The 57671-nt window shown below is 36.8% G+C and carries 59 protein-coding genes (1 of these 59 running past the window's edge); 17 read left to right on the plus strand and 42 right to left on the minus strand.

The genetic code is table 11. The annotated features are described in order from the left end of the window. Positions 1 to 29 precede the first annotated feature (29 nt). Both Q0252_RS04410 and Q0252_RS04415 read left to right on the plus strand, forming a co-directional pair. Positions 30 to 1697: an amino acid permease gene (locus tag Q0252_RS04410; protein WP_297984210.1), complete on the plus strand. Its 1668-nt coding sequence runs from the start codon at positions 30 to 32 to the stop codon at positions 1695 to 1697. A gap of 2 nt (positions 1698 to 1699) precedes the next feature. Next, on the plus strand, positions 1700 to 2011 hold the full coding sequence (locus Q0252_RS04415) for a DUF962 domain-containing protein (protein WP_297984212.1): 312 nt from the start codon (positions 1700 to 1702) through the stop codon (positions 2009 to 2011). A gap of 49 nt (positions 2012 to 2060) precedes the next feature. Here Q0252_RS04415 and Q0252_RS04420 read toward each other — a convergent pair whose 3' ends face one another. From Q0252_RS04420 to gcvP, 7 genes are all read right to left on the minus strand, one after another. Further along, positions 2061 to 2993 (minus strand): SPFH domain-containing protein, encoded by a 933-nt coding sequence (locus Q0252_RS04420; protein ID WP_297984213.1) that lies wholly within the window; start codon positions 2991 to 2993, stop codon positions 2061 to 2063. A gap of 117 nt (positions 2994 to 3110) precedes the next feature. After that, positions 3111 to 3416, minus strand: coding sequence for a type II toxin-antitoxin system RelE/ParE family toxin (locus tag Q0252_RS04425; protein WP_297984215.1), 306 nt, complete (start codon positions 3414 to 3416; stop codon positions 3111 to 3113). Beyond that, entirely contained in the window at positions 3388 to 3699 is a 312-nt protein-coding gene (locus tag Q0252_RS04430; RefSeq protein WP_297984217.1) for a hypothetical protein, read from the minus strand. The genes Q0252_RS04425 and Q0252_RS04430 overlap by 29 nt, the downstream gene beginning before the upstream one ends. A gap of 70 nt (positions 3700 to 3769) precedes the next feature. Continuing rightward, positions 3770 to 5125 carry a deoxyguanosinetriphosphate triphosphohydrolase gene (locus Q0252_RS04435; protein WP_297984219.1) on the minus strand — a complete coding sequence of 452 codons (1356 nt, stop codon included), beginning with the start codon at positions 5123 to 5125 and terminating at the stop codon, positions 3770 to 3772. Positions 5126 to 5718: 593 nt separating this feature from the next. After that, a complete protein-coding gene (locus Q0252_RS04440; RefSeq protein WP_297984221.1) occupies positions 5719 to 6039 on the minus strand; it encodes a type II toxin-antitoxin system PemK/MazF family toxin in 321 nt (106 codons plus the stop codon). Beyond that, positions 6033 to 6284, minus strand: coding sequence for an AbrB/MazE/SpoVT family DNA-binding domain-containing protein (locus Q0252_RS04445; RefSeq protein WP_224135573.1), 252 nt, complete (start codon positions 6282 to 6284; stop codon positions 6033 to 6035). Before Q0252_RS04445 ends, Q0252_RS04440 begins: the two co-directional genes overlap by 7 nt. Before the next feature lie 117 nt (positions 6285 to 6401). Continuing rightward, positions 6402 to 9260, minus strand: a complete 2859-nt coding sequence (gcvP, locus tag Q0252_RS04450) for an aminomethyl-transferring glycine dehydrogenase (RefSeq protein WP_297984225.1) — start codon at positions 9258 to 9260, stop codon at positions 6402 to 6404. A gap of 147 nt (positions 9261 to 9407) precedes the next feature. Here gcvP and Q0252_RS04455 point away from each other — a divergent pair, with 147 nt between their 5' ends. Beyond that, positions 9408 to 9560, plus strand: coding sequence for a hypothetical protein (locus Q0252_RS04455; protein WP_297984227.1), 153 nt, complete (start codon positions 9408 to 9410; stop codon positions 9558 to 9560). Between the two features lie 95 nt (positions 9561 to 9655). On the opposite strand, the gene Q0252_RS04460 is transcribed toward Q0252_RS04455, so the two are convergent. Beyond that, the gene (locus tag Q0252_RS04460) at positions 9656 to 10294 is read right to left on the minus strand and encodes a J domain-containing protein (RefSeq protein ID WP_297984228.1); all 639 of its coding nucleotides are present in this window, start codon (positions 10292 to 10294) and stop codon (positions 9656 to 9658) included. A 533-nt stretch (positions 10295 to 10827) separates the two neighbouring features. On the opposite strand from Q0252_RS04460, the gene Q0252_RS04465 reads away from it, so the two are divergent. Further along, positions 10828 to 11847 carry a hypothetical protein gene (locus Q0252_RS04465; RefSeq protein WP_367174819.1) on the plus strand — a complete coding sequence of 340 codons (1020 nt, stop codon included), beginning with the start codon at positions 10828 to 10830 and terminating at the stop codon, positions 11845 to 11847. Positions 11848 to 12178: 331 nt separating this feature from the next. Here Q0252_RS04465 and Q0252_RS04470 read toward each other — a convergent pair whose 3' ends face one another. The 12 genes from Q0252_RS04470 to tpx form a co-directional block, all read right to left on the minus strand. Then, positions 12179 to 12634: a hypothetical protein gene (locus Q0252_RS04470; protein ID WP_297984231.1), complete on the minus strand. Its 456-nt coding sequence runs from the start codon at positions 12632 to 12634 to the stop codon at positions 12179 to 12181. Between the two features lie 52 nt (positions 12635 to 12686). After that, positions 12687 to 13097 (minus strand): SRPBCC domain-containing protein, encoded by a 411-nt coding sequence (locus Q0252_RS04475; RefSeq protein ID WP_297984233.1) that lies wholly within the window; start codon positions 13095 to 13097, stop codon positions 12687 to 12689. Between the two features lie 40 nt (positions 13098 to 13137). Then, positions 13138 to 14004: a VOC family protein gene (locus Q0252_RS04480; protein ID WP_297984234.1), complete on the minus strand. Its 867-nt coding sequence runs from the start codon at positions 14002 to 14004 to the stop codon at positions 13138 to 13140. 8 nt (positions 14005 to 14012) lie between these two features. Further along, positions 14013 to 14357 carry an iron chaperone gene (locus tag Q0252_RS04485; protein ID WP_297984236.1) on the minus strand — a complete coding sequence of 115 codons (345 nt, stop codon included), beginning with the start codon at positions 14355 to 14357 and terminating at the stop codon, positions 14013 to 14015. After that, positions 14357 to 14770 carry an SRPBCC family protein gene (locus Q0252_RS04490; protein WP_297984238.1) on the minus strand — a complete coding sequence of 138 codons (414 nt, stop codon included), beginning with the start codon at positions 14768 to 14770 and terminating at the stop codon, positions 14357 to 14359. Before Q0252_RS04490 ends, Q0252_RS04485 begins: the two co-directional genes overlap by 1 nt. 84 nt (positions 14771 to 14854) lie before the next feature. Beyond that, positions 14855 to 15253, minus strand: a complete 399-nt coding sequence (locus Q0252_RS04495) for a VOC family protein (RefSeq protein WP_297984240.1) — start codon at positions 15251 to 15253, stop codon at positions 14855 to 14857. A gap of 24 nt (positions 15254 to 15277) precedes the next feature. Then, positions 15278 to 15736 carry a VOC family protein gene (locus tag Q0252_RS04500; RefSeq protein WP_297984242.1) on the minus strand — a complete coding sequence of 153 codons (459 nt, stop codon included), beginning with the start codon at positions 15734 to 15736 and terminating at the stop codon, positions 15278 to 15280. A gap of 40 nt (positions 15737 to 15776) precedes the next feature. Then, complete coding sequence (locus Q0252_RS04505; protein ID WP_297984244.1) at positions 15777 to 16013, minus strand: VOC family protein; 237 nt, start codon at positions 16011 to 16013, stop codon at positions 15777 to 15779. Positions 16014 to 16093: 80 nt separating this feature from the next. Beyond that, positions 16094 to 16645: a dihydrofolate reductase family protein gene (locus Q0252_RS04510; protein ID WP_297984246.1), complete on the minus strand. Its 552-nt coding sequence runs from the start codon at positions 16643 to 16645 to the stop codon at positions 16094 to 16096. A 10-nt stretch (positions 16646 to 16655) separates the two neighbouring features. Continuing rightward, on the minus strand, positions 16656 to 17111 hold the full coding sequence (locus Q0252_RS04515) for a hypothetical protein (RefSeq protein WP_297984248.1): 456 nt from the start codon (positions 17109 to 17111) through the stop codon (positions 16656 to 16658). Positions 17112 to 17530: 419 nt separating this feature from the next. Next, positions 17531 to 18097: a Crp/Fnr family transcriptional regulator gene (locus Q0252_RS04520; protein ID WP_297984250.1), complete on the minus strand. Its 567-nt coding sequence runs from the start codon at positions 18095 to 18097 to the stop codon at positions 17531 to 17533. Positions 18098 to 18157: 60 nt separating this feature from the next. After that, positions 18158 to 18655, minus strand: coding sequence for a thiol peroxidase (gene tpx, locus Q0252_RS04525; protein ID WP_297984252.1), 498 nt, complete (start codon positions 18653 to 18655; stop codon positions 18158 to 18160). A 168-nt stretch (positions 18656 to 18823) separates the two neighbouring features. Between tpx and Q0252_RS04530 the strand changes: the two genes are divergently transcribed. Both Q0252_RS04530 and Q0252_RS04535 read left to right on the plus strand, forming a co-directional pair. Continuing rightward, complete coding sequence (locus Q0252_RS04530; RefSeq protein ID WP_297984254.1) at positions 18824 to 21040, plus strand: NADP-dependent isocitrate dehydrogenase; 2217 nt, start codon at positions 18824 to 18826, stop codon at positions 21038 to 21040. Between the two features lie 290 nt (positions 21041 to 21330). Beyond that, entirely contained in the window at positions 21331 to 21564 is a 234-nt protein-coding gene (locus tag Q0252_RS04535) for a hypothetical protein (RefSeq protein WP_297984256.1), read from the plus strand. An 87-nt stretch (positions 21565 to 21651) separates the two neighbouring features. On the opposite strand, the gene Q0252_RS04540 is transcribed toward Q0252_RS04535, so the two are convergent. Both Q0252_RS04540 and Q0252_RS04545 read right to left on the minus strand, forming a co-directional pair. Beyond that, positions 21652 to 22230 carry a hypothetical protein gene (locus tag Q0252_RS04540; protein WP_297984257.1) on the minus strand — a complete coding sequence of 193 codons (579 nt, stop codon included), beginning with the start codon at positions 22228 to 22230 and terminating at the stop codon, positions 21652 to 21654. A 16-nt stretch (positions 22231 to 22246) separates the two neighbouring features. Then, positions 22247 to 22738, minus strand: coding sequence for a sigma-70 family RNA polymerase sigma factor (locus Q0252_RS04545; protein ID WP_297984258.1), 492 nt, complete (start codon positions 22736 to 22738; stop codon positions 22247 to 22249). Positions 22739 to 22824: 86 nt separating this feature from the next. On the opposite strand from Q0252_RS04545, the gene Q0252_RS04550 reads away from it, so the two are divergent. Further along, positions 22825 to 24372: a S41 family peptidase gene (locus Q0252_RS04550; RefSeq protein WP_297984260.1), complete on the plus strand. Its 1548-nt coding sequence runs from the start codon at positions 22825 to 22827 to the stop codon at positions 24370 to 24372. A gap of 34 nt (positions 24373 to 24406) precedes the next feature. On the opposite strand, the gene Q0252_RS04555 is transcribed toward Q0252_RS04550, so the two are convergent. The 4 genes from Q0252_RS04555 to Q0252_RS04570 form a co-directional block, all read right to left on the minus strand. Beyond that, the gene (locus Q0252_RS04555) at positions 24407 to 24985 is read right to left on the minus strand and encodes a hypothetical protein (protein ID WP_297984262.1); all 579 of its coding nucleotides are present in this window, start codon (positions 24983 to 24985) and stop codon (positions 24407 to 24409) included. 254 nt (positions 24986 to 25239) lie between these two features. After that, positions 25240 to 25668, minus strand: coding sequence for an SRPBCC domain-containing protein (locus tag Q0252_RS04560; protein WP_297984264.1), 429 nt, complete (start codon positions 25666 to 25668; stop codon positions 25240 to 25242). Continuing rightward, positions 25665 to 26030, minus strand: a complete 366-nt coding sequence (locus Q0252_RS04565; protein ID WP_297984266.1) for a hypothetical protein — start codon at positions 26028 to 26030, stop codon at positions 25665 to 25667. The genes Q0252_RS04560 and Q0252_RS04565 overlap by 4 nt, the downstream gene beginning before the upstream one ends. A 35-nt stretch (positions 26031 to 26065) precedes the next feature. Further along, a complete protein-coding gene (locus tag Q0252_RS04570) occupies positions 26066 to 28051 on the minus strand; it encodes a urocanate hydratase (protein ID WP_297984268.1) in 1986 nt (661 codons plus the stop codon). A 113-nt stretch (positions 28052 to 28164) separates the two neighbouring features. Between Q0252_RS04570 and Q0252_RS04575 the strand changes: the two genes are divergently transcribed. Beyond that, a complete protein-coding gene (locus Q0252_RS04575; RefSeq protein WP_297984270.1) occupies positions 28165 to 28731 on the plus strand; it encodes a sugar O-acetyltransferase in 567 nt (188 codons plus the stop codon). A 1-nt stretch (position 28732) separates the two neighbouring features. Here Q0252_RS04575 and Q0252_RS04580 read toward each other — a convergent pair whose 3' ends face one another. After that, a complete protein-coding gene (locus tag Q0252_RS04580) occupies positions 28733 to 29038 on the minus strand; it encodes a hypothetical protein (protein WP_297984272.1) in 306 nt (101 codons plus the stop codon). Positions 29039 to 29174: 136 nt separating this feature from the next. Here Q0252_RS04580 and Q0252_RS04585 point away from each other — a divergent pair, with 136 nt between their 5' ends. Beyond that, complete coding sequence (locus Q0252_RS04585; protein WP_297984274.1) at positions 29175 to 30332, plus strand: serine hydrolase; 1158 nt, start codon at positions 29175 to 29177, stop codon at positions 30330 to 30332. A 1-nt stretch (position 30333) separates the two neighbouring features. On the opposite strand, the gene Q0252_RS04590 is transcribed toward Q0252_RS04585, so the two are convergent. Both Q0252_RS04590 and Q0252_RS04595 read right to left on the minus strand, forming a co-directional pair. After that, positions 30334 to 30594 carry a prevent-host-death protein gene (locus Q0252_RS04590; RefSeq protein ID WP_297984276.1) on the minus strand — a complete coding sequence of 87 codons (261 nt, stop codon included), beginning with the start codon at positions 30592 to 30594 and terminating at the stop codon, positions 30334 to 30336. Positions 30595 to 30618: 24 nt separating this feature from the next. Next, positions 30619 to 30900 (minus strand): hypothetical protein, encoded by a 282-nt coding sequence (locus Q0252_RS04595; protein ID WP_297984277.1) that lies wholly within the window; start codon positions 30898 to 30900, stop codon positions 30619 to 30621. A 198-nt stretch (positions 30901 to 31098) separates the two neighbouring features. Here Q0252_RS04595 and Q0252_RS04600 point away from each other — a divergent pair, with 198 nt between their 5' ends. Then, positions 31099 to 32088 carry an SDR family NAD(P)-dependent oxidoreductase gene (locus Q0252_RS04600; protein WP_297984278.1) on the plus strand — a complete coding sequence of 330 codons (990 nt, stop codon included), beginning with the start codon at positions 31099 to 31101 and terminating at the stop codon, positions 32086 to 32088. Positions 32089 to 32143: 55 nt separating this feature from the next. Here Q0252_RS04600 and Q0252_RS04605 read toward each other — a convergent pair whose 3' ends face one another. Continuing rightward, positions 32144 to 32794, minus strand: a complete 651-nt coding sequence (locus Q0252_RS04605; protein WP_297984280.1) for a protein-L-isoaspartate(D-aspartate) O-methyltransferase — start codon at positions 32792 to 32794, stop codon at positions 32144 to 32146. A 124-nt stretch (positions 32795 to 32918) separates the two neighbouring features. Here Q0252_RS04605 and Q0252_RS04610 point away from each other — a divergent pair, with 124 nt between their 5' ends. The 6 genes from Q0252_RS04610 to Q0252_RS04635 all read left to right on the plus strand — a co-directional run bounded on the left by Q0252_RS04610 (position 32919) and on the right by Q0252_RS04635 (position 38405). Then, positions 32919 to 33881: a Gfo/Idh/MocA family oxidoreductase gene (locus tag Q0252_RS04610; protein WP_297984281.1), complete on the plus strand. Its 963-nt coding sequence runs from the start codon at positions 32919 to 32921 to the stop codon at positions 33879 to 33881. 128 nt (positions 33882 to 34009) lie between these two features. Further along, complete coding sequence (gene bla, locus Q0252_RS04615; protein ID WP_297984283.1) at positions 34010 to 34921, plus strand: class A beta-lactamase, subclass A2; 912 nt, start codon at positions 34010 to 34012, stop codon at positions 34919 to 34921. A gap of 29 nt (positions 34922 to 34950) precedes the next feature. Continuing rightward, the gene (locus Q0252_RS04620; RefSeq protein WP_297984285.1) at positions 34951 to 35766 is read left to right on the plus strand and encodes a M23 family metallopeptidase; all 816 of its coding nucleotides are present in this window, start codon (positions 34951 to 34953) and stop codon (positions 35764 to 35766) included. A 62-nt stretch (positions 35767 to 35828) separates the two neighbouring features. Then, positions 35829 to 36719: a 3-hydroxybutyryl-CoA dehydrogenase gene (locus Q0252_RS04625; RefSeq protein ID WP_297984287.1), complete on the plus strand. Its 891-nt coding sequence runs from the start codon at positions 35829 to 35831 to the stop codon at positions 36717 to 36719. A 66-nt stretch (positions 36720 to 36785) separates the two neighbouring features. Then, positions 36786 to 38108, plus strand: a complete 1323-nt coding sequence (locus Q0252_RS04630; protein ID WP_297984289.1) for a hypothetical protein — start codon at positions 36786 to 36788, stop codon at positions 38106 to 38108. Between the two features lie 54 nt (positions 38109 to 38162). Next, a complete protein-coding gene (locus Q0252_RS04635) occupies positions 38163 to 38405 on the plus strand; it encodes a hypothetical protein (protein ID WP_297984291.1) in 243 nt (80 codons plus the stop codon). A gap of 53 nt (positions 38406 to 38458) precedes the next feature. On the opposite strand, the gene Q0252_RS04640 is transcribed toward Q0252_RS04635, so the two are convergent. The 3 genes from Q0252_RS04640 to dnaN all read right to left on the minus strand — a co-directional run bounded on the left by Q0252_RS04640 (position 38459) and on the right by dnaN (position 43035). Next, entirely contained in the window at positions 38459 to 38863 is a 405-nt protein-coding gene (locus tag Q0252_RS04640; RefSeq protein ID WP_297984293.1) for an META domain-containing protein, read from the minus strand. A 132-nt stretch (positions 38864 to 38995) separates the two neighbouring features. Then, the gene (gene pheT / locus Q0252_RS04645) at positions 38996 to 41395 is read right to left on the minus strand and encodes a phenylalanine--tRNA ligase subunit beta (protein ID WP_297984295.1); all 2400 of its coding nucleotides are present in this window, start codon (positions 41393 to 41395) and stop codon (positions 38996 to 38998) included. Positions 41396 to 41904: 509 nt separating this feature from the next. Next, positions 41905 to 43035 (minus strand): DNA polymerase III subunit beta, encoded by a 1131-nt coding sequence (gene dnaN / locus Q0252_RS04650; RefSeq protein WP_297984297.1) that lies wholly within the window; start codon positions 43033 to 43035, stop codon positions 41905 to 41907. Between the two features lie 178 nt (positions 43036 to 43213). On the opposite strand from dnaN, the gene Q0252_RS04655 reads away from it, so the two are divergent. Next, a complete protein-coding gene (locus tag Q0252_RS04655) occupies positions 43214 to 43576 on the plus strand; it encodes a diacylglycerol kinase family protein (protein WP_297984299.1) in 363 nt (120 codons plus the stop codon). 136 nt (positions 43577 to 43712) lie between these two features. Here the strand turns inward: Q0252_RS04655 and Q0252_RS04660 are convergent, their stop codons facing one another. From Q0252_RS04660 to Q0252_RS04700, 9 genes are all read right to left on the minus strand, one after another. After that, positions 43713 to 43958, minus strand: coding sequence for a hypothetical protein (locus Q0252_RS04660; protein ID WP_297984301.1), 246 nt, complete (start codon positions 43956 to 43958; stop codon positions 43713 to 43715). A 91-nt stretch (positions 43959 to 44049) separates the two neighbouring features. Continuing rightward, the gene (locus Q0252_RS04665) at positions 44050 to 47745 is read right to left on the minus strand and encodes a phosphoribosylformylglycinamidine synthase (protein ID WP_297984303.1); all 3696 of its coding nucleotides are present in this window, start codon (positions 47743 to 47745) and stop codon (positions 44050 to 44052) included. Positions 47746 to 47849: 104 nt separating this feature from the next. Continuing rightward, positions 47850 to 49277, minus strand: coding sequence for an adenylosuccinate lyase (purB, locus tag Q0252_RS04670; protein WP_297984305.1), 1428 nt, complete (start codon positions 49275 to 49277; stop codon positions 47850 to 47852). Between the two features lie 246 nt (positions 49278 to 49523). Beyond that, on the minus strand, positions 49524 to 51887 hold the full coding sequence (gene bglX / locus Q0252_RS04675) for a beta-glucosidase BglX (RefSeq protein WP_297984307.1): 2364 nt from the start codon (positions 51885 to 51887) through the stop codon (positions 49524 to 49526). A gap of 4 nt (positions 51888 to 51891) precedes the next feature. Then, on the minus strand, positions 51892 to 52614 hold the full coding sequence (locus Q0252_RS04680) for a prolyl oligopeptidase family serine peptidase (protein WP_297984309.1): 723 nt from the start codon (positions 52612 to 52614) through the stop codon (positions 51892 to 51894). A 169-nt stretch (positions 52615 to 52783) separates the two neighbouring features. Further along, positions 52784 to 54166 (minus strand): glucoamylase family protein, encoded by a 1383-nt coding sequence (locus tag Q0252_RS04685; protein ID WP_297984310.1) that lies wholly within the window; start codon positions 54164 to 54166, stop codon positions 52784 to 52786. Between the two features lie 5 nt (positions 54167 to 54171). Further along, positions 54172 to 55554: a glucoamylase family protein gene (locus Q0252_RS04690; protein ID WP_297984311.1), complete on the minus strand. Its 1383-nt coding sequence runs from the start codon at positions 55552 to 55554 to the stop codon at positions 54172 to 54174. A gap of 77 nt (positions 55555 to 55631) precedes the next feature. Further along, positions 55632 to 57353 (minus strand): LamG domain-containing protein, encoded by a 1722-nt coding sequence (locus Q0252_RS04695; protein WP_297984312.1) that lies wholly within the window; start codon positions 57351 to 57353, stop codon positions 55632 to 55634. 10 nt (positions 57354 to 57363) lie between these two features. Then, a protein-coding gene (locus Q0252_RS04700) for a RagB/SusD family nutrient uptake outer membrane protein (protein ID WP_297984313.1) crosses the window boundary here: on the minus strand, positions 57364 to 57671 show its 3' end. The gene runs 1153 nt beyond the window's last position; 308 of the gene's 1461 nt are visible here — the last part of the coding sequence; its start codon lies beyond the right edge, outside the window; it ends in the stop codon at positions 57364 to 57366.

Genomic DNA, 57671 nt, shown 5'->3' on the forward strand with positions numbered 1-57671 from the left:
TGTTTTCTGTTAACCACGATCAACAATAAATGAGCCAACTTTTCAGAAGAAAACCTCTTACAACTACTATTGCACAAGGCGGAGATGGAGAAGAACACAGTTTACACAAAGTATTGACTGTTAACGATTTAACTTTCTTCGGAATTGCAGCCATCATTGGAGGTGGAATTTTCAGCGCGATTGGTAACGCTTGTTTTACAGGTGGTCCCGGTGTAATTTTTCTGTACGCTATTTGTGCAGTTGCCTGTGGTTTTACAGCAATGTGTTACGCTGAATTTGCGTCCAGAGTTCCTGTTTCGGGAAGTGCTTATACGTATGCTTATGTTTCTTTCGGGGAAATTTTTGCCTGGATTATCGGTTGGGCTTTAATTATGGAATATTCCATTGGGAATATCTATATCGCTTTTTCGTGGAGCGGTTATTTCACTAATCTTTTGGAAACTTTTGGGATACATCTTCCGGAATGGTTAACGATTAATTATAAATCTGCACACGCTGCCTTTCAGGAATCTAAAGCCGGAGAAGGTCTTAACGCCTGGAATTCGGCACCTATGATTGGAGGTTTAAGAATCATTATGGATTTGCCTGCATTTCTCATCAATATTATCATTACTTATTTGGTTTACAGAGGAACGAAAGAGTCCAGAAACGTAAGTAATTTGATGGTTTACATTAAAATGGCCGTTATTTTACTGGTAATTATTGTAGGTGCAATGTATGTTGATATTGACAACTGGACGCCTTTTATGCCAAATGGTTTTGGCGGAGTTATGGCAGGAGTTTCAGCGGTTTTTTATGCTTATATTGGTTTTGATGCCGTTTCAACACTTGCTGAAGAAGCTAAAAATCCGCAGAAGGATTTGCCGAAAGGAATGATTTATTCTTTGGTGATTTGCACCATAGTTTATATCGTATTAGCTTTGGTTTTAACAGGAATGGTTTCTTACACACAATTAGGAGTAACAGACCCACTTGCAGAAATTTTTGCAATTAAAGGGGTAAAATGGATGCTGTTTATTGTTTCTGTTTCCGCTGTTGTAGCGATGACGTCTGTTCTTTTGGTGTTCCAAATGGGACAGCCGAGAATTTGGATGACGATGAGCCGTGATGGTTTGATGCCTAAAAAATTATCCGAAATTCACCCAAAATACAAAACACCAAGTTTTGCGACGATTTTAACCGGTTTGGTGGTTGGTCTTCCCATATTTTTCACGGATGAAAACCTGATTTTGGATTTCACTTCCATTGGAACATTGTTCGCATTCGTATTGGTTTGCGGTGGCGTTTTAATGCTTTCACCACAAAGTGAAGAGGAAATGGCTGAAAGAAAAGGGAAATTCAAAATTCCGTATATCAATTCGAAATTTATTTTCCCGGCGCTTTTCATTGCAGGAGTTGTCTTGGTTCAATATCTTTTCCCAACGTTCTTTTCTGAAATTTTTCGTGATATTGTAACGCATATTCCGATGGTGACTTTCCTTTTGGTTTGCGTAGTGATTTCTGTTTTAGCGTTCATGAAAAATTTATCATTAATTCCGCTTTTAGGATTGGTTTCCTGCTGTTATTTATTAACAGGTATGAGTACAGAAAACTGGGCTTGGTTCGGAATGTGGCTGGTTTTAGGCTTGGTTTTCTATTTCTCTTACGGAAAAAAACACAGCAAACTGAATAAAGAAAAAGCACTACAAGAACAATAAAAATGTCCGAAAGAATTTCCAACTTCAAAGATTTCTATCAGTTTTACCTTAAAGAACATTCAAAACTGATGACGAGAATTTTCCATTTTGTGGGAACTGCGCTGCTTTTTGTAGTGATTGGTTATGTTATTTATTCGGGCAAGGAACGGTTTCTTTGGTATATTCCTATTTTCGGATGGGGTGTTTCTGCTTTAAGCCATTATGTTTTCGAGAAAAATAAACCGGCAACCTTCAAATATCCTTTATGGAGTTTGCTTTCGGATTTTAAATTATTCTTTGAACTTCTCACAGGAAAACAAAAATTTAAAGCATAAAAATAGCCTTTCGTTTTGAAAGGCTTTTAAATTTATGAATCCAATTTTTTTAATGACCATGTTGCGGTGGAGGTGGTGGTAATTTAGCTTTATCCATGTCATCCACTTTCTGTGCAGCGGACATTGCAACTACCAAATCATTTAGCATTGAACTTGCTGCGGTTGGCGAATTTGGAAGAAGAACCAAATTACTTCTGTTATTGGCTCCCACAGAATGTAAAGTATCATAATGCTGCGTAACAACAATTAAAGCGGAAGCTTCCTGAGCATTGATATTGACGTTGTTCAACATTTTTACAGATTCTTCCAAACCTTTCGCGATTTCCCGTCTTTGATCTGCAATACCTTGACCCTGCAATTTTTTGGATTCCGCTTCGGCTTTTGCAACGGCAACAATACGGATTCTTTGAGCTTCAGATTCGTATTCGGCAGCAGTTTTTTCACGTTCTGCGGCGTTAATTCTGTTCATGGCGTGTTTTACCTGTTCATCCGGGTCAATGTCGGTTACCAAAGCTTTCACAATATCGTAACCATAACTTTGCATCGCTTCCTGAAGTTCACCTTTTACTGCCACTGCAATATCATCTTTTCTTACAAAAACATCGTCCAGTTTCAGTTTTGGATCTTCCGCACGTACAACATCGAAAACGTAAGAAGTAATCTGCGCTTCAGGAAATTCTAGCTTATAGAAAGCATCCGCAACCTGTTCTTTAATTACCTGATACTGTACAGAAACTTTCATCTTAATGAAAACATTGTCCAAAGTTTTGGTATCAATCATTACATCCAGCTGCTGAATTCTAAGATTCAGTCTTTTTGAAATTTGATCAATAAAAGGAATTTTCAAATGCAGACCTGCATGACGAACGGAATGAAATTTCCCCAAACGTTCTACAATTGCAGCTGTCGCTTGTTTTACAGTGAAGAAAGAAGAGAACAAAACTACAAGTCCAATAAAGACCACTAATCCTAAATATGTCATCGTTTATTAATTTTTTAAATGTGTGAATAATAAGTATAATAAACCTCTAAAAAGTTACGGAAAACAATCGAATATGCCGTACTAAAATAGATTTTTTTTAAGAGTTTTGAAGTTAATTTACAACTTCTTTTTTTCTTCTGACTGAAAATTATTAATAATCCTTAAAATCGTAATTTTTTCTAAAGATTTATGATATACAAGCGTATTATGTTTACTAATTAAAACTTTAGAATAGTCAGAATTTTCAAAACTTTGGTAAACAATTTTTCCACTCGCAATATTTTCTAAAACAGATTCAAGCTGGTCGTAAAAATTTATCAAAACCTTATTATTCCATCGATTTAAAAGGTATTCGTCAATTTTTTCTAAATCTTGCTCGGCTTTTTCGGTAATTTCAATCAGCATATTTACTGCGCTTTTCATCCATTACCTTCTTGAAATTTTTTACACGTCCTTCTTTCATATCATTTAAACCCTCTTCAATCATTTTAGAGATTTCATACTCGCGATATTCATCAGGTTTAATAATTTCTGCAATTTTTAAAAGTTCTTCAGCCGAAAATCTTCTTTCTTTCATCTTCTTGAAAAAGGTATTTTCCTTATATTCCAGTTTTTCAATAATATAATTGAGTTTGAAAGGTGAATTTTTCAGATAAATATCAATAGAATTTTGAATATCAATATATTTTACAATTTCAGCTACCATATTATTACAGTTTAAACTTTAACAAATGTAAAAAATATTTATTAATTATTCATTCTAATTATTGCCTATTCTACATCGTCATCCCGATATCAATTCCCTTAATCTTTCTGTATAAATCCGTCGCGTAATTATCCGTCATTCCCGAAACGAAATCAATGATGCCCAAAACTTTCTGATAGTCGCTGCCTTCTTCATACTGAAACTGTTTCGGCAATAGTTTCAAAGCCATTTTATCATAAGATTTTCTGCCTTCTTTTGGTGTTAAAATCGATGGAATGAAATGATTCAGCAATTCGTACATAACGTTATAACCGGCATTTTCAATTTCCACAACGGCTTTATGACCATAAATTTTCGCTATTGAAAACCGTTCAATTTCCTGTAAAGCCGGATTTTCAGATTTGTAAATATCAAGCAAAGCTTTATCGAGATTCCCTTCTAAAATTTTGTCAAAATTTTCCTGATAGATTTGAATAGATTTATTGATTAACGCGTTGATTACTTTTGCTCTCAGATAAGAAATTCTTTCGTTTTCGTTAGTTAAGAAAGCCAGTTTTTGCTCTACTCTTTCGATATTTTCGTTTTCAGATTTAATTAAATCCATGAAAAGATTTTCGCAGTCGGAAGTAGAAACAATTCCCAAACGGTGCGCATCTTCCATATCGATAATATTGTAGCAAATATCGTCTGCTGCTTCTACAAGCCAAACAAAAGGATGACGTTTGAAAATCACCGGCTCTTCACTTTCCTGAATCATATTGACCGATTTCGCAATGTCCAGAAACGTCTCCTTTTCATTCTGAAAAAACCCAAATTTCTTGCGGTGAATTATACCTTTTTTCTTTGCTACAGCTTCTCCGGGATATTTTGCGATACTCGCTAAAGTGGTGTAAGTTAACTGTGTTCCACCCAGATCTTTTCCGCTTTGCTGATGGGTAAGAACGCGAATTGCATTGGCATTTCCTTCAAAATTTACCAAATCTGCCCATTCCTTTTCGTTGAATTTCTGCTTTAAATCCTTTTCATTCTTTTCAAAATAACTCGCAATAGCATCTTCGCCTGAATGTCCGAAAGCAGGATTTCCGACATCATGGCAAAGACATGCAGAAGCAATGACGTTCGAAAGATTATGTGCGTAGAAATTTTTTGAGTCTTCATTTAAATCTTTTTCAAAATTTTTAACAATAAAATCACCCACAACACTTCCCAAACTCCTTCCAACAGAGGAAACCTCCAGAGAATGCGTCAAACGGTTGTGCACAAAAACACTTCCCGGAAGCGGAAAAACCTGCGTTTTATTCTGCAATCTTCTGAAAGCCGACGAAAAAATAATCCTGTCAAAATCCCTTTGAAAATCAGTTCTTGAAGCTGAAGTTGCGCCATGGTTTCCGGCGCGTTGATTGGTGAAAATTGTATTAAGATTCATAAACTACAATTTGTCTTAAGATATAAGTTATTTTTATAAAAAATATTTAGATGATAAACTTGAATAACGAACGTTACAAAAGTATAAGTGAGATTTTTTTTGCTCATAAATACATTTTTAACCGGAATTGTTGTATTAGAAATAATTTTTAACAAAGGTCTATTCTCAAATCAACCACAAACAATATTCGAATTTATACTTTTTCTTTTTTGGGCTATATTATTAAGTATACCATTTTATTTCTTAATTGGTTTAAATACAAGAGAATACATTCTTGGAAAGATCAAAGAAAATAATTTGAGCACAAGAAACATTGATAATGAAAAACTTGAAGTTTTAGATTTTACTTTTCAATTTATATACATTTTAAATTCTACTCTCATATTTTACATAATTGACCGGATATTTCATAAATATTTCTACTTTATTGAAATTTTTGGTATTAGTCCTAAATTTATTGAACTGTTTTCCGTTTTCTCTCTTACTGCAATTATCACCATTATTTTATCGATTCCACTAACTATTTTATTTATTAAAATAATTAATAAAAAGTTTCTAAAAATAATCAATCTTATAAAAAAAGACTGAAAATTCTATTTTCTAAACATTTCATTTAAAATTCCGAAAACTTCTTCCTGTTCTTTCTCCTTTAAAACAGATAACTTATTCTTAATTCTGATTTTATCAATCGTCCGAATTTGGTCTAAAGCGATTTGACCTTTTTTACTTTTCACCACACAATTTACTCGAGAAGGATAATTTTTTAAAGTAGAAGTTAATGGCGCAACAATTACCGTGTTCAGTGATTCGTTCATTTCATCAGGAGAAATAACTACTGCAGGACGAGTCTTATTGATTTCGCTTCCTTTGGTTGGGTCGAATTCAATAAAATAAATTTCAAAACGTTTTACCATGTCCATTCTTCGGTATCAAAATCGTTTGGAAACTCCATTAAATCTCCTTTTTCTTGCATAGAACCGGCTTTTAAAAGCTTTTCTTTCCAATCTTTTCTTGGCTCGTCAATTTTTTGAATTAGGATTTTTCCATCTTTCACCGTCAACTCTAACTCATCTTTTGGTTCGATATTTAATTCTTCCAACATTCGTTTGCTAATAATGATTCCTGAAGAATTTCCGATTTTTCTGATTCTTGTTGTCATCTCAAAATTTTTATCAAAGTTATAACAAAATTATAACATTAAAGAGAAAATCCCGAAATATTTTCGGGATTCCTATATATTGACCACGCCTTTTTGGCGTGGTTTTACAGATAATACTTACATATACTCCTCAATCGGTTCGCAGGTACAAACCAAATTTCTGTCGCCATACGCTTCATCCACACGCGAAACGGATGCAAAGAATTTATGTGTACGAACCCAATCCAAAGGATACGCTGCTTTTTCGCGGCTGTAAGGTTTATCCCAAGAATCGGAAATCACTACCTGTTCCGTGTGAGGAGCATTTTTCAAAACGTTGTTTGCAGCATCTGCTTCTCCGTTCGCAATTTCTTCAATTTCTTTTTTGATGTTGATTAACGCTTCAGCAAAACGGTCGATTTCGGCTTTGCTTTCAGATTCTGTAGGCTCAATCATCAAAGTTCCTGCAACCGGGAAAGAAACCGTTGGAGCATGGAAACCATAATCCATCAAACGTTTCGCCACATCTGCAACTTCAATTCCCAAAGATTTGAACTGACGGAAATCTACGATACATTCGTGAGCAACTCTTCCGTTCTCGTTCGCGTACAAAATCGGGAAATGTTCCGACAAAATTTCTTTCAGATAATTAGCGTTCAAAATGGCATGTTCTGTTGATTTTTTCAAACCTTCTGCTCCTAGCATTTTGATGTAAGCGTAAGAAATATTCAATACCAAAGAAGAACCGTAAGGCGCAGCTGAAATGGCATCAATAGACTCTTTTGTACCGATTTTAATGTTCGGATTGGAAGGAAGGAATTTCACCAAATGTTCGGCAACGCAGATTGGTCCAACTCCAGGTCCACCTCCACCGTGAGGAATTGCGAAAGTTTTATGAAGATTGAGGTGACAAACGTCTGCCCCAATATTTCCCGGACTTGTAAATCCAACCTGAGCGTTCATGTTCGCGCCGTCCATATAAATTTGTCCACCGTGCTCGTGAATCAGTTTTGTAATCTCCTTAATATTGGCATCGAAGAAACCGTAAGTTGACGGATATGTAATCATCGCACAAGAAAGATTTTCGCTGTGTTCTTCAGCTTTTGCTTTCAAATCATCGAAATCGATTTCTCCACTCTCCAGATTTTTCACAACCACAACTTTCATTCCCGCCATTACCGCAGAAGCTGGGTTTGTTCCGTGTGCAGATTGTGGAATTAAAGCGATATTTCTATGACCTTCACCACGAGATTTATGATATTCTCTGATGACCATCAAACCTGCATATTCTCCCTGTGCTCCGGAATTTGGTTGAAGAGAAGTGCCGGCAAATCCTGTAATTTCTGCCAAATCTTTTTCCAGCTCTTTGATTAAAGTTTGGTAACCTCCGGCTTGTTCCGTTGGCACAAATGGATGTACACTTCCCCATTCTGCCCAGGATAAAGGTAGCATTTGTGTTGCAGCATTCAGTTTCATGGTACAAGAACCCAAAGAAATCATGGAATGGGTTAATGATAAATCTTTGCGCTCCAAATGTTTGATGTAGCGCATCAATTCGGTTTCTGTGTGGTATTTATTGAAAACTTCTTCCTCCAAAATAGCGTCGGTTCTTAACAATTCATTTGGAATAGTAACTTTTTCTTTAAAATTGAGTTTGAAGCTCTGCTTATCCAAAAACTGAGCGAAAGCATCCAACAAACGCTGAAGTTTTTCTTCAGTTGTTGTTTCGTTCAAAGAAATGCTTACAATGCCTTCTGAGAAATAATTCAGGTTGATTTTATGGTCGCGCATCAATCGCATCAAACCATTTTTATCATTATCGTGAATTCTGATTTTCACTGTATCGAATACCGGTTCTTCCACCAAATCAAACTCTAAAGTTTTTAAAGCCTGATGAAGCGCATTCATTTTGTAATGAATTTGGTCTGCGATAAATTTCAAACCGTTTGGACCGTGATAAACAGCATACATTCCCGCCATTACAGCCAATAAAACCTGCGCTGTACAAATGTTAGAAGTTGCTTTTTCACGTTTGATGTGCTGCTCTCTCGTCTGAAGCGCCATTCTCAACGCACGTTTTCCATACATATCCTGTGAAACCCCGATAATTCTACCCGGAATATCTCTTTTGTATTCTTCTTTACAAGTGAAAAATGCGGCGTGAGGACCACCGTAACCCATTGGAATTCCGAATCTTTGCGTTGTTCCAACAGCACAATCAGCGCCCATTTCTGCAGGAGATTTCAGTTTTACCAAAGCTAAAGGGTCACAAGCAACAGCAACCTGAAGGTTGTGTTCTTTATAATATTTAATATTTTCTGTGTAATCCAAAACGATTCCGTTTTTACCCGGATATTGCAATAAAACTCCGAAATACGTTTGGTTGAACTGATGTGTTTTATGGTTTCCAACAATAATGTCGATTCCTAAACCTTCTGCTTTGGTTTTTAAAACAGCAATTGTTTGAGGCATTACCAAATCGGAGATGAAAAACTTCTGTGCTCCTAATTTTTTCTGGTCTTTCGTTCTGTTGCCGAAGAACATATGCATCGCTTCTGCAGCCGCTGTAGATTCATCCAACAATGAAGCATTTGCTAACGGAAATCCTGTTAAATCTGAAACAACAGTTTGGAAGTTCAACAAAGCTTCCAATCTTCCCTGTGCAATTTCCGCTTGGTAAGGCGTATAAGCAGTGTACCAAGAAGGATTTTCCAAAATATTTCTCTGGATTGCACTTGGCAAAATTGTATTGTTATAACCAAAACCAATATAGTTATCGAACATCAGGTTTTTAGTCGCCAAATCTTTGGAATGCAGCAACATTTCGTACTCAGAAAGTGCCGGAGAAATATTGAGTTCCTTTTCCAAACGGATGGAATCCGGAATGGTTTGAGAAATCAGTTCATCAATGCCCGAAACGCCAACTTTCTGTAACATTGCTTCTTTATCAGCTTCGTTAAGAGAAATGTGGCGGTTAACAAACTTAGTTGTATTCATAAAATTTTTACTGGATTTATTTCATTTTTAAGGTTTGTAAAATTACAATTTTTTGGGCGAAAGCACAAAGGCACATCGCAAACTTAAATCATTGAAAATTTAGTTTTATTATTTTGATTTATTCTAAATTAAATTTATATTTGCAACATGAACCTACAGATTATCCCGTTTAAAATTGCTCCGCTAGCTCCTGCATTTCAGGTTTCTGAAGAAATGTACTGTGACAAGAAAAAATGCTGCAAAAAATTTAAAAAAGGGAAACGCTGCAAAAAATGTCCGGGAAGACTGAAGATGGCGTAATTGTAATGATGAATTGTGAATGATGAATTATGAATGAAAAATAACGATAATTCAAAAAAAATATTGGAACGGAAACTGAAAGGTTTTCGTTTTTTTTATTCTAAGTTGGAAACAAGGAAGATCATCGCGGCGATGATGAAAAGAATGACCAAAATAATTTTTGCGGTTTTGGGAACGGAAGGTTCTTTCTTAAGGTCTTCTGCTTTCGGAACATAAGTACTTTCGAATTTTTCGGCTTCTACTCTTTCAAAAACTTCTGTGATGGTAATTCCTTTTACTACCGTTCTGTTAAGCAGCGTATTTGTAGCCTGAAGAACCACATGAAATTTCCCTTCTTTGAATTCTGTGATTTTGAATGAACGTTCTCCATAGGATTTTTCGAGTCCGAAAGGTAGAATTTTCACCACATCGGCATTGTTGGTTTGCCAGTTCAGAATAATCTCCTCCCCTTTTACCGCACGGATTTTACTTGCATTAAAAGTCTTGATAAACGGTGGAAGATTGGAACGTGTGGAACGCTTTCTTTCTTCAAAGTTTCCATCAAAAATTCTGCGCTTCTCCGGGTCTACTAAATTTTCGTAGGCTTCCTGAACTTCGCGGAAACGTTCTTCGAAAAAATCGTCGTCGATATTTTTATCGGGATGGTATTTCAAAGAAAGTTTACGGTACGCTTTTTTGATGTCTTCTTCTGAAGCATCGGGTTTTACGCCTAAAAAGTAGTAATAATCTTTCAAGTTTTATGAAGTTGGTGCAATTGGTGCAGGTTGCAAACTGTTGTACAAAAATAGTTTTTTTGGATGAATGTTTTTGAAGTTCCCACAGATTACACAGATTTCCACAGATTTTTTGATTTTCTTATTTTATTTTTGATTCTCTGAAAAACTTTGTTTAAGCTTTTTGAAATTTAAGAAAGAATGCTTCCCGCAGATTGCGCGAATTGACGCAGATGGTTTGTTGGAATATTTTTGAGGCAAGATTTTAAAACTTTGTAAAAGATTTTTGAACTTTGACAAAGTGTAAATGATTAGATTTTTTTCGAGTCTTTTGGTGTAAAGAAAAACAGATTGATGTTGTAGCCCGGATTGAAGCGACATCCTTTTTAGGCGCGGCGCTTCGCGCCGCGCCTAAAAAGATACAGCGGAAAGCCGGACCGAAATTTCTGAGAAGTTCTGCTTTTATTGCTCCTAAAAATTGTAATTTTAGTTACTGAAAATATTCGCCGATGCATGTGAGCCATAATGAACACGACAAAATTTCGAAAAAAAAGTTGATTTACCCTATAAATCATGAACTTCGAGAATATCTTGCGGAATACGACCGTACGATTTCCACGCCAATTTCTTACGAAGATTTGCTGCGTTTTACGGATTCTTACCCGATTTTGGATAAGGACGGCAAGGAAACGCTTTGGGACGGTGTGATGTACAGCCATTATGAAATGGACGAAATTCATCAGGGCCTCATTAAGATTTATCAGCGCCTACGTTCCGACGGGAACCGTGAAGCAACGACGCACCTGATTGTGGACAGTATTGATTTCTGCACGTTCGGGAATACGCATCCTTTCCGTATTAAAATCCGAAATCTTCACAATGATATTCACGATTATTTTTATGTGAAAAAAGCCGATGCATCGAGGATTTATGGTTTGGAACTTGAGCATTTGCTTTCTCCCAACCGTATTGATTTTCTGGTTCACAAAAATACTTTGATTGAGGAGCATGTTTCGGGAATTCCGGGCGATATTTTTTTGGAGAAATATTTGGATGAAAACCAAAGCCGAAAGCGTATTGCCAAAGAGTTTGTGAAATTTAATGAGCGCTGTTTCTTGCGACTTTTGGGAGACCAACGCTCCTATAATTTTGTGATGGTTTTAACGCCGGATTTTGATGAAATTAAATACAGAATCCGTTCTATAGATTTCGACCAACAGTCTTACGAAGGCCGAATGAATCTGTACAAACCGCAGTTCTACAAGGAAAATTTGCAGTATGTAAAATTTGTGATGGATTATATTGATGAATCCTCCATCCGACAATACCAACACGAAGAACGTTCTTTAATGGCGAAACGACTTTTGGTAGGCAATATTCGCATTAAAAAACTGATTGAAATAATGAAAAAAGACGAAATCGCACCAAAAGAAAAAGTAGTTCAGCTTCGTGAAGAAATCCATCAGTATCTGAAAGATAACAACTTCAAAAGTTGTGAAACAATGGGAGATATCGTGGAAGCTGTGCTGAATTTTACGTTGAGAAATTATGAATCCTCGGTGACGGGGAAATAGTTTGTTTCCCACAGATTGCAAGATTATTTTTCTGTTGCCACGAAATCGAAGATTAGACTTAGTCAATGCATGAATTTATGTCTTTTTCTCCCGCAGATTACGCAGGTTTACGCAGATTCTTCCTCACTTATAAATTTTTAGTACACAATTCATCCTTGGATGAATTTTTGCGCCCTTAAAAATATTTTCAAATATGTAAACGAAAAACTTCGCGCCTTTGCGTTTAAATTTTCCCGCTTTTTAAAGAGATTTTGAAAAAAAATTGTGCATTTGTGGCAAGAAAACCTCCGCATCCTCCGTGCAAATTTCAGTGTCTCCGTATTTAAAAAAATCAAAGGTAAATTCCGAAGAAAAAAGTCCATGCAATCAAAAAAATCTGCATCGGAAGTCTTTCTTTCCAGAAATAATCCATTCCCGGACCAGTAGAATCGGCTTTGAAAATATTGATGTTTTCTTTGGAAGATTTATAATTGGCAGGAAAAATCACGATGAAGAAAACAATCAGTAAAAAGGCCGTAATTTCCCGAACCGACGGAATCAAAAGTCCAATTCCAGCCGCAATTTCCAAAATTCCTGTAAAGTAAACCATAAACTTTTTAGCGGGAATAATTTCGGGCATCATCATCATCATTCCTTCCACAAATCTAAAATGCGAAACTCCCGTAAATATAATGAATAAGGCCATTGCAATATTCCCTGATAATAAAAAGTTCCAGTTTCCCTGAAAAATTTTGGTTCCGACTAAAGCCAAAACAAAAGCACCGAAAAGTATAAATAATAACTTCATGATTTCTAATTAAAAAGATGCTTCGACAAGCTCAGCATGACATAAAATTTTCTTAATTCTCCGCTAAATCTTTAATTTTTTCAAAAATTTTTGGGACATCACCATTGTAAAAATCCACAAATTCATCCAAGGAATTTACACTTACTTTCAACTCTGTTCCGTTTTCAATTGGGTGCAATAGATAACTGATGTTGGATTCTTCCCAACCTTGCGGAGAAAGTTCGCCGTTCATAATCCAGCCCAAATGTTTCATTTTGAGTTCCTTTTGCAGAACGTTGGTTTCCACCAAATTGAACATTCCGTTGTTTTGGGTATCGAAAAATTTCATTACCGTTCCCTGTTCCCAATTTCCTTCAAAACGGTTTCCGGAAGACCATTTTTCGTAAGTTTCTGCATTCCACAATGTGTTCCAAACTTTTTCCGGTGTTGCGCTGATTTCGGTTTTGTATTCTAGTTTTTTCATAGTTCTTCTTGGCTCGTAGCTTTTCTTTCTTGCTCTTATTCTAAGAATTATAAGCACTTTCCAAATCCGCAATTACGATTTTCTGCATCTGCAGCATAGCCTGAACTACTTTGTGTCCTTTTTCAGGATTTTCAAAATCATTCATGAGTTCCAGCAAACGTTTCGGAACAATCTGCCAACTTACGCCAAACTTATCTTTCAGCCAACCGCATCGGCTTTCTTCGCCACCATCTGCCGTTAAGGAATTCCACAAATAGTCGGTTTCGGTTTGGTTATCGGTCATCACGACGATTGAAATTCCTTCATTGAAATCAAATTTATGGTCGTAGGAATTGTCCATACAGAAAAAAGTGTAACCGTCAAGTTTGAAATCTGCGTGCTGAACATTTTGCGGAACTTCATGCGTTTCGTTTCCGATGCCTTCACCATATTTCAGAACACCGCCGATTTTTGAATCTGGAAAAATTTTGGTGTACAGTTCCATCGCTTCCATTGCTTTCCCATTATTTTCATGAATAAACATCAGCGTTGGAATGATTTTTTGGTCGCCTTGTTTTGATCCCAAATAAACCTGCCACGTCACCCCAAATTTATCGCGAACCCAACCATATTTTTTGCTCCACGGATATTCGCCGAGTTCCATCAGGACAATTCCTCCTTCAGAAAGCGGCTTCCAATATTTTTCTACTTCTTCTTCGGTTTCGCACAATACCATAAAAGAAATGGAAGCGTTTTTTTCAAATTGAGGGCCGCCGTTCAAGAGCATCATTCGCTGTCCGAAAAGTTCAATATTAATCACAACCGGAGAATCGACAGTAATTTTTCCATTGAAAACTTCGCAGTAAAAATCTGCGGACTGTTTGGCGTCGCCGTTGTACCAAAGGCAGGGGAAAATATCGTTGTTCATAGTTTAGTTTAAAGTTCCAAGTTATTTCTTCGGAAAATTACAATTTTTCTAATCAAATCATAAGGAATTTCTTCATTCACGGGAAACTGTACAGAACCTTTTCCTTGTTTGTATTTTGAAAGCTCCTCTTTGAAAGCTTCGTGACCATTTGGAGTAGCGTAAAATCCTATGTGATTTTTGTAACCAGCGAAATAGGGCAATGGTTTTTTGTTCAGATAAAATCCGGGCATTCCGTAACCGATTTTTTCGGTGGCTTCCGGAACTGCTTCAAGAATGATGTCGCGAATTTTATGCATAATTTCCTGAACTTCTTCGGGAAACTGCGAGATGTAATTTTTGATTTCTTTCAACATCAATGATTTTCCACATACTTATGAAAATTATTCAGAATCGCATACCAACCTTCGCGCTGCATTTCGCGTGAATTGGACTTTTCCGGATCGAAAATTTCGGTAACTTTGGTAGTGTTTTCGTCCACTTTTTCAAATAAAACCTCAACATTTCTGCCGTCTTCTAAATGGTATTTTATTTTTTCAAAAGGAATAATTTCATCGTAAACCCCCTCAAAATCGAAACCAAAACTTCCGTCTTTGGCTTCCATTCTTGTTTTCAGTTTTCCGCCGACTTTTAAATCATTTTCCGCTTTTGGGCAATGCCAACTTTCGTGTGCAAAACTCCATTTCGTGATATGTTTAGGTTCATTGAAATAGTCCCAAACTTTTTTTACAGGTTCCAAAATGGTAATGTCAATTTTGATGGGTTCCATAATTTACTTGTTTGATTTCCTAAATTTACAAAGAAAAAGGTGAACTACATTCACACAATTCACCCAATACGTTTTGAATTCTGCTTAATTCATCGAGTGAATTCCGAACATATTTCCGTCCGGATCCCAGCAAAGTGCCATAAAACCATGATCACCAATGGACATTTTCGATTTGTGAATTTTTCCTCCAGCTGCTGTTACACGACTTTCTTCAACAGCACAATCTGCGGATGAGAAATAGACAATTGTTCCGCTTCCACCACTTGGAACGCCTTCCATTTGAATCAACGCTCCACTTGCGCCGGGCAAACTTTCCATTGACATGGGAAATCCGGACATTTTCATGAACCCATTTGCATCAGTTGGATCTTCCATATCCTGGAATTCGACTTGAAAAACTTCGCCGTAAAATCTTTTGGCTTTTTTAATATCCTGCACGTAGATTTCGAACCAACCTACAGGATTAAATTTCTGATTTTCCATAATAAATTATGGTTTTGGTGTTATTTAAAAAGTGGACTGCTCGTTCGGATTGTAATTGATCATCCAAGCCGAACCGAATCTGTCGATGAGACTTCCCCAATAATCTCCCCAAAACTGGTCTGCCATTGGAGATTCTACTTTTCCACCGGCGGAAAGTTCGTTGAAAATTCTGTCCGCTTCTTCGCGCGAATCCGGATGAATGCTGATAATTGAATTATCGCCAATGCGGAAATTTTCGCCGCCTTCGTTGTTTTTCATTCCGGGCATAATGTCGGAGCCCATCAAAACCTGATCGCCGATATTGATTCCAACGTGCATCACACGGTTTTTGATTTCGTCGGGCATTGTCATTCCTTCCTGTGGTGGAATATCGCCGAAACGCATAATTCCATTTCCGGCAAACTCACCACCGAAAACTTTTTTGTACAGTTTAAATGCTTCTTCGCAAGTACCGTCGAAGTTGAGATAAGGATTTAGTTTCATTTTTTATAATTTTTAAAGGTTTAATTAAATGAGGGAAAGATTACATTCCTTTTTCGAAAAGTAGAAAATTCCATTTGTGACCGTCTGGATCGGCGAATGTACTCCCAAAAAAGCCTCCTTCGGATCTTTGTGGCTCCACCAGGATTTTACCACCGGAAGTTCCTGATTTTTCGGTGGTTTCGGTAATTTCTTCCTCGGATCTTGAACCAATTGCAAGCATTACTTCACTCTTTGAGGAAGCATCGCACACTTCGCCCATAGTTGCTTTATTGTCCATAACATTTTGTTTTTAGTGTTGTTTAAATTTAAAGATTTTACGAAGTAAATTCTGTTAAACAAATTTTAATTGGGTATTTTTTAACTGGTTTTTGTATCATAGTAGAGGATTATTACTCCTGAATTAAAGGTATTCGTTCGGTGAAGTTTGAAAGTTTTTTGTTCTTCCCAGTTTTCGAATAATTGCAAACCTTTTTCTGCAATAATGGGATGAATGCACAGTTGAAATTCATCAATCAAATTCAGTTTCAGCGCCTGAATGATGAGACTTCGGCTTCCAATCAGAATATTTTTGCCTGAATTCTTTTTGAGTTCGTTAATTTCTTCTTCCAAAGATAGATTTGACAATCTTGCGGTTTCCCAATCCACAGTTTTCAAGGTATTTGAAAAAACAATTTTGTTGATTTGATCAATGGTTACTGCGAAATTGTCTTCTGATTTGTTTCCGGTTGGATTTTCCAGAATTCCGCGCCAATATTCCATCAGTTGATAAGTAATTCGTCCGTACAAGATATCATCGGCTTCACTCAATAAATTCGTGTAATGACTGTGAAGTTCCCCATCAACAATTCCGATACTGTGATCGCAGTTTCCGTTGATGGTCATATTAATGGCAGCGATTACTTTTCTCATTTTCAGAAAATTATTTTATTTTACCTTCCTTACCCAAAATTCTTCTCATATAACCCAACTGTCCGCTGTGATAGATTTCGTGAAGCATCAATGCGGCTAAATCTTCGATGTTTTCAGGTTTGAAATCATCCATATTTTCTAACAAATTGTTGAGTTCGGTTACAGATTTTTCGAAATAGGTTTTCAGAAATTCTAAATCCTGAAGTTCATCAATATGTTCCAAAGGTTTTGCACCGCGGTCGTAATATTTGAATTCATCTTCATTCCAAACAGGATTTCCGCCAAGTATTTGGATAAAAGCATTTCGGATAAAAATCAAATGACCAAAAATCCAGTTGAAACAGTTGGCTTCACCGTTGGGAAATATCATTGAGTCTTTGTGAGAAATTCCTTCAATATTTTTGGTGATGACACTGTTATTGAATTCTGTTTGGGTTTTGAGGAGTTGTACTGCGCTGGATTTCACTTTCGAATTTGCTAAAAACTTTTATTCAAAGTTAAAATGAAATGCATCCAAAGTCACTTGTCATAGGACAAGAAATTTGGGAAACTTATAAGGTTTAATAGAGTTAGAAATTTCCTGCTGAACCTATAAATTCTAAAACTTCAATTGTTTGCTGAACATTGTCACAACTTTGATCACCCTGTTTTTGAAATTCAATAAAAGACGGAACTGCCAACAGTTACTTTTGAATGGCTTCCATCCTGATATTTTGAAATGTGAATGAAAGTATTTCCGTTTTCTTTCAGAATTCTGTAACTGATTCTTGACTGATCAAGATTTTTGAAATCTTTATAAAGCTACAGAAATATTTTGTTCGTTTTGGGCAACAAATTCTTGCGGAACAGTGTAGGTGACAACTACGTTAATCATAAATTTCAATATTAAATTTCCCTTCTGATGCGGCTTAAAGAAGAATCCGTAATCCCCAAATAAGACGCAATCTGTTTTAAAGGCGCATATTTGATGATATCGGGTTTTTCTTTCATCAGTTTTAGATAGCGATTGGTTGCAGTTTCGGTAATCATTTCCAAAGAACGTTGTTTCATGCTGAAAACCTGAAACGAAAACCAAAATCTTCCCCATTCCCGAAGCGCTTCAATTTTATGGAATAGTTCCTGAAAAACATCGTACTCAATTTTCCAGAGAACGCAGTCGGTAACGGCTTTTAGATATTCTTTGCTCGGAATTTTTTGAAATAAAGAAGATGGAATAATCACAATTTCATTCGACGTAAAAAACTCGGTCGTGATTTCATTATTATCGTAATCGTGAACGAAAGCCCGAACCAAACCTTCTTCCAAAAGATAATATTCATCGGAAGTTTCGCCTTCTTTCAATAGAAAATCTCCTTTTTTAAATTCCACACGAATATGTGATTCTGAAAGCTTTTTCAGATCTTCTTCTGTGAAAAGCGGATGTTGGTAAATGTAAGAGAAAACAGGATTCATTTAATAAAAATAACAAAAAACGGAAGCTTCTGCTCCCGTTTGTGGTAGAAATTCTATCAATTATTTCAAAGCGTTCAACGCTGCTTCGTAATTTGGTTCTGTTGTAATTTCAGGAACCTGTTCTGTGTAAATGACTTGGTTATTTTCGTCCGTTACAATTACCGCTCTGGAAAGCAAACCCTTCATTGGTCCGTCTGTAATCGTTACGCCATAATCGTCACCAAAACTGCTTCTAAAATCGGAAAGTGTTTCCACATGATCTAAACCTTCGGCTGCACAGAATCTTCCTAAAGCAAATGGTAAATCTTTAGAAACGTTAATAACCACAGTATTTTCAAGATTTCCTGCTTCCACATTAAACTTTCTTGCTGAAGCAGCACAAATTCCGGTATCGATGCTTGGAAAAATATTCAGGATTTTCTTTTTACCGTTATAATCTGAAAGTTGTTTTACTTCAAGTTTTTCATTTACCAAAACAAAATCTCTTATTGTTAAACCATTTTCGGGAAGTTTTCCTATAGTGTTGGTTTCATTACCTTTAAGCTTGATTGTTGCCATAATTCTATATTTTAAATGTTTTCTCAAAAATAAGTAATATATGTCGGAAGGCCTTTTAAACAAAGGTTAAAATTGTCTTAAAGTTTAATGCAATCTCTGAAAATATTTGGCTTAAAATCACTAAATTTGTCATCCTTAAGTTTCACAAAAAAAAGATAAACTACAATAATGTCACAAGCAAAAATCTACTACACTTTAACTGATGAAGCGCCAATGTTGGCAACGCATTCGTTTTTGCCGATTGTAAAGGCTTTTACACATTCTGCGAACATCGAAATTCTGGTTCCGGATATTTCTTTGGCAGGAAGAATTTTAGCGAATTTTCCTGATGCTTTAACTGAGGAGCAAAGAATTCCAGATTATTTAGCAGAATTAGGAAAGTTGGCTACAACTCCTGAAGCCAACATCATCAAACTTCCGAATATTTCTGCATCTGTTCCACAGCTGGAAGAAGCGATTGCAGAATTGCAGAAACAAGGTTTCAATCTTCCAAATTATCCGGTTGAACCGAAAAATGATGAAGAAAAAGCCATCAATGCAAAATATGCAAAAGTGTTGGGTTCTGCGGTGAATCCTGTTTTAAGAGAAGGAAATTCAGACCGACGTGCTCCGAAATCAGTAAAAGATTACGCAAAAGCAAATCCTCATAAAATGGGCGTTTGGAGCGCAGACTCTAAAACTTCTGTGGCTCATATGTCTGAGGGTGATTTCTACGGAACTGAAAATTCAACAACCATTGAAAATGAAGGAAAATTCAGAATTGTTTTCTACGGAAACGACGGTTCTGAAAAGGTTCTTAAAGATTTTTCAGGTTTGAAAGCCGGTGAAGTGATCGATTCTTCTGTAATGAATTTAAATGCTTTAAAATCGTTCGTTCAAACCGCAATTGATGAAGCCAAAGAGAAAAATGTGCTTCTTTCTGCACACTTGAAAGCAACGATGATGAAGGTTTCTGATCCTATTATTTTCGGGGCAATTGTGGAAACGTATTTTAAAGATGTTTTTGCAAAATATAAGGAGACTTTTGATGCTTTGGACATCAATCCAAACTTCGGATTGGCAACACTTTACGAAAAAATTGCAGGAAACGAGAAAGAAGCAGAAATCAAGGCAGATATTGATGCTGCAATTGCAAACGGACCAAGAATTGCGATGGTAAATTCTGACCAGGGAATCACCAATTTCCACGTTTCTTCAGATGTTATTGTAGATGCTTCAATGGCAGCGCTTGTTCGTGGTGGCGGAAAAATGTGGAATAAAGACGGCGCTGAAGAAGACACGGTTTGCATCATTCCGGACAGAACTTACGCTGGTTTCTACGAAGCGATTATCGACGATATGAAAGCCAATGGCGCAATTGACCCGAAAACTTTCGGTTCAGTTCCCAATGTTGGTTTGATGGCTCAAAAAGCTGAAGAATATGGTTCTCACGATAAAACGTTCCAAATTTCGGCTGAAGGAACTGTAAAAGTTTTGGACGAAAACGGAAATACTTTATTGGAACAGAAAGTTCAAAACGGTGATATTTTCAGAATGTGTCAAACGAAAGATGCGCCAATTCAGGATTGGGTGAAACTAGCCGTGAACAGAGCAAAACTTTCAAATACGACTGCAATTTTCTGGCTGGATAAATCAAGAGCGCACGACAGAGAAATCATCAAAAAAGTGGATAAATACCTGAAAGATTACGATTTAACGGGTCTTGACATCAGAATTATGGATGTAAAAGACGCGATGTTGGAAACTTTAAAAAGAGGTCGTGAAGGAAAAGACACCATTTCGGTATCAGGAAATGTTTTGAGAGATTACTTAACCGATATGTTTCCTATTTTGGAACTTGGAACTTCTGCAAAAATGCTTTCTATTGTTCCTTTAATGAACGGTGGTGGTTTGTTTGAAACCGGAGCCGGAGGTTCTGCACCGAAACACATCGAGCAGTTTATTCAGGAAGGCTATTTAAGATGGGATTCTCTGGGAGAATTCTTAGCGTTGCAGGCTTCTTTGGAGCATTTGGCTCAAACTCAGGATAACAAAAAAGCACAGGTTTTAGCAGATGCATTAGACTCAGCAAACGCGAAATTCTTGGCAACAGATAAATCTCCAGCAAGAAAAGTAGGCGGAATCGACAACAGAGGCTCACATTTCTATTTGGCAATGTATTGGGCTGAAGCTTTGGCGAACCAAAATGTAGATGCAGAAATGGCTGAAAAATTCAAACCAATTGCCAAAGCAATGCAGGAAAACGAAGCAAAAATTAATGAAGAATTAATCGCTGCGCAAGGAAAACCACAAGATATTGGTGGATACTACCATGTAGATTTCACAAAAACAAATGCAGCAATGCGACCATCATTTACTTTAAATTCAATTATAAACGGAATGTAAAAAGTGAATTGTGAATTTGCTGAGCAGTGAATTCTGAACATAAAAGCACCCTCTCAAATTTGAGGGGGTGTTTTTATTGTTGAAAACTCAGGTAAATAACTGTTTAATATCGCTTTCAATGTTTTTACATTTGATAAATTTTCTTTTCAGCAAACCTGTGTTAGAAAATCTAAAAATTTAAAATTAATTAAAACAAGTATTCTTTTTCTACAGTTAATTTTGAAACACCTATCTATTAAAACACTAAATATGAAAAAACTGCTTCTGCTTTTTGGACTGTTGTTTTTGCAATGTTGGCCGGCATTAATACTGAAAAATCTTCCATATATTACGGAACTTGGGGATTACATCCAAAAGGTTTTTGGATTTCTTACGAACCAAGCGGTTATCAACAGATGAAAGTAAAAATTTATGTTCCTGAAATTTTGCGAACCGTGTTTTACATTCCGAGTGATGATGTTGCTGTTCCTGCAAACACGGGAAGCCAAAGGCTGTTTTTGAGTGATGTGAAGAATTGTAATTAAAATTTTGGCTAAAGCCAAACGTCATTTTACCATTAAAAAGCGGGCTAAAGCCCGCTCCTATTGAATTCCTCTCAAAATTTGTTTTGTCTATTTTAACTCATCAATTATCTTTTGTATTTGCTTAATATGTTTTCCGTAATAATTTTCAAACCACCAAACTCCAAATCCTAAAGTAAACGCAACTATGCAGAAGAAGATTATGTAAGGTGCATAACTCATTATCAAATCAGGATATTTTGAAAAGTCATTCTTTTGAAGAAATAAAAATAAAACACCCATAAAAAATGGTATGTTGGAAACGTAGTATGCTTTGTACAATTCTTTCAGCAAAATCAATTCAAACTTCAATCCCTGCAAGTGATACAAAGTATTGGTTCCTAATAAATTGACTTTTTTATAAAACTTATAAAACTTTAGTGTAAAATATCCAATGATGAAAAAATAAATTATCATGAGTGTCCAACGCAAAAGAGGATTTTCACTAAAAACTTTTGAAAGTGGGATAAGAGTAATTAGTACCACGATATTAAGACATATTTCCATCCACAAATTTTTACGGATTTTTTGCAACGGATTATGAATTTCACTTTGCTGTTCGGTAGAAATTTCGGGTGTTTCCGACACTTCTTCTTTTTTCCAGAGGTCTTTTATATTATCAAGTTCCATTTTCTTGAATTTTGAATTATTTGCTGATGAGTTCTTTTAGTTTTTCTTTTGCTCTGTTGAGCTTTACACGACAATTTACTTCTGTTAAACCCAACTGTTCTGCCATTTGTTTTCCGCTGTAATCTTCGAGGAAATAAAAAATCAAGGCTTTGTCTATGGGATTGAGTTGATGAATCGCGTCATACATTTTCTTCATTTTCTGTTCCTGCTCATCATCGTATTCTTCTACTTTCACTTTTAAATTTTCGAAATCTGAACTGGCAAAAATGCTGCGCTTTTTTTCAGATTTTAAAAAGATAATAGCGGTGTTCAGTGCAATTCGGTAAAGCCAGGTTGAAAATTCGCTGCGCCCTTCGAAACCTGGATATGCTTTCCACGCCTGAAAAGTAATTTCCTGAAACAGATCTTTCTGATCGTCGAAATTATCCATATACATCTTGGAAATTTTGAAAACCACACCTTTGTGCTTTTCCATTTTTTCCAAAAAGTCCTTTTCGGCGTTTTGCATAGTTCCTGTTTCTAAATAGTAAGTAGTAATAAGAAAAATTTGTTACAGAAAAATTAAAATTTTTTATTTTTATCAAAAATTACAGATTGAAAAACTACCTTTTTCTTGTTACTATTTTCCTTTTTACTTCCTGTGTTTCGGTAAAGCAATACAACAAACACCTGGAAACAACGATAGCTCCCGAAAAACTTCGTGCTGATGTAGATTATACTTATAAAAATCTTCAGGAACTGCATCCCAATTTATACTGGTATATCTCCAAAGAAAGTCTTGATAAAAAATTTGATTCTCTGAAAACCACCATCAACAAACCTTTGAATCCATCTGATTTTTTTGAAAAACTGGCGCCCGTAATTTCAGATATTCGGGAAGGTCATTTGGCTCTGAGAGTCCCGTCAAAAAGACTCACCAGAAAAGAAATTAAAAATCTGGAAAACCAAAAAGGTCTTTTCAGCCGGATGAATTACGTTGTTCAAGATAACAGAATTTTCGTGAAAGACAATGCCGAAAAATTTGAAAATATTGCCGTTGGAACTGAAATTTTGCAAATTCAGGATATTCCGGTTTCAGTTTATTTGGAACGTTACGAACCTTATGTTAACAGTGATGGTTTCAATACTACTTTTCAGCCTTATTCAATGGCGAGAAGATGGCCAGGTTATTTTACCGTAGAGAACGGAATTTTGGACAGTGTAAAAATTCAGACCAAATTTAATCATGAAATAAAGAATTTCTATATCCACCGAGAAAAACTCACGAAAGAGGAAAAGAAAAAGGAAGAAACCGCCAATAAAAAAATAACAAAATCCGAAAAAGGCAAGACCAAAGACTACAATATCCTGACGAAATCTTACAACCGGGATTTGCAGTTTCCACTTAAAGACAGTACGGTTGCCTACATGAGAATCAAAACTTTCTCCGGAACGTTTTCAAAAAGATTTTACCGTGAAAGCTTTGCAACCATCAAAAAATCGCCCGCAAAGTACCTTGTTTTGGACATTCGTGATAATTTGGGAGGAAGTTTAGCGGAAATCAACAACCTGTATTCCTATTTGGTGGATGATGATTTTAAATTTATTAATGATATTGAAATCACTTCACCAAAAGCGATGTATGAAGCAGATTACTTCTCGAATTTCCCTTTGATTACGAAACCAATTGGCGTGATTGGTTATCCTTTTTATCTGATTGGGACAGCACTCTCCATCAAGAAAAACAATAGAAAAACGCTTCTTCGCAATAACGGAATATTCGGTCTGAAAAAACCCAAAAAAGATAATTTCAAAGGAAAAATTTATGTTTTGGTTAATGGTTCCAGCTTTTCGGCGGCGGCTATTTTGCCTTCAAAACTAAAAGGAGACCAACGTGCAACAATTGTTGGAGAGGAAACCGGCGGGGCAAACGACGGAACTGTTGCAGGAAGATACTCTACCAAAAAATTGCCAAACAGCAAATTGACATTACCCATCGGTTTAATGCTGATTCAACCCAATATTCAATTCACCAATACAAAAAAAGGCGTTGTTCCAAATGTAGAAATTGTTCCTACTTTGCTGGAAGTTTTACAGAAGAAAGATATTCAGTTGGACTGGGTGATGCAGGATATTAAAAACGACAAATCTTCTCAGTTTTGAAAAAATTTGTTATTAACATATATTTTAAAATAAATTAATCAATTTCAATTGCGCCGTACTTTGCTTTACTGCCATATTTTTTAACAGCTTTTTCGCCTTTCAACACGGTTACTTTTTTTATTTTATTTGAATCAATATTTCTAAATTTTGTTTCAGAAATAATATTGTCTTTGTACACGTAAAGTGGTTTTTGCTGCACGTCGGTTTCGCTTCTTATAGGTGCTCCCAAAACCATTCTTGGCGGTTTTTTCAGTGTATCTACTCTTAAACTAACCTGTTTAACTTTCCCCATTGTTGGCTTAATGTTCTGAAGTTGGTTTTTAGGATTGTTTTTGAGCGTTTGCTGCGCATGTGCACTTGCAACTGCACCTGAAGTCAACATTAATCCTGCCAAAATTTTCGAAATATTTCCATTCAAATTTCTGTTAAGCTGATTTTCATTAAATCTGCCGCAAACATTTTCGGAACGTGAAAAAGCAGCTACAATTTCTTCATCAGAAGAACAAGTAAAATCGTGAACCGATTTTGAACAAACACTGCAGAATTTCCCCTTTTCATCAGGAGGCATTACATCCCAGTTTTCGTGACAGGGTTTTGGAATGGAGAGTTTCATAAAAATTCATTTAATTAAGTTTAGACTCCAATATCAAAGACAAGTTAAATGGATTTGAAAATTTCTTATCTCCAAAAAAAATTGTTACCTGAATTTTTGATTATCTATACTTTTGTAATGTAAAAAATTCACCACTATAATTGATGCTTTTTTGGGATAACGTTTAACAACGATATTACTTTTATCAGTTTTAATCACCACTTTTTGTGAAAATCCAAAACTGAAAATCAGTAAAAATATCAGGACGAAAGTTTTCATAACCTTTCAGCGATATCTTTTACTTTTTCCAAAGCAGTAGGAAATGTAGAGGTAAAATAAGGAATGTAATCTTCCGGCGCGTTCATCGTTACAGAAAGCGTTGTAGTACCGTTCTCTTCGGACAAATCATAATTTTCAATGGCATTTTCTCCATAGTTTTCTGTCTGTTCTACACCATTTTTATAATCACCTTTATGAAGGAAATACATTTTCTCATAAGGAACCATTTTTTCAATCGTGGCAAACATTCCGCTTTTATCGGGACCCAAAAAATAAATTTTGGAACCTTCCTTTAAATCACTTTCATAATGTGAGCCTTCATGAAAAACCGCACACCAATTTCTGTAATTATCGTCTTTCCAAAGGGCTTCCCAAACTTTTTCTTTGGTTGCGTTGATTGGGATGGAGAATTCTAGTTTTTTCATTTTTTGAGAATATTTTTGATGATGTTCAGAAACAGAAAAATAAGTAAAAAATTCTGAAAGAAATAATTCCAGTGCATTTTAGAAACAACGCGAACATCTACCTGATCTTTGCCGATGTAATGGGCCATATCAAAAATTTGTCGCGGTAAACCATAACGCGTTCCACAATACATTCCGCTGCAGAATTTTTCCTGATAAAATGCGGTAAGTATTGTAATGATAACAGCAGGAATGATTATCCACAAATTCAAAATCTCCTTGAATTTTCTTCTTTTAAATATATGCAAAACCACATTCGCAATCAGCAAGATAATACCAATAAGTAAAAAATGCAGAAATGTAAATTGTGAATGAATATTCATAAAATCATTTTGAATTTTAAATTTTCAACTTTTAATTATAGCAGATTTTCATCCACAAAATTCGGCAACGTCACTTTCAAATTCGGTTCCACTTCCATTGCGCGTTTTATCGCGAAAATAGCGCCTTCGTTTCTTGCCCAACTTCTGCGGGAAATTCCGTTGTTGACGTCCCAAAAAAGCATAGATTTTAGTCTTCTGTCGGCATCGTCACTTCCGTCGAGGAGCATTCCGAAACCACCATTGATTACTTCTCCCCAACCGACGCCGCCTCCATTGTGAATGGAAACCCAGGTTGCGCCGCGGAAACTGTCGCCAATCACATTGTGAATTGCCATATCTGCAGTAAATCTGGAACCGTCGTAAATATTAGAAGTTTCGCGGTAAGGAGAATCCGTTCCCGAAACATCGTGATGGTCTCGACCTAAAACAACCGGACCAATTTCGCCGTTTTTGATGGCTTTATTGAAGGTTTCTGCGATTTTCATTCTTCCTTCTGCATCGGCGTAAAGAATTCTTGCCTGAGAACCAACGACAAGTTTATTTTCCTGCGCTCCTTTTATCCACTGAATATTATCCGCCATTTGTTGCTGAATTTCCTGTGACGAATTTTTCATGATTTCTTCTAAAATTTGGGAAGCGATTTCGTCTGTTTTCTGCAAATCTTCCGGTTTTCCGCTCGCACAGACCCAACGGAAAGGCCCGAAACCATAATCGAAACACATCGGTCCCATAATATCCTGAACATAACTCGGATATTTAAATTCTCTACCTAAAGTTGGATTTTCTGCCATGACGTCGGCTCCGGCTCTTGAGGCTTCCAGTAAGAAAGCATTTCCGTAATCGAAGAAATAGGTACCTTTTGCTGTGTGTTTATTGATGGCGGAAGCGTGTCTTCTCAAACTTTTCTGAACTTTTTCTTTGAATAAATCCGGATTTTCTGCCATCATTATATTGGAATCTTCAAAAGATATTCCTACAGGATAATAACCACCTGCCCACGGATTGTGAAGTGAAGTCTGATCCGAACCTATATCGATTTTCAAACCGGTTTCATCAAATTTTTCCCAGACTTCCACCACATTTCCAAGATACGCCAAAGAAACAGTTTCATTATTTTTCTGTGCTATTCTGACTCTTGCAACCAATTCATCCAAGTTTTCATGAATTTCATCAATCCATTTTTGCTCATGACGAATTTTGGTGATTTTCGGATTTACTTCCGCACAAACCGTGATACAACCCGCAATATTTCCTGCTTTTGGCTGCGCTCCGGACATTCCGCCCAAACCTGAAGTCACAAATAATCCGCCTTTTGGTTCTTTATTAATTTTTCTGAAGGCATTCAACACCGTAATCGTCGTTCCGTGAACAATTCCTTGTGGACCGATGTACATGTAACTTCCGGCCGTCATTTGTCCATATTGCGAAACTCCAAGTGCGTTAAATTTTTCCCAATCATCTGGTTTTGAATAATTTGGAATGACCATACCATTGGTTACCACAACTCTTGGTGCATCTTTGTGACTTGGAAAAAGTCCCATTGGATGACCGGAATACATTACCAAAGTCTGTTCGTCATTCATTTCCGACAAATATTTCATCGTCAGAAGATATTGCGCCCAATTTTGAAAAACCGCACCGTTTCCCCCATAAGTTATGAGTTCGTGAGGATGTTGAGCCACCGCATAATCCAAATTGTTCTGAATCATGAGCATAATCGCTTTGGCTTGTTCAGATTTTCCGGGATAATCGGAAATGGAACGCGCTTTCATCTCATAATCCGGACGAAAACGGTACATGTAAATTCTGCCGAAATCTTCGAGTTCCTTTTTAAATTCCGTAATGAGTTCTGCATGAAATTTCGGTTCGAAATAACGTAAAGCGTTTTTCAGAGCGAGTTTTTTCTCTTCTTCGTTGAGGATTTCCTTGCGTTTTGGTGCGTGATTAATTTGCGGCTCAAAAGGTTTAGGTTGCGGTAATTCAGAAGGAATTCCCTGTTGTATTTGGTCTTGGAAAATCATTGTAAATTCAAGGTTCAAAGTTCAATATTAAAGGTTTTAAAGATATTCAAAATTTAGTTGAAAGGAAAATCGAAGATTCAGTTGAAACCTCTACCTTTAAAAAAAAATCGAAAATGACTGAAAAGGAAAAATGTGCACGAGGAATTTTATACAACGCCAACTTTGACGAAGAACTTCTGATAGAGCGTGATGAATGCAAAATTCTTTGCGATGAATTCAACAAAACTGCTTATCAAAATATTGAAAAACGTCGTGAAATTATCCGCGAACTCACCAAAACAAAAACTGAAAATTTTCTTATTGAACCTCCTTTTTGGTGCGATTACGGCTACAACATCGCATTTGGCGAAAATCTTTACGTCAATCATAATTTGTTAATTTTGGACGGTGCAAAAGTTACATTCGGAAACAATGTTTTCATCGGCCCAAACTGTAGTTTTTATACTGCAGGTCATCCTTTAAAGGTGAAAGAGCGCAATGAAGGTTTAGAATTCGCGAAACCGATTTCTGTAGGTAACAACGTTTGGTTTGGTGGAAATGTAGTGGTTTTGCCGGGAGTTACCATTGGAGATAATGCTGTTATTGGCTCCGGAAGCGTTGTAACAAAAGATATTCCAACAAATGTTCTAGCCGTGGGAAATCCGTGTAGAGTGGTGAGAGACATTTCAGAAAATTTGTAAATTAATTCGGGAAAAAAATATGCAGATAATCCATCATTCTCCCCATTTCTCTTTGCAAGGAAAAAACAAGCACGGTTCTTACCGAAGTGAGCAATGGATAAATGCTGTCGTTGAGTTTCAGAAATTCTTTTTCCGGAATTAATCCGTAACTTTTTCCTTTGTACGTGATAGAAACAGCATTGTCGATGAGTGAAACAGTGATATTTTCCATTCTTTTGTAGAAGGAAAATTCGGAAATGCGTTCGAAACCGTCGTCTATCATTTCCTGTACCAGTTTTTCGAAAAGTTTTGCTGCTTCAGGACTCATTTTTCAAAATTACCAAAAAATTAAAAGTTTCCAGTAACTTTAGTGAGAAATAAAATGAAATATGAAAACAGTCTTTTTCACCGTCTCGCTAATACTCGTTTTAATAGGCTGTTCAACACAAAAATCTGTTCAAAAAATGGAAAATTCGCAAGATTTCTACCAATATATTTCACAGGATTCTTTGATTTCCAATATTTTAAATCAGAAAGAAAAATATAAGGCGCAAATTATTTACACCCAAATTAATCGGGATGAAAACAACAAACCGACTTTCAAAAACTTTGAATTGAATGCTCATGAAAACACCTACTTCTACCCGGCTTCAACGGTAAAATTTCCTTTAACGATCCTTGCTTTGCAGCGTCTGAATGAACTTAAAATTGATAAAAAAACGACTATCAATTTCGGAGCAGCTTTTTCTGGACAAACTGAAACAACAAGCGAAAAAAATGCTGAGAATGGACTTCCAACCATCCAAAATTACATCAAACAAATTCTTTTGGTGAGTGATAATGCCTCTTACAACCGACTGTACGAATTTTTAGGTCAAGAATATATCAATGAGGAACTTCGGAAAAAAGGTTATGAAAAAACACAAATTCGTCACCGACTTGAAATTTTTCTAACTCCCGAAGAAAATGCCGCAACAAACCCTATTTCTTTTTTGGATAACAGTGGAAAAATAATTTATTCAGAACCTTTAAAAGTCAGCAAGTTTCAGTTTGAAAAAAGAAATGATTTTATCGGAAAAGCCTATTACAAAGGAGAAAACCTCATCAATGAACCTATGGATTTTTCATTGAAAAACAGATTGCCTTTAAATGACTTGCATTCTATTCTTCAAAATTTAATTTTTCCTTCTGAAAAAAGTTTCCACATTTCCAATGAAGACCGATTGCTTTTGTTGAAATCGATGTCGATGTTTCCACAGGAGAGCAAGTTTCCTGCCTATTCTGAAAATGAATACGATGCTGTTTGTAAATTTCTTTTTTATGGATCTGGAAAAGGCGATAGACCAAAAAACATCCGCATTTTCAACAAAGTGGGTGATGCTTATGGACAATTAACCGACGCAGCTTATATTGTAGATTTTGAAAAGAACATTGAGTTTATGCTTTCCGCAACTATTTATTGCAATGAAGATGAAACTTTGAATGATGACAAATACGATTACGAAACTATCGGTTTCCCATTTATGAAAAAGCTTGGTGAAATGGTTTACAATTTTGAAACTTCAAGAAAAAGAAAAAACTCACCCGATTTGAGTGAGTTTCAGTTTGATTATTCTGAATAAATTATTCTTCAAGATTTGAATTTTTATTGGCTTCCCAAGCATCATTGTAAGCTTTTTCCTGATTTGCCCAAGCTTCCGGCGGACAGTCGTTTTTGGCTTTGTTTATAAAACCTTCGCGGGTTGCTTGCTGCTTCTGAGAGCGCATTTCCGAAATATAATCTTTTGCCATTTGATTGTGATTGGCATCCAGATTAGCATTGTGGGCTTGATTGCTTTCTAAATTGTCGAAATTTTGTGATTTTTTGAAATTATTCGTGTCCATAATTTTACTACTTTGTGATTGGTATTAATTGATATCTTCCGGAGTTTCAAGGTCTTCGTGGTTATCGCCACCTAAACTCCAATAATTGTTTTCTTCATCTTCCGAACCGACAATCTGTTGTGCATCGTCTAGTTCAGCACCCGGAACATCGAGCTCGAGTTCATCTTGCGGCAACTCATCAGTTTCAGGAATGCCGTCTCCGTCTAATGAAACGTGAGGTTCTTTGTTGTAAATATCTTCGCTGGAAGGATAATTCAGTTCTTCTAAATTTTTATCCTGTACTTTTGGATTGCTGTCTGTATTCATTTTATTTTCGATTTGATTTAAAGTAAAATTATGTTAAATCAACACCAAAAATATTACAGCTTCTTTTTAAATTTTTACATCATTTTTTGTCGAATTTTCACCTTTATACAATTCAATTTATTCTTTACAAAATCATATTCAATTGGCTACTAATTGTTTATTAACCGCTAATTTTATGCTTCTAAAAATGTAAAATCAATGGAAAATAATTCAAAAAATAAAAGCATTTCCGGAAAAACGGTTGTAATTACCGGAGCTTCAAGTGGTGTCGGAAGAGCTGTTGCAGAAGCGTTTGCTTTGGAAGGCTGTAATGTTGTTTTGGCTGCGCGAGGAAAAGAAGGGCTTGATGAAGTCGTTCAACTTTGTCATGATTTGGAAGTGAATGCAGTTGCCGTTCCAACCGATGTTTCGAAGGAAGAAGACGTAAAAAATCTTGTTGCAAAAGCGTTGGAATACAACGGAAGAATTGATTATTGGGTAAATAACGCAGGTGTAATGGCGAGTGGAAAATTTGAGGAAATACCGATGGAAACACAGGAACAGGTGATTAAAACCAACCTTTTCGGATATATGTATTCTGCTTATAATGTTTTGCCTGTCTTCAAAAATAAAAAAGAAGGAGTGTTGATTAATAATGTTTCAATTGGAGCATTTATGCCTGCTCCATACAGTGCTGCGTATTCCGCTTCCAAAAAGGGGATTGCAGGATTGATGGAATGCCTTCAAGGGGAAATTTCGGATTTTCCGGATGTGCATATTTCCAATATTTACCCTCAAATTCAGCGTTCTACAGGAAATTCGCACTCTGCAAAATATTCGTGGTTAGATTTTAAAGTTCCTCCTTTTGCAGCGGATCCCAGAGATACTGCAGCAAAAATTGTGGAGTTGGCAAAATTCCCGAGAAAAGGAATGTTTCCTGATGCAGTTTCTTATCTTTTGAAAACTGCACATTCAATAATGCCTTCAGCTTTAATCAACACTGCATCTGCAGGAATGCGAATGATGATGAAAATGAAAAATGCACCGGACAGCCCGGGAAATATTTTAGCTTCTTCCAGCGAACCACATCGAATTTATGGTGAAACGGCAATTCCTATACCTTCAAAAAAGGTAAAAAATGCATTATTAACAGGCATTGGATTAGGTTTGGGTTATATGATCATTAATAAAAGCTTTTCAAAAAAATAATTAAAAAAAGACATTCAATTGAGAATGTCTTTTTTAATCTCTATTTTTTAATTTCTTATTTGCTTGTATTTCCCAACATCGGTACAAATTTATAGGCTCCAAATTCTTCTTTTTCAAATTCTGTCGGAGAAATTTTGGTGAATCTGAAAAGCACCTGTTCATCAGTCTTTCCCAGAGGAATTACCATTTTTCCACCAACATTTAACTGTTTCAATAATTCCGTTGGAAGATTTTCTGCGCCACAAGTCACGATGATTTTGTCAAAAGGAGCAAAAGTCGGCAAACCCGCAAAACCATCACCAAAACTTTGAAATTTTGGTCTTAAATGCATTTCACGAAACTTCTTTTTTGAAAAATCGAACAGGTCTTTTTGTCGCTCAACGGTGTAAACATGAGCATTCATTGCTAAAAGAACCGCAGTTTGATAACCACAACCTGTTCCGATTTCCAATATTTTTTCACCCGATTTTACCTGCAAAAGTTCGCTTTGTTCGGCAACAGTTGAAGGATGCGATATAGTTTGATGAGCCGCAATCGGAAAAGCGCGGTCTTCATAAGCGTAATCTTCAAAAATACTTTCAATAAATAGGTGACGCGGAACTTGAGACATGGCTTTCAGGACATTTTCATCTGAAATCCCAATTTTTTCACGGAGATAATCAACTAAAATTTTACGCTTTCCTTTGTGTACGAACGAATCCTGCATTCAACAAAAATAGGTAATAGACATCAAATTTTGGACATTTGATAACAGATTTTTCCAGCATTGCTTTAAATCTAATATCTGAAATCTGACATCTAATTATTATCTTTGATAAAACATTATTTCTATGCTTAAAGCAGGTTTGGTTGGCGCAGGTCACCTCGGAAAAATACATCTAAAACTGTTGAATCAGTCCGAAAAATACGAACTGGTTGGCTTTTTTGACCCCGATAAAGAAAACGGAAAAAAACTTGAGGCCGAATTTGGATACCAATATTTCGAAAATTTTGACCATTTGCTTTCTCAAGTCGACATGATTGACATCGTAACACCAACGCTGTATCACTACGATTACGCGATGAAAGCCATCGAAAACCGCAAACATTTCTTCATCGAAAAACCGGTAACGCAAACTTTGCAGCAGGCAGAAGAGATTTTGTACAAATGCAGAGAATTCGGCATCAAAGCGCAGGTTGGACACGTTGAAAGATACAATCCCGCTTTTATTGCGACTAAAGATTTCATTAAAAATCCGATGTTTATTGAAATTCACCGTTTAGCGGAATTTAATCCGAGGGGAACGGATGTTTCTGTGGTTTTGGATTTGATGATTCATGACTTGGATATTTTGTTGAGTGTGGTAAATTCAAAAGTGAAGCAAATTCACGCTTCCGGAGTTTGTGTGGTTTCAAAAACACCGGACATCTGCAACGCGAGAATTGAGTTTGAAAACGGCTGTGTGGCAAACTTAACGACTTCCAGAATCTCAATGAAAGCAATGCGAAAATCGAGATTTTTTCAGCAGGACGCTTATATCTCTGTAGATTTCCTTGAAAAGAAAGCTGAAGTGATACGAATGAAAGACGCACCGGAAAATCCGACACCTTTTGATATGATTATTGAAAATGCAGACGGCGAAAAAAACCAGATTTTGTTTGAATACCCTAATATTCAGGCTAATAATGCGATTTTGGATGAGCTTGAAAGTTTTGCAGATGCCATTACAGAAAACAAAAACGTGGAAGTTTCTTTGGAAGACGGAACGGAAGCACTGAAAGTAGCGTTAGAAATTATGAAGCTGATTAGTTAGGTTGAGGTTGAGGCAAATATTGAGTTATAAAATTAACAGCATTTTTGTCATTCCGCAGGAATCTAAACATTTGAAAATTAATTTTGTCGAGATTCCTACGGAATGACAAACTTTATGTAAAAAAGTCTATGAAAAAAATTACAATACTATTCCTTTTTTTTTCAGTTTTAGTTTTTGCACAAAAATCCACACTTAAAAAGCAAATTTCTCAAATTATCAAAGGTAAAAATGCAACTGTTGCCGTTTCAATAAAAGGATTAGATTTTCCATTTAATTACGGTAACGAAAATGCCTCGAAAAAACTTCCGATGCAGAGTGTTTTTAAGTTTCATATTGCTTTGGCGGTTTTGGATTTGGTGGATAAAGGACAACTGAAGCTTGAACAGAAAGTATTTATCAAAAAATCAGAGCTCCTTCCCGATACTTGGAGCCCAATTCGTGAAAAATATCCACAGGGAAATTTTGAAATGTCGGTTTCAGACCTTATTTATTACGCCGTTGCGATGAGCGACAATGTTGGCTGCGACGTACTTTTAAGATTAATTGGCGGACCAGAAGTGGTTCATGAATATATTATTTCTAAAGGCGGAAAAAACACTCAAATTGTTTTTAATGAAGAAATCATGCAAAGCGAATGGGAAAACCAATATCAAAATTTTACTACAACGAAATCTGCCATTCAGCTTTTAGAGCAATTTTTTAAAGGTAAAATGATTTCTCCTACTTCAACAGAATTTCTCATGAAAGTAATGCTCGGAACTACCACCGGAACCAATAAAATTGTAGAACAATTACCCAATGGAACTCCGGTTGCTCATAAAACCGGTTTTTCAGGAAGAAACAAAGACGGTTTGGTTGGCGCAGAAAACGACATCGCCATCATTACCCTTCCCAACGGAAAACATTATACTTTATCCATCTTTGTAAGCGATTCTACGGAAACTAATGAAGTTAACTGTAAAATGATTTCGGATATTTCGAAGGCGGTTTGGGATTATTTGAATGAGCCAAAATCCGAAATCTTTTTTCATCTAAAATAATTTTGCATAAAAGTTGTTTTTAAGAACGTATGAAAAAATTACTTTCTGTATTTGCACTTTTACTTTTCGAGTTCGGTTTTTCGCAGGACTGGAATTTAAAATTCAATGTTGAAAAAAGCGGAACAACTTACAAAGTTTTTGCCGACAATGAGGAATTTTCGCCCATGTCTGCCGCTTTCAGATTCACTTTGATGAATATGAAATCAACGTTAAAAAGTGATGAAATTATTGTAATTCCCGCAAGAGCAAAAAAGTTTTTAGTAACGACAGTTTCAGTTGTTCAAGCCAACAAAAATTATCGCTTTCAGTATACCGTAAAATATAATTTCGGGGACGTTACGCTTCAAAAATTTGATGATTCGTACATTTACAATCTTCCGTTTGAAAAAGGAAAAACCTATAGAATCGACCAGGGATATAACGGGAATTTTTCTCATCACAACCAAAATTCTTTAGATTTTAACCTTAAAAAAGGAGACAAAATATTTGCTGTTCGCGAAGGAATCGTTGTCGATACCGAAGAAAAATACAACCAAAGATGTTTAACCTACGAATGTGCGAAGATGAATAACAAAATTATCATCATTCATCCCGACGGAACTTTTGCAGAATATGCACATCTTCAGCAAAACGGCGTTGAAATAAATCGCGGCGACAAAGTTGAAAAAGGCCAATTGATCGGTTACAGCGGCGATACTGGTTGGACAAACGGGCCTCATCTCCACCTTTCGGTTTATCTGAACCGATTGGAAGGCGACCGTGTTTACATTAAAACAAAATTTAAAACTTCTAAAAGCAACGCAACCTTTCTCGAGGAAAAGAAATTCTACACCAAAAACTACTGATTATTCTAGGTAAAAGCCCGAAATTTCTTATTTTTGGGAAACTTACAATTCAAAGAAATTTTATGAAGAATATCGTCGTTATCGGAGCCGGAACTATGGGGAACGGAATTGCGCACACCTTTGCACAAACCGGTTTTAAGGTAAATTTGGTGGATGTAAAAGAAGAAAATTTAGAGCGTGCTCTGAAAACCATTACTTCCAATCTGGACAGAATTATTGCCAAAGGAAACCTTAGCGAAGAACAGAAAGCAGAAACTTTAGGAAATATCACCACTTTTACGGACTTAAAAGATGCGGCAGGAAACGCAGATTTGATTGTGGAAGCAGCTACTGAAAATCTTGATTTGAAGCTGAAAATCTTCAAAAATATGGATGAACTGGCTCCGAAAAACTGTATTTTGGCAACCAATACTTCCTCTATTTCCATCACGAAAATTGCTTCAGCTACGAAAAGACCTGAAAAAGTAATCGGAATGCACTTTATGAATCCGGTTCCTATTATGAAACTCGTGGAAATCATCAAAGGCTACTCTACATCGCAGGAAACGTACAACGCGGTGGCAGAAATGTCCAAAAACTTGGGTAAAGTTCCGGTGGAAGTTAACGATTATCCGGGATTTGTAGCGAACAGAATTTTGATGCCGATGATTAACGAATCCATTGAAACTTTGTACAACGGCGTTGCCGGAGTTGAAGAAATTGATACCGTAATGAAACTCGGAATGGCTCATCCAATGGGACCTTTGCAATTGGCAGATTTCATCGGTCTTGATGTTTGTTTGGCAATTCTGAATGTGATGTATGACGGTTTTAAAAATCCGAAATACGCACCAAATCCGTTGTTGGTCAATATGGTAACCGCAGGTAAATTAGGCGTAAAATGCGGTGAAGGATTCTATGACTATTCTGAATCTAAAAAAGCAGAAAAAGTGGCGAAAATGTTCTCGAAATAAAAAATTGAAGCCACGAATGCACAAATAATTAAAGAATACATTCGTGAATTTGTGGCAAAACAAAACATGAGGAGACATCTTTTCGAAAGCAGAATAAAAATATTTTTGGTCATCGCTACTTTTGTGATGACCATTCTTCGTTTTTTACTGAACGAAAAAGGACGTGCAACTCCCGATTCTATCCGTTTTATGCGAACCGCAAATGTTTTTCCTGAGATTGATAACACAACAACTCCACTTGGTTATCCTTTGAGTTTAAAACTGTTTACTTTTTTAGGATTGGACGAATTTTGGAGCAGCAAAGTTGTCGGGATTCTAGCCTATCTTTTCATTGTATTTTTTGCAAGAGCCAAGAAATTTTATTTTAAAGAAACCGTTCTGATTTGTGGTTTGTTCAGCTTTGTCTCGATATTTTCTTATACCGTAAGTGAAGCTTTAATCCTGCCGTTCGTATTTCTTTTTCTCTATATTTCAAGGCAAATTATTATTGATTCGTGGCCGTTTTGGAAAAGCGTTTTATTACTTTCATTAAGTTTAATTTCCCTTTACAGCATCCGTTACAGTGCACTGTTTTTTGTTGGGGCAGTTTTTCTTTTTGGTTTGATTCAATTCAGAAAGAAATACGGGAAAATCTTTCTTATTTCGGCAGGAATTGGCATTCTGTATATCGTTTTATACAAATTTTTGTTCATCGACAGATTTAATTCAAACTACATCAATGAATTTCTGGAAATCGGTGTAAAACCAACTTCACAAATGATTACAGAATTTTTCGCGGGAATAACTACAACATTCAATCCTTTCATCCATATTTCCAATCCTAATGGCGGAATGATGAACATTGGGATTTTTGGAATTGGCGCTCTCAATATTGTTTTGATGGCTTACATTTTTATCAAAAACAAACTCTCAGAAAACGAAAAATTCATTGTCTTTACAGGAGTTGCAGGAATTATCTGTTCATTTTTCATCCAATATTTCTATTCGATGGATGCGTTGGATTACCGACTTTTAGCGCCTTTCAGTTTTCCGGTTTGGTTGGTTTACTTCAAAAAAATATATCAGATTTTAGGAAAATATACTTACGGAATTACGGTTTTGAGTTTAATAACAGGTTTGATTTTCACTGCACTTTCAAGCGGAAATTATTTGGAAAACCGTAAGGAAATCTCAAGATTTTTGGAGCAAGAAAATCTCAAAAAGGCGCCTTTGAAATTCTATATTCAAAATCCAGAAAATCTTGATAATGTACAGATTACAGAATTAATTAGTACCGTAAATCCGAATATTAAACTGACTTTCAAACCAAATGATACCTTGCAAAAAACGACTTTAACCACTCATAAAGTTTTGAAAAAAGTTAAAATCGACACCAATAAGTTTCAATAAAATTATTTATCTTTGATAAACATTAATGCATTAAAAATTCTAAAATAGATAACAATGAAATTACCTAAATTTTTATTAGCCGACAATTCAGATTTTCCTGAAGATTTATTCGTAGTTCATACAGAATACCCAAGATTTATCCTTAATGTAGAAGAGGAAGAAGTAGAATGGTTGGACGATTTGGAAGGCGATGACGAAGAAACAATGGCAGATGAAGCAACTAAAGTTGTGGAGCAGGCTTTTAAATGGTGTGATGAAGAACTTGCAAAATACGACGACGAGGAAGACGACGAATAATACAAAATAAAAGGAACTCGGTTTTGAGTTCCTTTTTTTATGCTTTAACGCTCTTAATTTTTATTGAATTTCAGCAACAGCAACTGATTTTTATAAAGCTCAAGCGTGTTTCCGTTGACAACATATTTATTGGCTTCTCCCAACATCGAAAAGTAATTGCTTTCCGTACTCATATTATCACAAGCCATTTTAGTAGCACCAATATTTTTTGCTGAAAAATTTCCGGCAGTAGCGTCCAGAACTACATCTCCAAAATAATTGTTGCAGCCTCCTGTTCCTGTAATTTTTCCGTCTGCGATATTTAAAGTAGGCGTTTTTCCTTTCACATTATCTGCAAGTACCCATTTCGAATCTCCGATAAAAGCCTGTGCTTTTCCGACTTTAGAACCCGATGTGGGTATTGCTGAACAGGAAACCAAAGTAGCTGCGGCGAAAAAACTTAAAATATATTGCTTCATTGTTTTACTTTTAATTTTTATAAAATTAAGAATTTATAATGAAACGAACGGAAAAACAGCCGATAAATTGCCACTTCCAACAAAAAACCCTGCTCAAAATCTGAACAGGGTTATGTATTTTTTAGAAATTTGTTACGAACGAAGTTCTGCAGAAAATTCCTTATGGAAAGACTTAATCAGCGAGTTCATTACTTCTGCAATTTCCTTTTCTTCCAAGGTTTTTTCCTCGTTCAGCAATTCGAAACTCAAGGCGTAGGATTTTTTGCCTTCCGGAAGATTTTTACCTTCATAAACATCGAAAAGATTAATGTTTTTCAGATATTTTGAAGGGTTTTTCTTCGCCGTTCTGTACAAATCAGCATAAGAAACATTCTTGTCTAAAAGCAAAGCCAAATCTCTTCTGATTCTGTTGAATTTAGGAATATCCACAAACTTTAAATTCTCTTTAGAACGAAGTTCCTGACAAGTTTCCACTTCGATTTCAGCATAGTAAGCTTCCTGTTCCAAATCGAAATCTTTCAGCATTTGAGGAGCTACTTTTCCTAATCTCGCTACCACTTTATCTCCGGCAACAAATTCCAAAGCATCAGAAAATCGGCTGTCTTCCAAAGATTTTTCGGTGATGTCTAAATTTAGTTTATCCAAAAGAATTTTTACATACCCTTTCAGATAATAGAAATCTGTTGCAGATTTTGGCTGTAACCAATTTTCAGCAGCATTTCTTCCTGAAACCATAATTGCCAATTGCTTTCTCTCTTCGTACTCTTCCTTTTTATGGTAAATTTTTCCGAGTTCGAAAAACTTGATGTCCTGATTTTTACGGTTGATATTGTAAATCGCGTTACTCAAAAGTCCTTCCAATAAAGAAGTTCTCATGAAAGCCAAATCTGAACTCAAAGGATTAAGCAATTTCACAGCATCGGTTTCGTCCTTTAATGAAGTCAATGAGTTGTTCATCACTTCGTTGAAACCATTGCTTTGCAAAGTTCTAGCCCATTGATTTTCTAACGCATCTTGGTCATCAAAACTTAGTTTTACAGGCGTGAACGAAATTTTTTGAGGCGCATCAATTTTATTGTAACCATAAATTCTCAAAATTTCTTCAATGACGTCGATTTCTCTCGTTACATCCGCTCTGTAGGCTGGAACCGAAATTTCCAATCCGTTGTTGATCTCATTCAACACTTGGATATCCAAAGATTTTAAAATCTCTTTAATTTTCTCACGGTGCATTTTTGTACCCAAAATTTGCTCTACTTTCGAGAATCTCAAAATCACATAATGGTCTTCAATTTTCTTTGGATAATGCTCCAATAATTGTCCAGTCATTGTTCCACCTGCAATTTCTTCAATCATTTTGATTGCCTGAGTAATGGATGCTCTCGTATTATTGGGGTCCACACCTCTTTCAAAACGGAAAGACGCATCCGTATTTAAACCATGAAGTTTTGCACCTTTTCTTACCGCAACAGGATTGAAATACGCGCTTTCCAGGAAAATCGTTTTTGTTTCATTCGAAACGCCTGAATTTTCGCCACCAAACACTCCCGCGATACACATTGGATTGTTGTCGCCGTCTTTAATCATAATTTCAGAACCAGCCAAAGTACGTTCTGCACCGTCCAAAGTTCTGAATTTTGTTCCTTCTGGATTCACTCCCACTTTCACTGTTTTTCCTGCAATTTTATCTGCATCAAAAGCGTGAAGCGGTTGTCCGAAACCATGAAGAATATAGTTGGTAATATCTACAATATTATTGATTGGGCTTAAACCAATCGCTTTCAATCGGTTCTTCAACCATTCCGGGGATTCGGAAACTTTTACATTTTCTATAACCGCTCCGATGTATCTTGGACACAGTTCTGAATCTTCAACCTCTAATTTAAAATCGTTGCTTCCTGAAATATTCAAGGGTTGAGAAACTGTTTTTTCAAATTCCGTTTTCAGTTGGTTTGAACTTAAAAACGCGTGCAAGTCTCTTGCAACGCCATAATGCGACATCGCATCTGTTCTGTTCGGCGTTAAACCGATTTCGTAAACTTCATCATTGGAAAGCTCGAAATAATCTGCGAAAGCGTCTCCCACTTTGTAGGTTTCATCCAGAATCATAATTCCTCCGTGGTCATCGCTTAAACCTAATTCATCTTCTGCGCAAATCATTCCCTGAGAAACTTCGCCACGAATTTTCGCTTCCTTAATTTCGAATGAACTTCCGTCTTTTGCGTAAATTTTTGTTCCTATAACTGCAACGGGAACAGTTTGTCCTGCCTCAACATTCGGTGCGCCACAAACGATATCTAGAACTTTTCCGTTTCCAACATCAACGGTAGTTTTCTTCAGTTTGTCTGCATTTGGATGCTGTTCACAAGTGATTACTTTACCTACAACAATACCTTCAAGACTTCCTTTTACGGATTCAAATTTTTCAATTCCTTCTACTTCAAGACCGATATCGGTAAGATATTCTCCGATTTTTTCGGATTTTAAATCTGTTCTGATATAGTCTTTCAACCAGCTGTTTGATATTTTCATTTGTTCTTTTTTAAACGCAAAGTGCGCAAAGATTTTCTAATAATTGAATGTTTTTTAAGTGCGCAAAGGCGCTTCGCTTAGAAAAACTTATAATTTGCAAATATCGGGATTTTTTGAGAAAATGTGGATGGTTTTGGGATTAAATAATGCCACGAATGCACTTATTTTTTTTTATTTTTTTTGTTTTAAAAACCCTTTCAGAGTTTGGAACTCTGAAAGAGTTGACTGTTAGCAAAACCGTTGGGTTTTGATAATTTCTGTCAAAGATTTTTAAACTTTGACTAATTGGAAAGAAAAACCGAATGAAGTTGTAGCCCGGGTTGTAATGGAAATCCTTTTTCCGCGGCGACGAGTCGCCGCGGAAAAAGATTGTAATGGAAAACCGGACCGAAATTTCGGAGAATTTGAAATCTTGTTGCTCCAAAAAAAATTGAGACCTGAAAAAAATTCAAGTCTCAATATATTTTACAATCGACAATGTTGTGGTACAGTTGATTAGCAAATCAACCCTACATACCGATTACCGGCATTGATAACATTAAAATGTTTTCTTCGTCTTCCAAACCGTCAACTGGCTCGATAATTCCCGGTCTGTTTGGTTGAGACATTTTCATGGTGATATCGTCTGAACCTAAAACGGAAAGCATTTCCGTTAAGAATTTTGAGCTAAAACCGATGTTGATATCTTCTCCATTATAATCGCAAGGAATCTGCATGTCTGCTTTGTTTGCGTACTCCGTATCTTCTGCGTGAAGGTGCAAAATATTTCCGGACAGCTTGAAACGCACCTGATTTGTAGATTTGTTCGACATAATCGAAGCTCTTCTGATGGAACTCAACAAAAGATTTCTGTTAATCGTCAAAACATTCGGGTTTTCTTTAGGAATTACCGCGGTGTAGTTCGGGTATTTTCCATCGATCAAACGGCAAATCCAAATATTGTTTCCAAACGTGAATTTCGCCATATTTTCGTTAAACTCAATCGTTACATCGTCGTTAGAATTCGCCAAAATATTTTTGAAAATACTCAATGGCTTTTTCGGCATGATGAATTCAATTGGGTCTGCGTTGATTAAATCTGTTCTTTTATACACTACCAATCTGTGAGAATCCGTTGAAACAAAATTTGTTTCGTCTTCCTTAAACTGAAACAAAACGCCCGTCATCACAGGACGCAAAGAATCGTTTGATGTTGCAAAAAGCGTGTTGGTTAAAGCTTCTGACAAAACTCCGGCTGAAATTTTGACGCTTTGTGAAGCATCAAATTCAGGAAGTTCCGGATAATCTTCTGCATTGTCCAAAGCGACAGCGAAGTTGTCTTTCTCGTCCAAAATCTCAAGCAAGCTTCCGTTTCCGTCTGCAGAATCTTTTACAGAAAGTGTTAACGGCTGTTCTAAGTAAGTTTTTACAAAATCCTGGAAAATTTTTGCAGGAACAGCAAATTTCCCGGTATCTTCGGATTTCACTTCCAAAGAAGTTACCAAAGTGGTTTCTCCGTCGGAAGCAGTTATTTTTAGATTGTTTTCTTCGAGTTCAAACAGGTAATTTTCAAGAATTGGTCTTGATTGAGAACTTGAAATAACACCGCTAACTGTGTTGAGTGCTTTTTGTAATTCTCCGCTGGCAACAATAAATTTCATGTGATGTATTTATTTTCTGTTGAAAATGTGGCAGTTTTGCCACGAAATTTTTATTTTGACAAATATATAAAATTGGGCGAACTCTTAAAAATTTCCGTCATTTATTTATCAACATTGAAGCTATTTTTTTTGAAGAATTTTACATCCGGAAAAAGCTTTAAATTTGTAAAAAAACAAGATGCGCAAACCACCGGTACACCTAAGTTTTTACAATGCTTTCCGCGGAATTTTTCTTATGCTTCGTTCTGAAAGAAATTTTCAGATTGAAGTTTTGGCTTTAATTCTAAATCTCGGACTGATTGTTTTTTTGAAACTTTCAACTACTGACGCTGCCATTATTTTACTGACTTGTTTTGCAGTTTTAAGTGCAGAAATTCTGAACACGGCAGTTGAAAAAGTTTGCGACATCGTTCAACCGGAATATGACGAAAGAATCAAATTCATCAAAGACATTGCGGCAGGTGCGGTTTTGATTTTGGCGATTGCAGCGGTTTTTGTGGGTATTTTGGTTTACTGGAAATATGTTTCAGACTTACTCTAAAACCAGTTCGATTTCCTTGTGATCTGAAAAAATTTCGAGAACAATGTCGAAGAGCGTCTTCTCGTTTCCTTTTTGCAAATCATCCAGACTTTTCTGAACAAATTTTTGATTGAAATTTGGATCTTTAAGTTTCGCTTTAAGCCATTTTTTCGTGGCCTCCAAACCCAAATCTTTTCTGTTTTTTTTCTGAATTTTTCCAGATAAATTTTACGGAATCTACATTTTCAAATGCTCCGAAACCGCCGAACAAAGCATCGTTCAAACCATCCAAACTTCCGAGTTTCCAGTCTTCGTTTGGAAGTAAATGTTTTGAAACAACTTCATAAAAACCTTGCAAATCGTCGAAGTCTTCGCCGTTGATGTAGAAAGTTTTGGTTGACATTCGGTATTTTTGCCACTAATGCACGAATTTTTCTAATTCGTGCATTAGTGGATTTTAAAAACTTGATTCTTTTTACTTGATTCTTGACTCTTTACCTAAAATACTCTACTCCGTTTTTGAAAATATTGTGGTAATTCGCATTCGGAATATTTTTGAATAGACCTTCGGTAAAACGTTCCGGATGTCCCATTCTTCCAAATATTTTTCCGCTTTCGGAAGTAATTCCTTCAATTCCAAACAGTGAATTATTTGGGTTGAACGGCATTCCGTGCGCAATATTTCCTTCGAAATCGATGTATTGCGTTGCAATTTGTCCTTTCTTATAAAGCTCAGTCAACACTTCTTCAGAAGCCATAAAACGTCCTTCTCCGTGCGAAATTGGAATCGTGAAAACCTGATCTTTCATTCCTTTCAACCATGGCGAATCATCGTTAACCACCTTTACATCAACCATTTGAGAAATATGACGACCAATTGCGTTGTGCGCTAAAGTTGGTGAATGTTCATCCAGATCGCGGATTTCTCCGTAAGGAAGCAATCCTGATTTCACCAATGCCTGAAAACCGTTGCAGATTCCGAGAATCATGCCGTCTCTTGACAACAATTTATGAACGGCCTCTTTCATTTTTTGGTTTTTCAAGACATTCACAATGAATTTTGCAGAGCCGTCCGGTTCGTCTCCAGCAGAAAATCCGCCGGAAAAAACCAAGATTTGAGATTGATTAATTTCATTCACCCAATTGTCGATACTTTGTTCCAAAAGTTGGTGATTCAAATTAATCAACGGTGCAGAATTTACAATCGCACCTTCTTTTCGGAAAGCGTTTTGAGTTTCATATTCGCAGTTTGTTCCCGGGAAAATAGGTGCAAAAACTCTAGGTTTCCCAATTTTGTGAGAAATAATTTGGATGGATTTTTTCTCTGTACCGTTCAGATTTTTATCAATTTCAACAACGATTTTTTCTTTTTCTTTGGTTGGGAAAAGTTCTTCAAAAGTTTTGAAATTAGCAACCAACAGATCTTGAATTTTGAATTTTAAATTTTGAATCGCTAAAAATTCTGAATCGTTAACAACACCAATTTTTTGAAGCAATGGATTAGAAAGTTCTTCAGTAGATTCTACAATTAAGCTTCCGATATTATTATTTAGAAGAAGATTTTCATCAACAGAAATTTCTGCTCCCAAACCATTTCCGAAAGTCATTTTCGCCAAGGCAACTGCAACTCCACCCTCTTTTATGGTTTTTACGGAAACGATTTTTTTAGTTTTAATATTTTCATGGATAAAATCAAAAATCTCAACTAAATTTTCATAATTCGGCAAACCGTTTTCCTGAAATTGATGCTCAAAATGATAGATAAAATTTCCCACTTTTTTAAATTCAGGAGAAATTACATTAGACTTTTCACCGTTTGCGCAGGCAAAAGAAATCAAAGTTGGTGGAACATTAATATCCTGATACGTTCCGCTCATTGAGTCTTTTCCCCCAATTGCAGCCAAACCGAGATTCATTTGCGCATCATAAGCTCCAAGCAATGAAGCCAAAGGTTTTCCCCATTTTTCCGGATTGTTTCCGAGTTTTTCAAAATATTCCTGGAAACTCAAACGGATTTTCCTGAAATTTCCGCCCATTGCAACAATTTTCGCAACGCTTTCTACGACAGCTAAACTTGCACCAACAAGAGAATTTTGCTTCGAAATTTCAGCATCAAAACCCCAACTTGCAAAAGAAACGGTTTCGATGTTTTCGGCGTTCAAAACCGGTAAAGTTTGGACACTTCCTTCGGTTTCTGTGGTTTGGTATTTCCCTCCAAACGGCAAAGCAACAGTAGTTCCACCAACCGTTGAGTCGAACATTTCAACCAAGCCTTTCTGTGAAGCGACGTTTTTTTCTGATAATATTTTGAGGAAATTCTCTTCGTTGAATTCAATGTTTTCAGTTTTAACATCCTGTAAATGAGAGATTTTAGCATCTTGAGATTTGCTGCAACCGCTTGTATCTAAAAATGCACGACTCAAATCCACAATTTTCTGTCCGTTCCAAAACATTTGCATTCTTCCGCTGTCAGTCACTTTCGCGATTTCAACGGCTTTAATATTTTCGCTTTCGCAGAATTTAATGAACTGGTCTTTATCGTTTTTATCAATGACAACCGCAATTCTTTCTTGAGATTCGGAAATTGCAAGTTCAGTTCCGTTCAAACCTTCATATTTCAAAGGCAAAACATCGAGGTTAATTTCCAGTGAATCAGCAATTTCTCCGATGGCTACGGAAACTCCACCCGCTCCAAAATCGTTAGATTTTTTAATCAGTTTCGTAACTTCAGGATTTCTAAAAAGCCGCTGAATTTTTCTTTCTTCCACCGCATTTCCTTTCTGAACTTCCGTGGAAAGCGTATGAATAGAAGTTTCGTCCTGCTCTTTCGAACTTCCGGTTGCACCTCCAACTCCGTCTCTTCCCGTTGCTCCACCAAAAACAATGACAATATCGCCATCTTGTGGTTTTTCGCGGCGAACCCAAGATTTTGGAACTGCTCCCGCAACAAAACCAACTTCCATCCTTTTCGCTTTATAACCTTCATCGTAAATCTCGGAAACGTGCGTTGTAGCGAGTCCGATTTGATTTCCGTAGGAAGAATATCCGTTTGCGGCCTGTTTTGTGATGGTTCTTTGAGGCAGTTTTCCCGGTAAAGTTTCAGAAATGGGTTCCAGAACATTTGCAGCACCGGTTAAACGCATTGCCTGAAAAACAAATGCTCTTCCGGACAAAGGATCACGGATTGCACCTCCCAAACACGTTGAAGCACCACCAAAAGGCTCAATTTCCGTAGGGTGATTATGCGTTTCGTTTTTGAAAAGTAAATACCACGGTTCTTTTTTGCCGTCAATTTCAGCTTCGACTTCTATCGTGCAAGCGTTGATTTCATCGGAAACGACAAGATTTTCGAGTTTTCCGGTTTTGTGGAAATATCTTGCGCAAACGGTCGCCAAATCCATTAAAGAAATTGGTTTTGCTTCACGACCGAGGAATTTTCTTTTTTCTAAATAATCGTTGAAGATTTTCTCCAGCGTTTCTTTAAATTGCCCTTCAAACTGAATATCAGTGAGTTCCGTTTCAAAAGTTGTATGACGGCAATGGTCGCTCCAATAAGTGTCCAAAACTTTCAGTTCGGTTTCGGTTGGATTTCGGTTTTCGGATTTGAAATAATTTTGAATGAATTCCAAATCGTCGAAGCCAAAAGCAAAGCCGTGGGAATTGTAGAAATCGTGAAGTTGCTGAGTCGTGAAGTCGTTGAACTGCTCGTAAGTAACTATTTTATCAGGTGTTTCTTCGGCTGGGATTTCAAGTTTTGAAAGATTTTTTTCCTGAGATTCAACTTTATTGATGAGTAAATCTTTAATTTTATTTAAATCAGATTCTGTAACTCCGGTAACTTCAATCAGTTTACCACTTCTTACAATAGCGTTTTCTGTTTCAGTAAGTAAAGCGATGCACTGTTGCGCAGAATCTGCTCTTTGATCGTATTGTCCGGGAAGAAATTCGGTGGCAAAATGCAGATTTTTTGCTGGATTTTCATTGTGGAGAATATCAACTACCGGATCAACGAAAGTGTTGTTCACGACTTTTTCAAATTCAGTTTCATTCAAACCAAAAATATCATAAATATTGTAAACCTTCACCGAATTAATTTCGGGAATGATGTTTTTAATTTCACTTAAAATTTTTGGACTTTCTACATCGAAAATACCGCGTTTTTCTACGAAAATTCTTTTTTTGTTAGACATCAGATGTCAGATTTTAAATATTAGATTTCATTGGGCTTCACCCAATACTTTTGACTGCGCCACTTTGTGGCTAAAAAAAATGCAGACAAAATCGCCTGCATTTTTTATACTTTCAAATCAGATTCAAGGCCGATTAAATTAGAATATTTATCCAAAATTGGCTGAACTTCATTTTTTATAAATTCTTCAGTTTGAATTGGTGCAAAACCGATGAAGTTTTTTGGGTCAAGAACTGCAGCGATTTTAGATTTGTCCATTTTCAGAGAAGAATCATTCATAATTCTTTCAATCAGGTCGTTTTCTTTGCCTTCCATTTTTACTTTTTTGGAAGCTTCAATACTATGAACGCGGATTGTTTCGTGGATTTCCTGACGGTCACCTCCGGCTTTTACTTCTTCCATGATGATGTATTCTGTCGCCATGAAAGGAAGTTCTTCCATTATATGTTTATTAATTCTGTTTGGATAAACTACAATTCCGTTCAAAATATTATTCCAAATTAATAGAATCGCATCAACAGCCAAAAACGCTTGTGGAATGGTTAAACGTTTATTTGCGGAATCGTCCAAAGTTCTTTCAAACCATTGGGTTGCGGCAACCATTGCAGAAGAATTTTGAAGTGACATTACAAATTTTGCCAGAGCTCCAATTCTTTCAGAACGCATCGGGTTTCTTTTGTAAGCCATTGCGGACGAACCAATTTGATTTTTTTCAAATGGCTCTTCAATCTCTTTTAGATTCTGCAACAAACGCAAATCGTTTGTGAATTTATGAGCTGATTGAGCAATATTTGACAATAAAGCCAACACTTTTGCATCAATTTTCCTATCGTAAGTTTGTCCTGAAACTCCGAAAACTTTTTCAAAACCAAATCTTGCAGAAAGTTCCTTATCCAGATGTTTTACTTTGGAATAATCTCCGTTGAACAGTTCAAGAAAACTTGCTGCAGTTCCGGTAGTTCCTTTTACTCCACGAAAACGTAATGTTTCTATGAAAAACTCGAGTTCTTCCAAATCTAAAAGCAAGGACTGAAGCCATAAAGTTGCTCTTTTTCCAACTGTAGTTAATTGCGCCGGCTGAAAATGTGTAAAACCTAAAGTCGGTAAATCTTTGTATTGAATCGCAAAATCAGAAAGATTCTTGATTACATTCACAAGTTGTTTGCGAAGAATCAACAATCCATCGCGAATCTGGATTAAATCGGTGTTGTCACCAACAAATGCAGAAGTTGCACCGAGATGAATAATTCCTTTTGCAGAGGGCGCCACATCACCATAAGCGTGAACGTGCGCCATTACATCGTGCCGGAATTTCTTCTCATATTCCGCGGCCTTATCATAATCAATGTTTTCAGCATTGGCTTTAAGCTCCTGAATCTGCTCATCAGAAATCTCCAAACCTAAATCCTTTTCGATTTCGGCAAGGGCAATCCAAAGTTTCCTCCAGGTACGGAATTTATTGTTGGGTGAGAAATTGAAGAGCATTTCCTCACTGGAATAGCGTTCTTCCAATGGGTTTTTATATGAATTCATTCTTTCGATTTTACTTTTGCGATGCACAAAAATACGAAAAAAAGAAAGACTTTGAAAGTCAGTTTTCCGTGATTACTGAAACCTTTAATGAAAGGTGGTCCGTTGGTGAATATAGTCAGTATAAACTATACTACAACTATACTATAACCTGGGAGTATATAGGTTCTATCTTTTATTAAACATAGTGTTATATAAACACAAAAAGCCACTCTTAAAAAGTGGCTTTCAGCAATAGAATTTAATAACTTATTTGCTCCAGTTAATCCGTGCAGTTTTCACATCGGCGGAACTTGTTCCTATCATAATATCGAAATCACCGGCTTCCCAATCGTATTTTAAATTATTATCGTAAAACTTCAAGTCGTCCGGAGTGATATTGAAAGAAACTTGTTTGCTTTCTCCTTTTTTCAGGAATATTTTTTGGAAGCCTTTCAGTTCCTTTATCGGTCTCGTGTTGCTACCCACCACATCGCGGATATACAGCTGCACTACTTCTGCACCGTCATAATTGCCGGTATTTTTTACGTTTACAGAAGCCTGAATGCTTTGGTTACCGGTTGGATTGGTTTTTGAAACCGTCAATTCGGAATATTCAAATTTAGTATAGCTCAACCCGTAGCCGAAAGGATAAAGCGGCGTGTTACACTCATCCATATAATTTGATCGGAAACGCTGATATTCACATTTATCAGTTAGAGCTGCATCAAGCGGGCGGCCTGTATTTTTACGGTTATAATATATAGGAATTTGTCCAACACTTCTCGGGAAAGTCATAGGAAGTTTACCCGAAGGATTTACTTTTCCAAAAAGAATATCTGCTACGGCATATCCAGCTTCAGTTCCCGGGAACCACGCATTTATAATGGCTTCGGGGGTATCTTTGATATTTGTTAAGGTAAGCGGACGCCCAGTCAGGAGCACGACAACGATCGGTTTGCCGGTTTTCTTCAGTTCGTTCAGCAAGCGAACCTGCGATGCCGGAATATCAATATTAGCACGAGAAGAAGATTCACCGCTCATTTCAGCACTTTCACCGATTGCCAAAACCACAACATCAGCCTGTTCAGCGACATCTACCGCTTCTTTTATCATCACTGAAGGTTCACGTGAATCGCGGTCAACAACCTTTCCATGGGCTGCATACACATCTTCCAATACCTTGTTATCCTCAACGTTTGCACCTTTGGCAGTCAGAATTTTAACATTTTTGCCGACGCTTTCCTGAAGTCCTTTTAAGAGTGTTACAGCAGAACCGTGTTTGGTTGCAACAGACCAGGTTCCTGCCATGTTTACGGAGTTATCTACCAGCGGACCAATCAATGCAATGGTTCCTTTTTGCTTTAATGGAAGGATATTTTTGTCATTTTTAAGTAAAACCATAGACTGTGCAGCTACATTTCTAGCTACTGCACGATTTGACGCATTGAAAACTTCTTTTTGAGCATCATTGGCGCTGCCGTAGCGGTAAGGGTCTTCGAACAATCCCAGATCATATTTGGCTTCAAGAATTCTTCTGGCCGCCTGAGTAATCTGCGCTTCTGAAACTTTTCCTTCGCTTACGGACTGCTTTAAAGTTTTCAGGAAACCTTCGCCCACCATATCCATATCGATTCCTGCATTCATCGCAAGCGCTGAGACGTGCTGAAGATCACCCATTCCGTGATCAATCATTTCATTGATACCTGTATAATCGGTCACAATAAATCCGTTAAAGCCCCATTTCTTGCGAAGTACATCGTCCATTAGCCATTTGTTACCGGTCGCTGGAATTCCGTCCACTTCATTGAATGACGCCATCACCGAGGCTACTCCCGCATCCACAGCTGCTTTGTAGGGCGCAAAATATTCATTGAACATCCTGGTATGGCTCATATCCACTGTGTTGTAATCGAGACCGCCTTCAGGAGCGCCATAAAGCGCAAAGTGTTTTACACAGGCCAAAATCGTGTTCTTGTCCGCCAAATTTTTTCCCTGATAGCCATAAACCATGGCTCTAGCAATTTGACTTCCGAGATAGGGATCTTCACCAGCGCCTTCAGAAACACGTCCCCAACGCGGTTCGCGCGAAATATCAACCATTGGCGAAAAAGTCCAGTTAATACCATCTGAAGCGGCCTCACGAGCAGCAATTCGGGCGGATTGCTGTACCAAATTCATATCCCATGAAGCTGCAAGTCCCAACGGGATTGGGAATGTTGTTTCATAACCGTGGATGACGTCCATACCGAAGATCAGAGGAATTTTCAGACGGGATTTTTCTACTGCGACTTTCTGTACGGCGCGGATTTTTTCAGCACCTTTGATATTGAAAAGCCCGCCAACAAGTCCTTGTTCAATCTTTTTGCCGATATCTGAACTTTGTGCCTGTCCGGTAGTGAAGTCTCCGGCACTTGGAAGGTTGAGCTGACCAATCTTTTCATCCAAAGTCATTTTGGCAAGAAGCGCATCAACGAAGGATTTTCTTTTAGTATTATATTCGTTATTCTGATAACTCTGAACCGGCTGGTTAACGATTTCAGAATGAATTCCCGGTGAGACAACTGCTTTCTTTTTTTGTGCAAAACCATTAGTGGAGAGCGCTGCAAGCGCTATAATTGCGATCTTCTTCATAATTCTATTTTGTAATGTTTTGATTGTTTTTTTTCTGTTTCAGCATCCATTCATAAAATAATGGATCTGAATAAGTGGAGTCCCAAGAGTTATGGTTATCATCTGGGAAAATGGTAAGCGAAACATCTGGATTTACTTTTTTTAATGCCTGATATATCTCGATGGAATTTAATGGATTTACAATATCATCATTTCCGCCATGGAAAATCTTTATTGGAAGCCCTTTATAACGGTTAATGGTCGCTCGCATCCATCGGTCGGAAGGTGCGCAGATTGGAGCTACAGCCGCAAACATTTCAGGATGCTCGTTGGCGAGTTTCCACGTGCCCCAGCCGCCCATGGAAAGCCCGGTAAGATAAATTCTGGATGCATCAATTTTATATTTTGACTGAATTTCTTTGATCAAACTATAAACCGCTTCCGTGTCCCACCAAACATTTGCAGGACATTGTGGTGCCAAAATCGCAATGTGCTCTTTAATTAAGTTTTTATATGTGAACGGGCTGTGTGCTTTTACCATTTCTAAATTATTTCCGCGTTCTCCGGAACCATGCAGAAAAACAATGAGCGGAACATCTCCTTTGACATTTTGTGAATAATCCAGCACATAAGAAATTTGCTGAAGTTCTTTGAATTCTTTTTTAAACTCGGCTTTAATTTCCTGCGCGTTGGCTGCGAAGGAAAGTCCTAAAAACACGAATGATAAATATATGAGTTTGAAGTTCATTTGCTTTATACTTTGTCTGATATTTGTAATAATTTCTGCATTCATAGCCCCGGTTGCAGCGGTTACCCCGCAGTGAAGGCGCGAGCGAAGCGAGCGCCGAAACGAGGAGTATGAGCGGAAAACGGGAAACAGCTCCCCCTTCGACTTCGCTCAGGATGACATCTTTTTTTTAGTAGCCATACTTTGTTGAGTGGAAATCCAATTTTTTGAGTCCTGCCTTAATCTCGGGAGCATTCATAAAGAGTTTCCATAAAAATCCCGTTCTGTAATTTTCTATCATTGGTGCAATTGTTCCCTGATCAATCGCCAAATATCTCGGTGCGTACCAATTGTTATAATGAATGGAAGTTGCATCAAAAGGTCCTGCATTGCCTATAAATTCAGGTTTCTGAGTGTAAATAAATCTCAGAAAATCCATTGATTCTTTCGGCGAATAAGGAAAACTGCTTAAAGCTGCAGTTGGCGTTACCACACCATTGTCGTTACTTGGCATGTGCGCTGTATAACCCACTTTACCGTCTTTATTTCTTGTATAACTAGCTGTTAATCCCCAATAATTTGGACCGTAACCTTTCCAGCCTTTTGGATTTTCAACGCAATATTTGTAATCAATCATGACCTGATTTTTATTTAAATCAAAGTAATTTTTGATGTATTTATCGGACAAACCTGTGGGATCGAGACCAATGTAGGAATAATGCGCCCAAAACAAGGGTCCACCATATTCCGTTGCTCCATTGTGTTTTACATATAAAGGTAAGCTGTACTTTGTTTTATCGGAAAGATAAGTTCCGTTACGTGTCCAACCTTTATAGTAGGTTTCTGCATCGATGGAATATGTTGGTGAAGAAGCCGCTAAAATATAAGTAATCAAGCACTCGTTATATCCTTCCAAAGGGAAGTTCATTTCCCACTGATACTCCGGTGACCAATGCCAGTACAAAACTTTTTCGCCACCTTTGGTGTACCAGTTCCACTCTATTCCTTTCCAAAGTTCGTCACATTTTTTGGCCAGTGCTTTTTCTTCAGCATTTCCGTTTTTAAAATATTCGCGGACCTGAAGAATTCCTGTAGTTAAGAAGGCTGATTCTACTAAATCTCCTCCATTATCTTTCTTACCAAACGGAACAGTTTTCCCCGTTTCACCATTAATCCAGTGGCTCCAAGCTCCGTGATAACGGTCTGCCTTCGCCAAGAAATCCATAATATGATTCAATCTTTGCACGGCTTCTTTCCTGGGAACAAAACCTCTTTCCACTCCTACTAAAAGGGTAGCCAAGCCAAATCCAGAACCTCCAGTTGTTACAATCTGTGCATCATTTTCGGGATAAATATTATCTTGATGATAACGCTCGCGTGCTAACAGAGAAGTGGGTTCTGCATAATCCCAAAAATATTTTAAAGCATCCCGTTGAACTTTGTCCATGAGTTGAGCGTCTGTCATTTTTGCAGCTTGTTCCTTGGAAATGCTTCCTTCAGGAATAATTGTTCCGGAAGTTGTTTTGCAGGAAATTAAACCTAGTATGAATGCTGAGAAGAGTACCTTTTTCATATTAATTAAAATCCATGAGTTGTTGAATGAAATCCTAGTTTGATAAGCCCCTGTTTTACATCTGGAGCGTTCATAAATAAATTCCAAAGAAATTGGGTTTTATTATTTTCAATCATTGGAGCAATAGTTCCCTGATCTATTGCTAAATATCTTGGCGTAACCCAGTTGTAATGTGTAGAATATGCATCATAAGGACCAGCAACGCCAATATATTTAGTATAATTTTCGTTATATAAAAACCGCAAATAATTCATGGATTCGGTTGGTGTATAAGGCATATTCGAAATTGCAGCTGTAGGAGAAATTACACCTAAATCATTTGCAGGCTGATGCGCAGCATATCCTGTTGAACCATCTACATTTCTTGAGTAACTTGCGGTAAGTCCCCAGTTCTTTGCGCTGTACCCAGACCAGCTTTTTGGATTGGCAAGACAATACTGATACATTATTTTCGCATGATTAATCACTGCATTTCCGTAGTTAAGATAATCGTCGGAAAGTCCGCGTGGGTCTAACCCTAAAAAGGAATAATGAGACCAAAACATCGGCCCTACATTTCCAGAAACTCCATTATGAGAAACCACAACCGGAATTCCATACTGAACACCACCACTTACGATTCCGCCGTTTCTTGCCCACCCCTGCTGATATACAGTTTTTTCTATAGAAAAATTGGGTGATGCTGCAGCCAAAACATAGGTAATTAACGTTTCATCATATCCCTGAAGCTTATGATTCATCTGAAATTGATAACTTGGAGACCAATGCCAATAAAGTATATTTTGTCCCTGTGTGTACCAGTTCCATTCAACCCCTTTCCATAATTCATCTGCTTTTTGCGCAAGCGCTTGTTCAGTTGCATCAGAAGAAGTTTTGAAAAATTCCCGGACGCAAATGAGACCTTGCACCAAAAAAGCAGTTTCTACAAGATCACCACCGTTATCCATATTTCCGAAAGGAATAACTTTTCCTGTACTTCCATTAATCCAGTGTGGCCACGCTCCATGGAAACGATCTGCATTTTGTAAAAAATTAAGAGCTGTAGTTAGTCTTGAAACCGCTTCGCTCCTGCTTACCGTACCATTCTTAATTCCAACCAGAATAGTCATCAAACCAAATCCCGAACCTCCCGTTGTTATGATATTTGCGTCAAGTGTTGTGTTATCTGTATGATATCTTTCGCGTGCAAGTTTAGAATTTGTTTCAGCATAATCCCAAAAATATTTCAATGCATCTTTTTGCACCATATCAATAATCTGTACATCTGTATAAGTTGTATTTACAGGGGGATTTGGTGTTGGTGTTGGTGGTGATGGGGAACGACTATCTTCTCCCGAACAATTCTGAAATAGTATTGCGACTGAAAAAAGCCAAATAATTATTTTCATATTAATAAGTGATTTTGATATTAAATAAAAGAGACTGACTAAAAAATCAGTCTCTTTGACTTTTTAAATATTCTGCATTAGTTCATGAGCTGCAGAATTTCCTGATCTGTTAAAGTTCGATTGAAGAAACGAAGTTCATCCATTGCACTTTGATCTGATAAGTGGTTCCAGTAAGAGAAAGAAGGACCACCTGCTCCAATATTCACCGTGTTGGTATTGGTCCAGCTAACCGGTGACGTAAAGTTAGAAGTAGTCTTCAAAACTCCGTTAAGATAAATTTTTGAAGATGTTGGAGAAACTGCAACAGCTACATGAACCCACGCTCCTTCTGCTACGTTTATGACACCTCCATCATTCCAACTTTCGCCAGCTGCGCCTAAACCGAGGTTCAGTTTTATCCTCTGTTCAGTTGCGCTGCCTTCCCTAAATATTCGGAAACCTTTGTTTCTGTCTTCAGCAACCGATGGATCGCCAACAACTACAAGACCTGCTCTATCCGGAGAAGCATTTACTTTGTACCAAAAAGCAACTGTAAACGATGTAGAGAACAATCCAGCAGAAGGATAATTAAGATAAGAATCTGCTGCGCCTTTATAAGAATTGCTTCCTACTTTGGCTATTCCTGCAAAACTAGGAGTACCTACTGTAGTTGCGTTGACATTGGTTACTCTGTTATTATATTTCCCATCAAAAGGCATGTACAGTGTTTCTCCACTAAGAGGTGTATAAGCTGTTCCTGCAATGGTTTGCACTTCAAACTGTGTAAGCGCTTTATTGAACATTCTCAGTTCATCCATTTTGCTGGTGTCAGAGAGATGATTATAATATGCAAATGTAGGAGCACCAGAACCAATTGACATTGCTGTTGTACCTGTCCAATTTATTGGACTTGTAAAATTAGCAGTATTTTGAAGTTCGCCATTAAAGTAAATTTTACTTTGTGTACTCGAAATTGTAAATGCAATATGTACCCATCCACCTACACCAACTGGTAAAACCCCACCGTCATTCCAACTTTCCGCTGAGCCTGTTCCTACATTTAATTTAATTCGTTGCTGAGTTCCACTTCCTTCTCTAAAGAGTCTGAAACCTTTGGTTCTATCTTGGTTCGCAGCTGTTCCGACAGCCAGAAGCCCCGCTCTATCGGGCGTACCACTCACTTTGTACCAAAAAGATCCACTAATTTCAGTAGTTGCAAAACTTGTTGTTGGGAAAGTAAGGTAATTACCAGTACCAGCAACGTATGAATTTGTCGTCCCCTGTGCACCTTCACTTCCATAACCCGGGCTGCCAACTTCTGTTGCAGGAGTTGCACTTACATATTCATAGAAGTTTCCGTCGAAAGGCATGTAGAAAACCTCCCCATCATATTTTTTTACATATGGATCTGCTTGTTTCTTGGTGAAAGCAGCAGTTTTTGTAATTACATTGTTATCAGAGTCGGTTGCGATAATTGTAATATTGTGATCTCCATTACCAATATTGCTAACTACTAAATTATCAACTACAACATGTTTCACATCAGTAAAACTTGATTGGTTGTAAATTTCAGTATTATCATATTTTACAACTATATTTTTAATTGCAATATCATCAGTAACTTCAAACTTCACCGTAGTGGAAGTTGTTGGCTGGATACTCTGAATTACCGTTGATCCGTTAGCATTTGGACTGATAAATGTAATTCCAGCTCCATCTAAAGGATATTCTCCCAATGGATCTCTGTCGAAATTTTGGCAAGAAAATACGAGTAGTAGAACTGTAAAAAAACTTAAAATTTTAAAAATATTTCGTTTCATTTCTTTTCAATTAATAATTAGGATTCTGTACTAATACACCCTGCGCTTTATCTATCGCAGCCTGAGGAATTGGAAAATATTTATTTCTGTCCTGGTACCCCAAAGTTGCCAAAACAGTATTTGCATCTCCCCACCGTACTAAGTCGTAAAACCGTTCGAACTCCATACCGAATTCTACTCTTCTTTCCTGTTTAATTTTAGCCATCGTTGCTGCAGTATTGGCTAAACCAGCGCGTGTTCTAATTAAATTAAGATAAGTGCTTGCTCTTCCTATGTCGCCTGTTTGCATTGCTGCTTCAGAAGCCATCAACACCACAT

The sequence above is a fragment of the uncultured Chryseobacterium sp. genome, assembly GCF_936933875.1.
Lineage (GTDB): Bacteria > Bacteroidota > Bacteroidia > Flavobacteriales > Weeksellaceae > CAKZIK01.

Excerpts from the sequence above, each read along its gene's own strand:
- Q0252_RS04630 (WP_297984289.1), top strand. The coding sequence starts at position 36,786 with ATGAGGAGACATCTTTTCGAAAGCAGAATAAAAATATTTTTGGTCATC.
- Q0252_RS04430 (WP_297984217.1), bottom strand. The coding sequence starts at position 3,699 with ATGGTAGCTGAAATTGTAAAATATATTGATATTCAAAATTCTATTGAT.
- Q0252_RS04520 (WP_297984250.1), bottom strand. The coding sequence starts at position 18,097 with ATGAATCCTGTTTTCTCTTACATTTACCAACATCCGCTTTTCACAGAA.
- Q0252_RS04690 (WP_297984311.1), bottom strand. The coding sequence starts at position 55,554 with ATGAAAATAATTATTTGGCTTTTTTCAGTCGCAATACTATTTCAGAAT.
- Q0252_RS04625 (WP_297984287.1), top strand. The coding sequence starts at position 35,829 with ATGAAGAATATCGTCGTTATCGGAGCCGGAACTATGGGGAACGGAATT.
- Q0252_RS04565 (WP_297984266.1), bottom strand. The coding sequence starts at position 26,030 with ATGAATATTCATTCACAATTTACATTTCTGCATTTTTTACTTATTGGT.
- Q0252_RS04500 (WP_297984242.1), bottom strand. The coding sequence starts at position 15,736 with ATGAAACTAAATCCTTATCTCAACTTCGACGGTACTTGCGAAGAAGCA.
- Q0252_RS04485 (WP_297984236.1), bottom strand. The coding sequence starts at position 14,357 with ATGTTGAAAGAAATCAAAAATTACATCTCGCAGTTTCCCGAAGAAGTT.
- Q0252_RS04470 (WP_297984231.1), bottom strand. The coding sequence starts at position 12,634 with ATGAAGTTATTATTTATACTTTTCGGTGCTTTTGTTTTGGCTTTAGTC.
- Q0252_RS04475 (WP_297984233.1), bottom strand. The coding sequence starts at position 13,097 with ATGAAAAAACTAGAATACAAAACCGAAATCAGCGCAACACCGGAAAAA.
- gcvP (WP_297984225.1), bottom strand. The coding sequence starts at position 9,260 with ATGAATACAACTAAGTTTGTTAACCGCCACATTTCTCTTAACGAAGCT.
- purB (WP_297984305.1), bottom strand. The coding sequence starts at position 49,277 with ATGAATTCATATAAAAACCCATTGGAAGAACGCTATTCCAGTGAGGAA.
- Q0252_RS04570 (WP_297984268.1), bottom strand. The coding sequence starts at position 28,051 with ATGATTTTCCAAGACCAAATACAACAGGGAATTCCTTCTGAATTACCG.
- Q0252_RS04435 (WP_297984219.1), bottom strand. The coding sequence starts at position 5,125 with ATGAATCTTAATACAATTTTCACCAATCAACGCGCCGGAAACCATGGC.
- Q0252_RS04445 (WP_224135573.1), bottom strand. The coding sequence starts at position 6,284 with ATGACAACAAGAATCAGAAAAATCGGAAATTCTTCAGGAATCATTATT.
- Q0252_RS04495 (WP_297984240.1), bottom strand. The coding sequence starts at position 15,253 with ATGGAAAATCAGAAATTTAATCCTGTAGGTTGGTTCGAAATCTACGTG.
- Q0252_RS04415 (WP_297984212.1), top strand. The coding sequence starts at position 1,700 with ATGTCCGAAAGAATTTCCAACTTCAAAGATTTCTATCAGTTTTACCTT.
- Q0252_RS04695 (WP_297984312.1), bottom strand. The coding sequence starts at position 57,353 with ATGAAACGAAATATTTTTAAAATTTTAAGTTTTTTTACAGTTCTACTA.
- Q0252_RS04665 (WP_297984303.1), bottom strand. The coding sequence starts at position 47,745 with ATGTCTAACAAAAAAAGAATTTTCGTAGAAAAACGCGGTATTTTCGAT.
- Q0252_RS04410 (WP_297984210.1), top strand. The coding sequence starts at position 30 with ATGAGCCAACTTTTCAGAAGAAAACCTCTTACAACTACTATTGCACAA.
- Q0252_RS04480 (WP_297984234.1), bottom strand. The coding sequence starts at position 14,004 with ATGAACAACGATATTTTCCCCTGCCTTTGGTACAACGGCGACGCCAAA.
- Q0252_RS04585 (WP_297984274.1), top strand. The coding sequence starts at position 29,175 with ATGGAAAATTCGCAAGATTTCTACCAATATATTTCACAGGATTCTTTG.
- Q0252_RS04490 (WP_297984238.1), bottom strand. The coding sequence starts at position 14,770 with ATGGAACCCATCAAAATTGACATTACCATTTTGGAACCTGTAAAAAAA.
- Q0252_RS04535 (WP_297984256.1), top strand. The coding sequence starts at position 21,331 with ATGTTGGCCGGCATTAATACTGAAAAATCTTCCATATATTACGGAACT.
- Q0252_RS04505 (WP_297984244.1), bottom strand. The coding sequence starts at position 16,013 with ATGGACAATAAAGCAACTATGGGCGAAGTGTGCGATGCTTCCTCAAAG.
- Q0252_RS04510 (WP_297984246.1), bottom strand. The coding sequence starts at position 16,645 with ATGAGAAAAGTAATCGCTGCCATTAATATGACCATCAACGGAAACTGC.
- Q0252_RS04540 (WP_297984257.1), bottom strand. The coding sequence starts at position 22,230 with ATGGAACTTGATAATATAAAAGACCTCTGGAAAAAAGAAGAAGTGTCG.
- Q0252_RS04440 (WP_297984221.1), bottom strand. The coding sequence starts at position 6,039 with ATGGTAAAACGTTTTGAAATTTATTTTATTGAATTCGACCCAACCAAA.
- Q0252_RS04605 (WP_297984280.1), bottom strand. The coding sequence starts at position 32,794 with ATGCAGGATTCGTTCGTACACAAAGGAAAGCGTAAAATTTTAGTTGAT.
- Q0252_RS04575 (WP_297984270.1), top strand. The coding sequence starts at position 28,165 with ATGACTGAAAAGGAAAAATGTGCACGAGGAATTTTATACAACGCCAAC.
- Q0252_RS04455 (WP_297984227.1), top strand. The coding sequence starts at position 9,408 with ATGAACCTACAGATTATCCCGTTTAAAATTGCTCCGCTAGCTCCTGCA.
- Q0252_RS04560 (WP_297984264.1), bottom strand. The coding sequence starts at position 25,668 with ATGAAAAAACTAGAATTCTCCATCCCAATCAACGCAACCAAAGAAAAA.
- Q0252_RS04425 (WP_297984215.1), bottom strand. The coding sequence starts at position 3,416 with ATGAAAAGCGCAGTAAATATGCTGATTGAAATTACCGAAAAAGCCGAG.
- Q0252_RS04610 (WP_297984281.1), top strand. The coding sequence starts at position 32,919 with ATGCTTAAAGCAGGTTTGGTTGGCGCAGGTCACCTCGGAAAAATACAT.
- Q0252_RS04640 (WP_297984293.1), bottom strand. The coding sequence starts at position 38,863 with ATGAAGCAATATATTTTAAGTTTTTTCGCCGCAGCTACTTTGGTTTCC.
- tpx (WP_297984252.1), bottom strand. The coding sequence starts at position 18,655 with ATGGCAACAATCAAGCTTAAAGGTAATGAAACCAACACTATAGGAAAA.
- bglX (WP_297984307.1), bottom strand. The coding sequence starts at position 51,887 with ATGAAGAAGATCGCAATTATAGCGCTTGCAGCGCTCTCCACTAATGGT.
- Q0252_RS04635 (WP_297984291.1), top strand. The coding sequence starts at position 38,163 with ATGAAATTACCTAAATTTTTATTAGCCGACAATTCAGATTTTCCTGAA.
- Q0252_RS04620 (WP_297984285.1), top strand. The coding sequence starts at position 34,951 with ATGAAAAAATTACTTTCTGTATTTGCACTTTTACTTTTCGAGTTCGGT.
- Q0252_RS04600 (WP_297984278.1), top strand. The coding sequence starts at position 31,099 with ATGGAAAATAATTCAAAAAATAAAAGCATTTCCGGAAAAACGGTTGTA.
- Q0252_RS04595 (WP_297984277.1), bottom strand. The coding sequence starts at position 30,900 with ATGAATACAGACAGCAATCCAAAAGTACAGGATAAAAATTTAGAAGAA.
- Q0252_RS04580 (WP_297984272.1), bottom strand. The coding sequence starts at position 29,038 with ATGAGTCCTGAAGCAGCAAAACTTTTCGAAAAACTGGTACAGGAAATG.
- Q0252_RS04555 (WP_297984262.1), bottom strand. The coding sequence starts at position 24,985 with ATGAAACTCTCCATTCCAAAACCCTGTCACGAAAACTGGGATGTAATG.
- pheT (WP_297984295.1), bottom strand. The coding sequence starts at position 41,395 with ATGAAAATATCAAACAGCTGGTTGAAAGACTATATCAGAACAGATTTA.
- Q0252_RS04655 (WP_297984299.1), top strand. The coding sequence starts at position 43,214 with ATGCGCAAACCACCGGTACACCTAAGTTTTTACAATGCTTTCCGCGGA.
- Q0252_RS04680 (WP_297984309.1), bottom strand. The coding sequence starts at position 52,614 with ATGAACTTCAAACTCATATATTTATCATTCGTGTTTTTAGGACTTTCC.
- bla (WP_297984283.1), top strand. The coding sequence starts at position 34,010 with ATGAAAAAAATTACAATACTATTCCTTTTTTTTTCAGTTTTAGTTTTT.
- Q0252_RS04530 (WP_297984254.1), top strand. The coding sequence starts at position 18,824 with ATGTCACAAGCAAAAATCTACTACACTTTAACTGATGAAGCGCCAATG.
- dnaN (WP_297984297.1), bottom strand. The coding sequence starts at position 43,035 with ATGAAATTTATTGTTGCCAGCGGAGAATTACAAAAAGCACTCAACACA.
- Q0252_RS04590 (WP_297984276.1), bottom strand. The coding sequence starts at position 30,594 with ATGGACACGAATAATTTCAAAAAATCACAAAATTTCGACAATTTAGAA.
- Q0252_RS04660 (WP_297984301.1), bottom strand. The coding sequence starts at position 43,958 with ATGTCAACCAAAACTTTCTACATCAACGGCGAAGACTTCGACGATTTG.
- Q0252_RS04420 (WP_297984213.1), bottom strand. The coding sequence starts at position 2,993 with ATGACATATTTAGGATTAGTGGTCTTTATTGGACTTGTAGTTTTGTTC.
- Q0252_RS04685 (WP_297984310.1), bottom strand. The coding sequence starts at position 54,166 with ATGAAAAAGGTACTCTTCTCAGCATTCATACTAGGTTTAATTTCCTGC.
- Q0252_RS04545 (WP_297984258.1), bottom strand. The coding sequence starts at position 22,738 with ATGCAAAACGCCGAAAAGGACTTTTTGGAAAAAATGGAAAAGCACAAA.